Raw genomic sequence first — 43,077 nt, forward strand, 5'->3', positions numbered from 1 at the left:
AGTGCATGAACGAAAAATAGGCACTCGTCATCGGGCAGCACTGGGACTCAGTGAATTGACGGATGCGGTTGTGTTGATTGTCTCCGAAGAGACGGGGCAGGCTTCATTTGCTGTGGATGGCGATTTGCATCCCATTAATGTGGTTGAGACGCTCCCTTAAATATGAACGATCAAGTGGCCTACTTGGGGCGATTAAGTTGATGCAGTGAGGGAAGTGTACCTTTCTCCTGTAAGGGAGAGAGGTTTTTCTATGGATAGACGATAAAATTATAATCTGAGATTCGACAGCTTTGCTCCCTCCATATGAGAAGCATCGATCGATGCTTCTCTGACATTGCGATGTAATTTTGCACAAACTGGGTATTCATGGGTACAATAGAGGATGGTCAATGAATAGAGAACAATGCGATTGGATCGCAAAAATGGTTGGAGGAGACGGTTAGCACATGAGTTGGTTTGAAGCAATGGAGCATCACGATTATGAGGAACTGGTTCTGTGCCAGGATCGAAATTCAGGGTTAAAAGCAATTATCGCCATACACGACACAACACTCGGCCCTGCGCTGGGAGGCACGCGGATGTGGACTTACGCTTCAGAAGAAGCCGCCATTGAAGATGCCCTGCGCCTTGCCCGTGGTATGACATATAAGAATGCGGTATCTGGCCTGAATCTGGGCGGTGGCAAAACCGTTATCATCGGAGATCCGCGGCGCGACAAAAACGAAGCGATGTTTCGGGCGTTTGGACGATATATTCAAGGGTTGAACGGACGTTATATCACGGCCGAAGATGTGGGAACAACGGAAGAGGACATGAACCTGATCTATCAGGAAACCGATTATGTGACAGGAATCTCGGCGAGTTATGGTTCATCCGGTAACCCATCGCCTGCAACGGCTTGGGGTGTATATCGGGGGATCAAGGCAGCAGCCAAAGAAGCATTTGGTACCGATCTGCTGGAGGGTAAAACGATAGCGGTCCAAGGTGTCGGCAATGTGGCGATGCATCTGTGCAAATATCTGTATGAGGAAGGTGCACATCTGATCGTTACGGATATCCATAAGGACTCGGTGAAACAGGCTGTGGACCGCTTCGGCGCAACAGCAGTTGATCCCGCAGACATCACGAGTGTGGAATGTGATATCTATGCACCATGTGCACTGGGCGGCACGATTAATGACGATACGCTCAGAACGCTCAAGGCAAAGGTTGTAGCGGGCTGTGCCAATAATCAGCTGTTGGAGACCCGTCATGGGGATCAGCTGTATGATATGGGCATCGTATATGCGCCTGACTATGTTATCAATGCAGGTGGCGTAATTAACATTGCGGATGAGTTGAACGGTTATAATGCGGATCGGGCGTGGAGCAAGATCGGAGAGATCTATTCCACTCTGGAGAAAATATTTGAAAGCTCACGTACCGAGGGCATCGCAACCTATGTTGCCGCAGATCGTTTGGCTGAGCGACGGATTGAACAGATGAAGAATACGCGCAGTACATTCTTGCAGAATGGTCACCACGCATTGAGTTCCCGAAGATTGCGCAAGTAAACTTAATAGAATCATAATCAAATTTAAAAGGGTCTGTTAGATAACGGCAACATCCATTCCCAAGATGGATAGTCGATCTGACAGGCCATTTTTTTATGTTTGCTATCAGAATTTCAAAAAAAAGAAAAACAGTGGCAATATCTCCCTAATTGATCAATTTTACTATGGATTTTTCCGATAATGTATGTACATCGTTCAGATGCAGATGGTTCAGGGAAGTGGGGAGAAGGAAATGGGGAAAAGAAAAGGTGTAGGACATAAGATCAAAAATATGTCGCTTAAAATCAAGCTGCCTTTCATGATCAGTGTATTGGTTGTGTTGGTTCTGCTTGGTGCAACGACCACAAGTTATATGATTTCATCTGATGTTGTGGTCAAGAAAAGCAAGGATGAAATGAATGTGATGGCTGACCGCCTTGGGGAAGGGCTTTGGACAGCTATGCAGCTTCAGCAACAATTGAGTCATGCGATATCCGTACATAGTACTTTTAAAGAACTCTTAAAGTTGCGTGATACAACTGACATGACGGATGAAGAATTTTTATCGGATGAGAACCCGTATTTCAATAAGGCCAATACGATCTTGACCGACAGTATATCGGAAACGGAAGGAAGTAAGCCAGATCTGTTCGTTTTTGATAAGGAAGGAATCATGGTGGCAGGAACCATGCCAGAAGTCATTGGTCAGTCACGGGGAGATCGCGAATATTTTAAGGAATCTATACAGGGGAAATCCTTCATCAGTGACGCGGTCGTCTCTAAGACTGGCAAGAAGCTCATTATTGTATTCTCGGAGCCTATCACCGATGAAGAGGGGAATAACCTGGGTGTGCTTGCTATGTCGGTGGACAGCAGCTTCTTCCTGGGGCAACTCGGAGACATTAAAATCAATGGTCAAGGCAGAGTTGAAGTACTGAGTCGGAGCGGCATCATTATGTATGATTCACTGGACCCTTCCGTTGTGGGACAAACGCTGGAAGAAGATAAGGACGCGATGGGAATTATCGAGGCTAGAGCCACCGACAAAGTGAAAATCACTTCGATGGATCGAGAAGATACCTACTATCGTATTAATCAGATTCCGGGTGCAGATCTCTCTGTGCTCATTATTGACGATTATGATGATATCAAGCGTCCGATAGAGGATATGCAGCGCCAGATGGTTATCGTGATATTGATCGGGATTGCTCTGGCTATTGGTGTGGGATTGCTGATTTCTCGCAGTATTACAAGACCTATCATACGTCTGAGCGGTCTGTTCCAACAGCTTGCTCAAGGCAATCTGACCGTTAAGGCCAATGGCAGGTATAACAGCGAATTCAAGGATCTGGCGGAGAGCTTCAATGGTATGGTGGAGCAGAACAGGAACCTTATTACCGATATGAATAGTTCGATTCATGTCCTTCAGGCCAGCACTCAGGAGTTGGAGGAGACATCCAGACAGACGGCAAGATCCATTGATGAGACATCGGCAACGTCCATGGGGATTGCCAAAGCCATGGAGGCTCAATCGGAAGATACCGAGCAGATTGCAGGCAAATTCAACAGCTTTGGCGATAAAGTGGCTGCCATGAACAGCAGTGCACAGGATGTGAAGGCAAGAGCAGATGAGATCGAAACGGTATTCCACAACGGGAATGAAGTCGTGAATGAACTGATGCGTATCAATGAGGTGAACGAACGGGAAGTGGAGAAAATCTCGGAGATTACCGTCAAACTTCAAACGAGTTCGGGCAGTATTAGTCAGATCACGGAAGCTATCAGCCAGATTGCGAAGCAGACCAATCTGCTCGCATTGAATGCTTCCATTGAAGCATCACGGGCAGGTGAGCATGGCAGAGGATTTGCAGTTGTAGCCGAGGAGATCCGCAACCTGGCAGAGCAGAGTTCCCGCCAGTCCAAGGAAATCTCCAGCATTATCGAGCAGAATCTGGCCGATGTCGCCGAGAACAACCAAAGTGTTGCCGAAATTCATACCATCTCATCCAGACAGGATGAGCTTGTCTTGCAGACTCGTCAGGCATTTGATGTAATTTTGGAGAAGGTAACGGTCATTAATCAACAGATCGCTACGATGGCAGGACAGATGCAGGAGATGTTACAGAACAAGGATGATGTACTGGAGTCGGCCCATAGTTTGTCGGCTTCAGGAGAGCAGGTATCCGCTTCGGTTGAAGAGGTAACAGCAACCATGATGGAGCAATCTTCAACAGTACAGCAGTTGGCCAACATGGTTGATACGATCGATCAATTGACGCAAAAGCTGGCCGAATCGGCTGCGCGATTCAAGGTGGAGTAAGGGTTAATTGAATAGGTATAAAGGGAAGACAAAAGGCACTCTGTATGAGTGCCTTTTGCTTTGTTTTTTATGGTCTCGATCAATGTGCTCTAGTCCATTTAGTAATCAAGAAGATCAGCGGTTGAAAGAGGGGTACTGAGTTACCTATATTAAAACGTAATGCACTTCTGATTCAGCAGCTTCATGAATTGATCCAGCGCACTGCTGACATACCGATCCTCACCGCGGACAAAGGTTGTCGTGGTATGGGTAAAACGATCTGCCAGATCAAATACGGAGAAATCATCCGGTTTCTTGTGAATAACGTTGCAGGGCATAATGGTAAAAGCAATTCCAGACTCCACACAGCTGAGCAGGTTTTCCATCGTACTCACTTCGATGATATTACGTGCGGACAACCCTTCTTCCTGCAGAAATTCTTCGGTCATTTCACGATAAGGACAGCCCTCGGGGAAAACAACCCATGATACTTGGCACAGACTTTCAGGTGGTGTATCCATCTTCTTGGAGATAATATGAACCGTGTCCTGCATCTCATATTCCACCTTCAGACCCTCCTTCACACAAGCCCCGCTGATAAAAGCACCATCAATCTCATCGTCCTGTATTTTCTTGCGTAGTACTTTGGGTGAAGTGGCGTTGACGAGTGAGATGGACACCTTCGGGTAGGTTATTTGATATTCATTCAGAATCTCCATAAAACGACTGGATGCCGCCGTTTCTACAATGCCGATTTTCAGTGTGCCGGAAGGCTCCCCGGGATCGGTCATATCCTGCTTCAGATCATGTAAAAGGTTGTGAATCTGTGTGGCGTACTGGACGAACTGTTCTCCTTTGGAGGTCAGTACAACACCTTTGGGAAATCGGTTGAACAACTGGATTTGATATTCCTGCTCCAGTTTTTTGATGCGCGTAGTGACATTGGATTGCGCGTAATTCAGTTCTTTGGCGGCCTGTGAGATTTTGCCTGAACGCGCCACCGCGAGAACAATATCGATATCGGAAAGTTCCATGCTGTATCCTCCTGAACGTGGATTAACACCAATTAATTCGGCAGATGGTGATGTTAGGTATCTCTCTGAGAGATACAACTATATATTTCAATCATTTTACGATATATCGGAGCCGCCGTACAATATCCTTAATGACAAAGAGAGTAGGGATATGACATGGATAACATGAATACACATTCAACACTATTAAGCCCGGTAACGATTCATCAGTGGCAATTAAGGAACCGAATTGTGATGGCACCGTTGACCCGGGGATTTGCTGATGATCAGGAGGGGACCGTGACGGATGAGATGGTGGCGTATTATGAGCAGCGTGCGCGAGATGGCGTGGGACTGATCATTACCGAGGGCATTAACCCGAATCTGGCAGGCAAAGGCACTTACGGCATCCCCGGTTTATATACAGATGAACAGACAACTTCTTGGAAAAGGGTAACGGATGCTGTCCACAAACATGGCGGCACCATTATTGCTCAACTGTGGCATGTCGGCAGGTTGTCCCACTCCGATCTGATCGGAACCGCTCCAGTGGCACCTTCCAGCCTTGCGGCAGAGGGAAGAGTGCATAAGCTGCATAAGCCGTATCAGGTTCCTCAAGCGATGAGTGCACAGGATATAGCGGATACAATTCAGAATTTTCAGACGGCCGCCCGCAATGCGGTTCTCGCGGGGTTCGACGGGATCGAGCTGCATGCTGCGCATGGGTATCTGATCGACCAGTTTATCAATGAGAAGACCAACCACAGAACAGACAAATACGGAGGAGACACAGCGGGCAGATTGCGGTTCTTGCGGGATACTATTGTGGCTATGAAAAAAGAGATCCCTGTGGATCGCATATCGGTACGATTTTCCGAGAAAAAGGATGATGATGCATCCTATGCATGGGCAGATAAAGCTGGAATGATCGATGCATATCTTAATTTGTTCCGTGAGACGGGAATTACGATCTTGCATCCTTCAACAGATCAATATACAAAAGCGTGGGAAGAGGAGCAGTCCTTTCACGAGCGGATTCGAAGTCAGTGGGATGGAATTATCATTGGTGTGGGGGATTTGGATGTTCAAACCGCAGAGCACGCGATTGGTGAGGGAAGCATAGATCTTGCAGCGTTCGGCAGACCGTTTATCGCCAATCCAGATCTGGTACAGAGATTGCATACGGGTCAGCAATTGATTGAGTATGATGCGAATGCACATTTGCCTGTTTTGGTGTGAAAATAAAGTGGAAAAAAGGGCAGAACAGGCTGCCCTGAGGTTCAGATACTTTTTGAGTGATCCAGCGGTTTCATTTCGTTTCTTCTTGTTGAGCTTTTTTCGATATGCCAGAGAATAATCATAGACAACGCATAGAACAGACTGACAGCCAGAATAATGATCCATACACTTTCCATGTCCATGCTTTTGATGAAAATGCCTGTCAAATATGGACTAAGTGTATAACCCAGGCAACCTACGAATAACAGCAAGCCATTAAACCGCCCCTGATGTGTATCGGGTACACGCGAAGCAATATACAGATTGATATTGGTCTGCACGAGAATCTCTCCAATGGTCCACAGCACCGTGGATAAGGCGACGATGGAAAAGTGGGGGAAGGTTCCGAGCAGGTTCAAGGCTCCAAATCCGATTCCATAGAAGAGTGCGCCTGTAGCTATCGAGTTTAGGGCAGTTAATTTGCGTGTAGCGGACAGGATCACGGTGGTAAGAATAATGACGCTAATGGCATTGATGGTCATGACAGAGCCGTAATATGCTGCTCCGTTCTCGCCAAATGAATGATTCATCTGGAGTGGGAGGCTGAATGAGTATTGCATATAGATAAAATAGTTAAGAAATGACACAACGATGAAGAAGGCAACGAGTGGATTTTTCAGCAGTAGTCTGAATAACGGCGAAGGTGGTTGGCTCGATCGTTGTTGTTCTTGTTGTTGTCCAGCATGTTCGCTGTTTGTTGATGCCAATTCCTTGCGTGTGCCGATCTTAACCTGGTTGATGATGATAAAGGTAGATATCAGAAACACGGTACCGATACTTATAAAGACAATGTTGACATGATCCTTGATGAAAAAACCAGCGATCAGTGGTCCGATGGCTATACCCAGATTGGCCCCCAGATACATGAGGGAAAAGGCGGACTTTCGCTCTTTCTCCTCCGTGCACAGTTGAATAATCAGTGCATTATAAGCAGGCCGGGTAATGCTGATGAAAAACATGACTGCAATCAGAAGATAACCAACGGTAATGGTGCCTGACCAAAAAGAGCAGCTTATAATCAGGATGGCAGACAACAGTTGCCCGATGACAATAATTGTTTTTTTGCCCACAAGATCGCTTAAATAGCCACCGAGAAGTACACCGGGTCCGCTAATCAGGGCTGCCATGGACACAAAGATCCCTGCACTGACCACATTCATGCCCATCTGTAACGTAAGCACCAAGGTAATCAAGGAGAATACAAAATCTCCCGTGCTGTTAATCGTTCTGGCTAAACAGAGATAATAGATATCGCGGCTCAGACCCGCGTAGGTTTTGAATAACGACAATAATTCCAGCCCTCCCCAAGATAACCGTCACTCCAGACCAAAAACGGTGAGGATCATCCGTACATCTTATACGGTTTCAGCAACCGTCACTTCAATCTTGAAACGATCGTACATATCCAGCAGGGTTTGACGCAATCCATCAAACGAATCACCCTCCACGATGGCAAATCCTGATCGGGTCATGGTATCGTTGACATCCCCGGCGCGCTGTCCCACTTGATAGGATACATTGAACTCAACGATACCAGGGATATCGGCATAATCCTCTATCCCGGATATGTGTTGAATTACCCCTGCGCGTGAAGGGAAGCAGATCATGCCTGTGAATTTATGGCGCGTCTCCTGTTGCTTGAATTCATATATTCCAACTTCCAGATCAGTGACGGCTTCGAAGAAATCAACGCCATGGGTGTTCTTGATACAAGGAGGCATAACATGTGATCCCCCGATTCTTGCACCAATTTCTCCAAACACCACTTCTCCTTCCGGAGTCAGAAAAAGTTCGGCATGTGTTACGGATTGATTGATACCCAAGGCAGCAATGACCTGTTCATTGAGTTCTTTGATGTGATGGATAAAATCAGCTTCCGTGCCTTCAGGGAACGTAATACTGGCTGGAGGTTTCTGCTTCGTCGCAATATCCAGGCAGTTATACAGGTATTGGGAAACAGATGCAAATACAACCTTGCCCTTGGACACAATGGAATCACAATGAAACTCCGTACCGTGGATGAATTCCTCCAGCAAATCCCTTTGCTGTGCTTGTCTTGTATGGTGTAGATAATGTACCAGTTCATCCATGCTGGATAATTTGAACGTATTGATACTTCCATATCCGCTGAGTGGCTTCACAATAATCGGGAAGCCGTGTACAGCAGTGAAACGAATATAGTCCTGTTCATGTAGAGCAATTGCAATTTCGGATGTCCGAATTCCACGTTGATGCAGCATTTGTTTCATGATCCATTTGTTGCGAACAGCCTCAGCCTGATTGCGCTGCATACCGGGGATCCCGAACTCAGAACGGAGCTGACCACCGATCTCAATCGCATTCTCACCCGGCGTTAACAGAGCAGAGATGCAATGGGATTCTCGAATCTGCATTATATGCTCCCGGATGGCATCTACGGACTCCAGATGATCGACATATCTAATTTCATCAAAGAAGTCCCTGAGGACCTCATCATGATGCAAATTATGCCGTTCAATAATCAGAATTTTCTTGTGATCCGCCAATTTCTGCAAAGGTTTAACGAAGTTTAATCCAGTTGGAAGCCTAAAATCAGATATGTATACAATGGTTTTCATACGTTCTCGTATATCCCCTTTCAACAAAATACTAAAAATAGTAAAAATTCATTTCATAACATTATAGCTCAATATTTTCCATTTTGAATACACCTTTTGGTTAAAAATATGAACCAAAATACATATTTATGTTGCGTTAAAGTGTTAATTGACAATAGGAATTTTTTGGTATACGATCTTTAGCGGATTAGAAATAAAAAGGAGGAAATAGAAATAAATGGAGATCGTTAAAGAGAAATATGCCATACTGGGAACGCTGGGAGACGATGAAGGATTCCTGACTTGTAGCATGCATATCGCGAAAAAGCTAGGCAACTCGGAACGTATCAAGCCATACCCTGAATTTGAAGCGGCTGCGGAAGACTTGAGATCAGGGATCATATCCTGCTTACTGGTCCCCGGGGCGTATCCCAAGCTCAACAGCTTCATCATGGATTCTGAACTAGCGGTGTCTGAGAGCTTTGTGGAGAAAATTCCTGCGCTGGTTCTATCCGGCTTCCATGCGGTATGTCCCGATCAGATCGATATTATCTATCATCATCCAGCAACCACATACTTGTTATCTGAACTTGATACAACCTATAGAGAGAACAGCACCGTATCGTCCAACCCTGAAGCTTGCAGGAAGGTCATGCACAACACGGAGAAGTCCATTGCGCTCACGAATCAGCTATGCGCTGATCATTACGGGCTTGTGACCTACAAAGTATTGCGTGAGGGAATCAATATGCCATGGGTATGTTTTACTCAAAATACACAGAGGGTGAATACAGTCATATGAAAAGAATTGCTATTATACTGGATAAAAATTTGGAACCTGGCGCCGCCGCCAATGTGGCTGCCCTGTTAATGGGACAAGCAGCCCTGAATGAGCCGGAGTTATATTCTGATCAACCTGTGCTGGATCATAGCGGCGTTCAGCATGCGGGCATCCGATATAGCACTGTCATTCTGAAGGCCGGGGAGAATCAACTGATCAATCTGGCCAAACTCTGCCCAGATGACAGCGGGGGACTGAGCCATGTTGTTTTTTCACAGACAGGCCAGTCGCTCAACAATGCCTTTGAACAATATGCAGTTGAGATTGCTTCGATGGAATTGGAAGCTACCAAAGTGGTAGGTGTCATTGTATGGGGCGAGGATGATCAAGTTAGGGCAGCGACCAAAAAATTCAGTGTCATGAAATAAGGGAAAAGGGCAGAAGCGGATCTTTAGAGATCACTCTGCCCTTCTTTATATATGAAAGAATTGTTATAGAGGTTGTTCAAAAGTCCGATTTTGATTAGGAAGGATGCCTGAAGGCATCGCACTTATAGATGTTTGCTGACAACGGCAGCTTTCTTTTCCGTAAAGTAATACACCAAAGCGAGCAGCGGCATAATCAGGCCAATTAGCGTTGTGAGACTCCAGCCTCCGTTAGCATAAGACCAGCTTCCAAGGGATGAACCAATCGCACCGCCGACAAAAAAGATCGACATGAATATGCCATTCACACGTCCTCTCGCTTCACTTCCTAAGGAGTAGATAATGCGTTGACCCAGCACCAGATTTCCCGAGACAGCCATATCCAGTGTGATCGCGACGATCACAAGCAGTATCAGTGCTAACGTGGAGTGACTCTGGAACGCATAAGCAAGACCAAACGAAGCAGCAGCGATCACCATGGCAGCACCTGTCAGAATACGTGTTAGTCCGCGATCAGCCAGTCTCCCGGCAATGGGAGCGGCAATAGCACCACCGACACCAGCCAGTGCGAACCAGGCAATCCCTTGCTGTGACATATCAAAATCGTTAGCGAGCCTGAGCGGAACCGTAGTCCAGAACAAGCTGAAAGCACCAAACAGACTGGCCTGATAGAACGCCCGGCGGCGCAGCAGCGGCATCGTTCTGAACAGTGTGCCCAAGGACACGATTAATTGCCCGTATTTCAAGGTGGGTTCAGGCTGGCGAGCAGGAAGAGCACGTGATAGGAGCAGCATTAGAAGTGTTATGACAATGGCGGAGAATACAAAGACCGTCTGCCATCCGAAGAGGCTGGTGATAAAGCTTGCGACAGGACGAGCCAGCATGATGCCCAGCAACAGACCACTCATTACATTGCCAACAACCCGTCCGCGCTGTTTCTCGGAAGTAAGATATGTCGCATAGGGCACCAGAATTTGAGCGACAACAGAACCTATACCAATGAACAGAGAGGCAGTCAGAAATACAACAGCAGTGGGCGAGAAAGCCGCAGCAATCAGGGCAACAACCAGTACGATGAGGAAAAGAACGACCAAGCGTCGATTCTCGGTAATGTCACTGAGCGGCACGATAAACAGCAAACCAATGACATAACCAATCTGAGTCAACGTTACGATCAATCCGGCAGCGGCAGAAGACAGACCCGTTGTCATGCTGATCGGACCGATAACGGTCTGTGCATAATACAGATTTGCCACGATCAATCCACAAGCGGATGCCAGCAAAAAAATAATCCAGGTGGGCACAGGTGCCTTCTTCACTTGTTGTCTCATATCCATCATAATCATCCTCCACAGTTCTAAATTGATATTCCCAATAAACAGGTGATATTTAAAAACGTTAATTACTAAACGGTGTGTTCACTAATTACAAATATATAATAAACTAAACGTATAGTATTGTAAATAGGCTCTACATATTTTAATGAGAAAGTTAATGAGGATGAAAAGGTGAGCGTAGGATGGAATTGTGTGTACTCATGGCAGTTTAGTATAATGAACGTATCGTTTTTATGAAAAATACTGATGATTAAATATATTTTATACATCCAGGAGGGTTCAAGATGACTGCCAAAAGAGGACGTCCGCGTAACATGGAAACCCAGAATGCCATTCTTACAGCATCGTATGAGTTGTTGTTGGAGCACGGATTCGGGGCAGTTACAATCGAGAAGATTGCTGAACGTGCACAGGTGAGCAAAGCCACTATCTACAAATGGTGGCCGAATAAAGGCGCTGTCATCATGGACGGATATATGTCTGCTGCAACGGCAAGATTGCCAGTGCCGGATACAGGCTCGGTATTGGAGGATATACGCATACATGCGAGTAATCTGGTTCGTTTTTTGACCAGTCGGGAAGGAAAAGTGATTACACAGATTATTGGGGAAGGGCAGTCGGATGAAGGGCTTGCCGAAGAATACCGTACAAGGTACATCCAACCGCGTCGACGTGAAGCTCGGGGAATTCTGGAGAAGGGTGTGGAGCGCGGCGAATTGAAGGCAGGGGTGGACATTGGATTATACATTGATCTGATCTATGGGCCGGTGTTCTATCGTATGTTAGTGACGGGGGAAGCGATGGATGATGCGTTTGTAGATCTGATGCTTCGTTCATTGTTGGAAGGCATTCAGACCAAGTAGATATAGGGATAGTCGCGATACAAGTGGGAGGAAGAGGGAAGAGGGCGATTCGTAGGAATCACCCTGGAAGGAGCACATGTATATTGTACGTGGGAGATTGTTAGACCTGGAATATAGGTGAGATGGCTGTGGGCCATGAATCTGTAACATTAGAGGAAAGGAAGGATGAGTGCTGGGTTAACACCGGGGGTTCATTCCATACCGAACTGGGCAGTTCGCGGCGTAATACAGGGGCAACTTCCTTGGCAAAACGCTCCACTTGCTCAAGTTGCTCGCTATGCGTCAGTCCATCTACGCTAATACTCAACACCTGATGTCCGTAAGCGGCATGATAGTCCAGAATTTTCTCAATGATCTGCTCCGGACTGCCGATTAACGCAGGACCTCGTGCAATGTTATCCTCCAGATCGGTGAAGGGGGACTGGTTATGCTGTGCGGCGGCGGTGGCATGGAACGCTTCATAATATGGCTTATAACGGCGAATGGCTTCTTCACCTGTATCCGCAAGATAGAGACTGCCGGCACCAGAGCCAATCACTGCTTGCTGCGGATCATGACCATAATAATCCAGGCGTTCCCGATAATGATCAATTAACGCTTTGTATTTGGCTTGCGGGTGAAAAGAGTTCGACGTGAAGAGCGGCTCGCCATATTTGGCAGCGAGTTCCGTCGAGACCGTGCTGGACGCGCTACCATGCCAGATCGGGATGGATTGCTGAAGCGGCCTGGGCCACGTGGTCACTCCCTCAAGCGGAGGGCGATACGTTCCCTGCCAGGTTACATTCTCTTCAGACCACAGCCGTCTTAGCAAATGATAGCGTTCATCGAGTGAATTCCATTGTTCCTCTTCGCGTATGCCAAACAGCGGATAGTGCCGAGGGTCATTGCCTTTCCCGATGATCATCTCCAGCCGTCCGCCCGATAATTGATCCAACGTGGCATAATCCTCGGCAACCCGGACTGGATCAAGTATACTAAGAACAGTGACGGTGGTTAGTAACCGAATGCGTGTGGTTGCTGCGGCTATTGCGGTTAATACGACAGGTGGCGAGGAAGATAGAAAAGGCGCACCGTGTCGTTCACCGATCCCATAGGCATCGAATCCCAGTCGTTCAGCCAGCTTCGCTTGCTCTAATATATTGTGGAATTTCTGCTGAGTTGTCAGAGCTTCCCCGGTTACGGCATTAGGCAGATTCATCATGAGACTAAACAAGGCAAATTTCATCTGACCTTCTCCTCGAACTGAATTGATAGTATCTGTGTCGTATAATCCTATTGAAATAGTAGGATATGTAAGTTGGACTAAATGTATCACGTTCTCACGGATTCTTCTAATGGATTTTTTCTATAAGCAAGAACAGCGAGGCCTCCTTGCATAAATGTGAAGGGAATTGCCACGATTTTTATTGACCGCTGTAAAATTTAGGATTAAAATTGTGCTTATCATATAAATTCAAAATTATGGATTTTCATTGTGGAGGTGGGATACATGGAACCTACAACTACGATACGCTCATATATTGAGGACTACATCAGGAAACAGGGGTACACCCTGCAGTATTTTGCCGATATATCGGGAGTTAACGCTGGAACGCTTAGCGCAATTATTAAGGGGACTCGGCCCATCGCTATGGCGCAACTGGATCTGATTACCCAAGGCATGAAGCTGGAAGAGGGGTATTTCTACGAGATTTATGGGGCTGAATGTTTCGTGGAATCGGCACCTCATTGGAGGAGACTGGAACCATTCCTGCAACGCTGTGCTGAATTGGACAAGCTGGAATGTATTCATAAGGTTATCCAGGAAGTGACGGATGATCGCTCGTATATCTCGGAGTTGTTTGAGATGGCGGAAGGCATGCTTGAACGTGGACAGACGAAGGCTGCACGGATGTTGTACGAATGTGTGGCGGAGTGTGAGAAATATCAACATTCGGAACGTCTGGCTTTGTGCCAGTATCGCATCTTCACCCTCTCGCTTGGTCAGAATCAACATGATAACCTGCGGGCCGCTGTGCACTTTGAGCCATATATTAATCGGCTGGATGAGGAACGACAACTGGATGCGATCAAGGATTTGGCGAATACGTATGCTTCACTTCGATACTGGGAAAAGGTATTTAATTTGGCTGAAGAATTAGATCAGAAAACGAAAATTTTGCAGTCATATACAAAGAAAAAAATAGACAAAAGTGATAGACTTACCGCCTATCCTTTGTTTGTATATAGAGCTTATTCAAATTTACTTAAATCATCGGTATGTGAGAAGCAGGGGCGGTATGAAGAGGCTCTAGTCTACACAGAGTTCTATGCCAAACTTGCTAATGTCTCGGAACCGGATGAAGAAGATCAAATATTTATTGATAATTTTGCTGGATGGGCGGAAGCCAATACTTATTTATATAAATTGATGATGGGTGACCATAGTGTTTTACCTGCTTATATGGAATTTATTGAAGAAAATGAAGAGGAAATTTTACCTGCAATCATTAATATTTTGGAGGCAGCTAATAAGTTCGATAGAAATATTGATGATATTTTGTATAAGTTCAGCGATCGAATTAACTCGGAAATTAACTGTTTAAAAGGATATACTGAGCAGATGAAAAATGAAATTTATGCTGCATTCTTGTTGGAACGTTCTCTTTATCACTTAAATCGTCATGAATATCCAGAGGGTTTGAAGCAACTTATGCACTGTCTGAGAGAGTCTGTACGATTTAACAATCAAACAGATATCATTCATTGTGTTTCCTTGTATGAGAAGTACAAAAACATGGGTACCACTGAAATCGAGCATCAGTACAAACTTATCATGATGGAGGTTCAGAAATCCTATGAAAAAAAAGAAAATCTACTATATAATTTTGCTTAGTATTATGATTATTAATGTAAGTCAATTAGCTAATTTTAATAGTGATGGAATTATACAAATAATGGGTATTACACATGGAGTGGGAAAATTATAACAGTGGATATATTAAATTTTTCAAAAAGGTTTACTTTCAAGTAACGAGAGTAAGCTTTTTTGTATTTTCATAGATTGACCAATGTAAAATACAGGATTAAAATAACATTTATTATATGAAATTGAATTATAAGTGATTCTAATGACGGAGGTGAGACAGTGGAATTGGTACCTAAAATAAGAGTACATATTGAGAAATATATGAGAGAGCAGAATCTCAAGTTGCAGCATTTTTCCGATATTACTGGAATTAATGTTGGAACTTTAAGTGCCATTCTTAAAGGCAACAGGCCATTGTCTATGAACCAACTGAATCAGATTACTTCTGTTATGGGATTAGAGAAAGGGTATTTTTATGAGAGTTATGGGGTTGAATCCTTCATAGAATCTTCGCCCCACTGGAGACGTTTGGAGCCATATCTATATGAGTGTGCTGAGCTTTGTAAGCTGGATTGTATACAAAAAGTCATCACTCATGTAACGGACGATCGATCATATATAGAAGAATTATTTGATGTAGCTGAAAGCTTTTTTGCTAGAGGATTAAAAGAAGTAGCTCTTATTTTGTATGAATGTGTGGCAGACAGTGAAAAATATCAACACTCCGAGCGGTTGGCCTTATGCCAGTACCGTATTTTTCTGCTTCATAAAACACTGAATAAATTCAATAACTTAAATGCCGCAGTAAAATTTGAACCTTTTATCGAAAAATTGAATGAGGAAGTACAACTGGATGCGATTAAAGATTTAGCTAATTTGTATGGCGCGATAAATCTATGGGATAAGGTTTTTGAACTGGCTAATGAATTGATTCAAAGAACTGAATTCCAAGTTCAACTTCAATCTATGAGACGGAACAGAAAACCAAGAATAGCCTCTTATCCTCTATTTACTTATAAAGCTTATGCTAATCTGCTCATGGCAAATGTATCTGAAGAACGTAAGCAATATATGAAAGCTTTGGAGTACACAGATGTTTATGAGGATATTATGGATGGGATTAAAAATCCAACAGAGGAAGAGCAAGAATTGATAGATCGATTCAAGGGCTGGGCTGAGGGCAATCGATATTTGTACAAAATACTATCAGGTGACTTCGAAGGCTTAAACCGTTATTTGAATTACCTAGATGTTAATCATGCCGAAATTTTAACAGCACTCGCTTATATTATACAGGCGGCAAATCAGTACTCTTTTAATATCGACCATGCATTAAATAGATTCCAAAATCACATTGATCAAATTAAAGCAGCAAGACATGTAAAAGGAGTATATAACGAACAGGCATCAAATTTTAGATATATACGCTTATTCTACGAACTAGCAAAATACAGATTGAATCAGAACCAAATTGAACAGGGAATAGAACATCTAATTACTAGTTTGGAACGTTCTTCTTCATGTAATGAAGATCTAATGTGTATCAAATGTATTGATTTATACGGGAAATATAGAGATCGCGCCAGTAAGACTCAGGAAGAGCAGTATACAAAACTAATAGATAAGTTAAGTGTACCGACTTTTCGATAGTAAAACATCTGGGGAAGGACGATGAAGACAATGTCCAATATACGTTCCTATATTGAAAGTCACTTGAAAAATAAGGGATATAAGCTACAGCAATTTTCAGAAATGGCTGACATTAATGTTGGTACATTAAGTGCGATCATCAAAGGAACCAGACTTATGTCAATGAATCAACTAGACCTAATCACATCAGCAATGGGTTTAGAGCAGGGATACTTTTATGATATGTATGGTGTGGAATGTTTTATTGATTCTGCACCTCATTGGAGACGTTTAGAACCGTTTATATATCGTTGCGCTGAGCTTGGCAAGCTGGATATTATCGAACAAGTCATTACTCATGTGACAGATGATCAATCCTATATTGATGAGTTATTTGATGTGGCAGAGAGTCTCTATAATACAGGCATGAATGAAACGGCACTCATTATATATGAATGTGTGGCCGACAGTGAGAAGTATCAACATTCGGAGCGGTTGGCTCTTTGCCAGTACCGCATGTTCTTGCTTCATAAAACACTGAGTAAATATGATAATCTCAATGCAGCAGTAAAGTTCGAACCGTATATTGATAAATTAAATGAAGAAGTGCAATTGGATGCAATTAAAGACTTGGCAAACGTATATAATACGATACATTTGTGGGACAAGGTCGATTTATGGGCACGGGAACTGGAACGGAAAGCAGAATTCCAATTAAAAATTCAATCTCGTAGGCGAAAAAATAAAAGAAGGCTAACAGCCTATCCTCTTTTTACTTATGTAGCCTATGCAAACTTATTAATATCAAGCGTTTATGATACCCGCAAGGAATACGATGAGGCCATAAATTATCTGCAAAAATACATGGAGATAATTGAAATTGAGAATCCTACAGAAGAGGATCAAAAAATAATAGATCTATTCAAGAAATGGGGAGAGGGGAATCAATATGCATTCCGAATATTGCTAGGTCAGGAGGAAGTAATCTTTCCTTATTTAGGATACTTAAAGAACAATCCAGAAGAGATATTAACTGGTTTGCTAAATATATTGGAAGCAGCTAATCAGTATGGATTTAATATTGGTCATGCTTTGAAAAAGTTTGAATATCCGATTAATTTGTTTAATACGGACTTTCATAATAAAGGTGGTTATACCGATCAAATGATAGACCATGGATATAGAGTTTTTTATTATGAATTGGCAAAATATCAAATAAATCAATATAATTATTCACTTGGAATTGATGCCTTACTTATTTGCTTAGATCTCTCTTCTTCAAGTAAAGATGAACTAATGTGCATTAAATGTTTAGATTTGTATGGGGAGTATAGGAGTGAAGCCACCGAAACACAGATCAGAAAGTACAAAAAAGTAATCGAAAAGTTAAGTTTACCGACTTTTTGATAATGAAATATCTGGGAAGGGACGATGAAGAAGATGCACAATATTCGTTCCGTATATGTTGTTTAATTATGAACTCGCAAAGTATAAATCCAGACTAAAAGTTTATCAAACCGGTATAGATATAATACTTTATAATTTATCTCTTCAACTTTGAACCAAGACGATCACATGACAGTAAAATGCGTTGATTTATACGGACTTACAGACAGCAAGCTAGTTTGTCTCAGCAAGAGACGTATTCACAATTATTTAAGACGATAAATATTAAATAAAACAAACAGCCTATCTGCTTTTGAGGTAGGCTGTTTTGTATTTTGCTAAAGGATTAAGCAGAGCGCAATGCCTTTTCTAAAGATTTGTTTTTACAATATTATGCAAAACATATTATGTTCTAAAAAGCACTTGTAGTCATTAGCGAAACTAATAGCTTACTCATATTGAATATTTTCCAGAATGTCCTAGAGGGGTACATGCTATGAGAGAACGGAGTATCTTGAAAGACCAGATCGAGCAAGGTCGGCAAGAGTTAAGTCGCTTGGTAGATCAATATGGAATTCCTAGTGTTAAAGTTATTGAACAGTCTATGGCACTGGATGAGCTAATTAATGAATATAATCGAGTTACTTTGGGAGTGAGCGTAAAGAGGTGTAAAGTATTGTGAAATTAACTTGAAATCATAGTCATACTAAAAATAGTGTTTTTATGATGATTATCAATGTTTAATAACAATAGGGCTATATTATGGATTATTATTCATAAAAAGTTTATTTAAGTTTCTTTTGAAAATGATTATATGATTAATCTGAGCACGTTTTCAATTACAAAGAAAGAAAAGAGGTGATTGCAACGTTAGGATATGGATAAAATTTGATTTAAGTCGATGAAGAGAGAATTCTAGATTCAAAGATAACACAGTCATATGATCTTAGTTTCTTTATTAAGTTAGTTAGGTTATTAACGTGACTATTTTAAAACTTATGAGGAGGTTCTATCTATGAAAAAATTTGGGAAAATTCTATTAACAGCAATTATGATTTCTTCTGTATTTTCAACGGTGGCATCTGCTTCATCTGAGGGACCAGTTATAAGTACGAATTCGCCTGAAATAGTGATTAATAATGATATTTCTCAAACAAGTACAATAGGTATTTTTGATCCTAATTTTAAAGAAAAAGCTATTTCACAAGGACTTGATCCTGAAACAATTATTGCAGGGTATTATGTTCCTTTTGATAAGACCCGTTCCAATCTATCAAACGATCAGGTGCTTCCTTCTGCGATAGGGGATTACTATCTGAAAAACATTGACATGACCCAAATTACTGGAAATGTTATTGAGCGTGCGATTGGAAAAGGTCCAGCGCCCTTGTCCTTGTCTGTTATTGATGGTGTAGCTACTACGTTCTCTGCTGAAGTTTCTTCGAAAGCTGGATGGGGAGGCGCAGAGATTGCTGCAAAGCTAGGCACGACTTATCAGGCAACTCGTAACTTTAACAAATCATACGGACCAATCCAAATTCCTGCAAATAAAACATATACCATTTACTGCGCACCAACATACAACTACTATTCGTTTCAGATATGGAAACAAGGTTTCTTTTCTGATTCTTATATTGGTACTTATGAGTATAAAGAACCGACGGGTTTATACTTTTACTGGCAAGATACTACTGGTTGGTAACTAGACATAATTTCACAATTTTGGTAATATGGTAGCGCATACAACAGCAATACTATATTATCAAAGGAGAATTTAAATTTGAAAAGTAAAATGATTTCCTTAGTAGCCCTTATCTGTTCACTTGTATTATTTGTTATTGGATTTCAGTTTATTGCTCAAAGTACTGATTGGGGTATGGACAAAGCTATGTTGGTTCTTGCAGAATACCAAAATGTAAAGTCTGATACCTCTGATATCTTTGGTAGTTTTATAAACTCAGAGATTTGGTCGTATAAAATTGAAGGAATATTATTGATATTTTTAGGGATGTTAATGTTGTATTTAGCAAATTCATTACGAAGTAAATAATGAAAAGTATTCGGGTCCCGAATACTTTTTTTCTTATTTACAATTTAATCTGTAGTTCAACATATAAGTATGAAAAAGGTTGAATTTCTTTGAAAAAAATTTGTAAATAAACATTTTATTCTGCAAAGGAATAAAATATGAATTTTTTGGCAATGTATCCTAAAATGTTATACAAAGAGGGGGTGCATGCTGTGAGTGAACCGATACAGATCACAGATAAAATCGAACGGAACAGGCAAGAGTTGAGTCGTTTGGCGGAGAATCATGGCATGCAGGACAACCAAGTCCTCCGACAGTCCATGGTACTGGACGAGCTTATTAATGAATATAATCGATTCAAATATAAAAGCCATCTCAGGAACAGACAACCGATTGCATAATGCAGTCGGTTTTTTTGTCTAAATAGTGTTCTATAGAAATAGCGTAGTCGACTGTAGCGATACAGTCGGCTTTTTGGCGTTCACCCTGAAACCTATGCGGATAACTTGAAATTCCGTACCAATTCCAGGATTGGCAGGATAGCGGATGATCATTAAAACTGGATATGATGACCCCAGTTATATCCAGATTGATCTGTGAAGGGGGCTCATACAATGATCGGGAGAGGGAGGGATGAACGGAAATGATGGACAAGGTACGCATTTTTTTCGGAAAAAATGTAAACCTGCGCACCAAGTTGCTCCTGTTGTTCCTGGCGCTGACGTTGCTGCCGCTAAGTTTGCAGGGATTGATGAACTACAAGCATTTCTCGCAGACGATGGATCGCAAGACCGAGCAATTCACCATTGATATGGTTCGCCAGATTAACGCCAATCTGAATCGGCTGCTGAAGGACTATGAGCGGTTGTCGCTCTTGCCGCTTTACGATCAGATGGTGCTTGGCATTCTGGGCAAATACAACGCTTCAATGGGGTCGGGAACATGGGCGAGGTCTGAGGATTATCTGAAAATGAAGCTTTACACATCGGGTCAAGCTTATGACCGGCCCGAGATTCGGGGAATTCATCTGATCAGCAACAGCGGTATTTTGTTCTCCAATCTCGATTCACTGGCGGTCAAGCCGGTATGGGACAGTAGGCAGGATGAATGGTTTGCAGAGCTTGAAGACTCGGAAGGGACATGGCGTCTGCTTCCTCCGCATCAACCCGGCTATTACACGGGCGGTCAGCAAGAATCGTATATATCGGTGTGCAGAGTGCTTCGAGATCCGGGAACGCTCCAGCGATTGGGTTACATTTTGATTGACATTCGTCTGGAGGCTTTCGGTCAACTGTTATCCAATCTGAATTATGAGCAAGATGCAAGTCTGATGATTGTAGACAGCAAGCAGCGTCTGCTGTTCGAACGGACCTCAATCGGAGGAATGTCTGCGTACGACCAGTTGCTAATGCAGGGACAGCTTCAAAGCTATGCAGGAAACCAAAAAGTTATTCTGGATGGGCAACTCTATCTCTATGTACAACACCATTCCAGCTATTCCGGGCTTTCGGTGATCAGTCTTACACCTATTGCTGTGATTCAAAAGGAGTCGGGTGAGATGCTCACCTTTACAATATGGTTCGCAGTGTTATGTATGGCGGGTATAGCGATTCTGGCGGTTCTGTTATCCTATCGTATCACCCGGCCACTGATTCGACTGAAGCACCACATGATTCGGGTGGAGCAGGGAGATTTTAGCCAGCGTGTATCATACTTCAGCAGTGATGAATTCGGACAGATTAGCCGGGGCTTTAACCGAATGATGGAAGAGATTCATCGACTGTTCAATGAGGTGTTTCTGCTGGGTATTCAAGAGCGGGAGGCCGAGTTGTCAGCGTTACAAAGCCAGATGAATCCCCATTTTATATACAACACGCTGGAGTCCATTAACATGATGGCCATTCGCCAGAAGCATGCTGAGGTATCGGACATGGTGACGGCGCTTGGCAAGCTGCTGCGTTATACGATTGATAAGGTGGACCGGATGGTTCCACTTGGAGAAGAACTTGCTTTTGTACAATCCTATGTACGCATTCAGCAGGTCCGTTACAACGGCAAGTTAGAGATTATCTATGACATCGAAGAAGCAATAACCGAGTATTTGATTCCCAAGCTGGTACTGCAACCGCTGGTGGAAAATGCAGTCTACCATGGCATTGAAGGGCAGGAAAATGGAGGAGTAATCTGGGTATCTGCCTTGAAATTCGACCACGAGCTGCTGATTAGTGTACGAGACAACGGTAAGGGTATGACTCAGGCAAAGATTGACGAGTTAAATGAATCCATATCAAAACAGCCTTCCAATGAGGCATTACGTTGCCATGCCGGGGACAGTCTGGGGCTTAACAATATCGCTCAGAGGCTTCACCTCATGTATGGAGAAGGCGGCAGCCTAAGCATTGATGGAAGTCCCGGGCAGGGACTGGTGGTCACGATATCCATTCAACTTCTACCGAAAGGGGATTGAAGCGCATGTATAAAGTATTGCTTGTAGAGGATGAGACGGTCATCCGTCAGGGACTGAGGGAACTGATCGTACAAGTGTCTTCTCAGTTTCAGGTAACGGGCGAAGCATCGAGCGGTACCGAGGCGCTGGATTTTCTGAGATGTGAGGTGCCGGACGTGTTAATCACGGATATCCGCATGCGTGAAATGGACGGACTAACTTTGGTAAGCAAAGCAAGAGACATGTACCCTGAATTGCTAATGCTCATCATTAGCGGCTACGGTGAGTTTGAATATGCACGCAGAGCGATGGAGTTTGGGGTGTTGAACTACCTGTTGAAGCCAATTGATCGTTATGAACTGGCATTATGCATACAAAAGATTCAAATGCTGCTGGATCGCAGATACGGTATTACAACTCTTTCTATCCCTGAGCCATCTGGGAAAACAGAACACGCTGGTGGAGATACACGGAAGATTATCCGAGATGTGAAGGAGCACATCAAGCAACATCCCGATGGAGATCTGCGACTTCAGACGATAGCAGATCTCGTTAACTTGAACCCTACTTATTTAAGCCAATTGTTCAAGAACGAAATAGGCATCAATTATTCCGAATACATCACGGAGGCACGTATGGAGCGGGCCAAGTGGTTGCTGATCAACACGGGTCTCAAAATCTATGATGTGGCACGGTTATCCGGGCATCAGAGCCCCAAACACTTCATGCTGGTGTTCAAGCAGCAGGTGGGATGGACCGCAGGAGAATATCGAGACCGATTCAGTATCTCTTGAAAAACCATACCATTTCTGTAGTTGACGTGATTTAAGGGGGAACAATGCTTTCGTTATACTTTGGTTGCACATGTATACCACGACGTCCATAAGGGGGATTTCCATGAAAAAAGCAGGACTGATACTGGTGTTTATATTCATGATGATGGCTTCAATCGCGTGCACAAGCTCCAATTCCGGCAGTGAATCTGGCAGTTCAAGCGGAGAGAATGGAGAGGTCGAGCTGAAGTTCATGATGTGGGGCAATCAGGCGCATATGGATGTATACAACAAGTTGATCGATGACTTCACAAAGGAAAATCCAGGCATCAAAGTAACGATGGAATCCGTACCTTTCGCAGAATACCAGCAAAAAATTTCGGTGCTTGCCGCCGGAGGCTCCCTTCCCGATCTCGCCTGGGTATCGGAGCGAATGGTGCCACAATTCAAGTCCAACCACATTCTGGCCGATGTATCCGAGTTCAAGGAAGATGCACAGTTTAAGCTGGATGATTATATTCCAAGTACGCTTGATCTGTTCCGTGATGGCGATCAACTGCTGGGACTACCTTTTTCTACACCTCCGGTGGTCATGTTTTACAATAAAACGCTGTTCGACCAAGCCGGTCTGACTGATCCAAACAGACTTGCCACCCAAGGAAAATGGACATGGGAGCAGTTCGAAGAGTCCGCCAAAGCCATTACCAGCAAGGATGCGACTAACCGAATCTATGGTGCCAACTTTTTTCGCGATTGGAAGACCTGGGCGGTGCTTTCTTCCTACTCCTGGTCCAATGGAAGTGGTCCATTCGACGAAGGCATGACAACGTTCACCTGGAACGATGCCTATGGCGTACAGACCTTTGAATTACTGGAACGCATGATGTTCACCGATGAATCACACCCGAAGGCGGGCGAACAGGTCAGCTTTGATGCGGGTAATGTGGGCATGTTCTTTGATAATTACAGCTATGTTTCCAAAGCAAGAGAAATTACGGATTTTGAATGGAGCATCGCGCCTATGCCTTCCGGTTCTCAAGGCAGTGTGCCGATGCTGGGGCAGGCCGGATATGCCATGTTCAACGACAGTAAACATCCAGAGGAAACGAAGAAACTGTTGAAGTATTTTGCCAGTGAGCAGGGGATTCAGGCGACAGCCACCTACTTTGTGCCTCCGCGTACCTCTGTTCTGAACTCAGATGCATTCATTCTTCAGCCGAATAATCCGAGCAAAGAGCATATCGTGCAGGCGGTCATTGATGAAATGCCAAAAGCGCGCTTAATCCCCGGTCATATCCGTTGGCAGGATATCGACAATGCGGTATTGCAGGGATTTGACCGACTGTTTGCCCGGACGGCGACAGCTGAGGATAACCTGAAACAGATGCAGAAAGAGATCCAAAGCGTGTTGCAACCCTAAATCATTCGATCGAAACCGGAGGTGAGAACGATGGGCAAATTCAAAGAATTACTTGAACAGAAACCGCTGTCGCTGGTGGTCAGCCTGCCTGAGAATGATATTGGTTTGGCTCGGGCAGCTATGGAAGAGGGCGCTGATGCACTGAAGGTACATTATAATGTCGGTCATCGCGCCAGCGGGAATCATTTTGGTCCATTGGACATGTACGCCGAGGTGTTTCGGGCGATCCGCAGTGAGTTTGGTGGCCCGCTTGGGGTTGTACCTTCTGGCAGTATTGATGGAGCACAAAGGGAGGATGTGGAGCGTCTTGGTGGGCTGGGCTTTGATTTCTATTCCATCTATGCACATCACTTGCCATCTTTCATGCTGAGTGACTTGGGGCTGGACCCAACGTTTGCGATCAATGAGGAATATGATGCTTCCCTCGTAACATCGGCAGCTCACTTCGGCTTCACCGCTCTGGAGGCATCCATTGTACCTGGAAAAGAATATGGTACACCGCTAAGCTTCGCGGATGTACTCAAGTATCGCCGTCTGGTCTTGCAAGCCCAGGTACCGGTATTGGTTCCTTCCCAGCGAAAGCTGGTGCCGGAGGATGTTCGGGTGCTGTGCGATACCGGGGTCAAAGCAATTATGCTTGGGGCGGTCGTGACTGGCAACACGGAGGAACAGCTGCGAAGGGCTGTGAAAGGGTTCCGCAATGCGATCGACAGTCTGAACCGTCCGGATTAATCCGTTGAAAGTCACGTGAATCATGGGGGACACCCATGTTAGCATTCATTTGTTCTAACGAATCGAGGACATGTTATTCGCGCCCATTTGTACAGATCTGAAGTTTAAGGAATCAGAGAGAAGTTATTTCGTCCATTTGGTCGATTTTTAAAGTTCTGGTGACATTTTATAGAGATATAAGATGACTGAGATTCGTTACCCGGTGCATTCTTTAAAAATCTGCCTTATAAGATGCGGTAGATTCGTCAGCGCTTGGAGCGAGGGAGATCATTCCTTTTGAGACAGCACCTTATATAGAATCGTCGCAGAGTTCAGCTTCGGAGGAAATTTGATTAAAAGGGGGAGGCCTGATTGACCCATTCACGCAAGCGCAAAAGAGGGGGGCCGCTCGCCAGAGAGGCCCAGATCGCGGGGTGGCTGTTTGTATCGCCGATGGTGCTTGGGTTTACCCTGCTGCTGTTATTTCCCATGGGTCTCGCGTTATATATGAGCCTGACCGATTGGCCGCTGCTGGGGGACCATCATTTTATTGGATTGGAGAATTACCGGAATATTATGACAGACGCGATGTTCTGGAAAGTGCTTGCCAATACGGTCTATTTCACAGTGGGGCTGGTGCCGCTTAATATTGTGCTCGCTCTGCTGCTCGCGTTGCTGCTATCCAGAAATCTGCGGGGCATCGGAATTTTCCGAACAGCGATCTTTGTTCCGGTCATGACCTCGTTGATCGTATGGGCCATCGTGTGGAAGCTGATGTATGCGACAGAGTCTGGATTGATTAATCAGCTTCTGTTGATGCTGGGCATCAAAGGTCCGGCCTGGCTTTACAATCCGGATCTGGCAATGCCAGCGATTATTGTGACAAGTGTGCTGAAAAATGTCGGTCTGAACATGGTGCTGTTCATAGCAGCCATTCAGCAGGTACCGCGTTCGCTGTACGAAGCGGCAACATTAGACGGGGCGGGCAAGAGGGGAACTTTCTTTCACGTCACACTGCCCATGATCACGCCAACCGTGTTTTTGACCGTAGTCATGACCGTGATTGGTTCACTCAAAGTATTCGGGCAGATCTATGTGATGACACAGGGCGGGCCGAGCAACAGCACCAAGGTATTGGTTTATTATATCTGGGAAAAAGCATTCAAATTATTTCAGTTTGGCTATGCTTCTGCTCTCGCATATGTACTGTTCTTTATCGTGCTAATTCTGACGCTGCTGCAATGGCAGCTCCGAAAGAGGTGGGTATTCAATGAAGGCGATGCCTAGTCCTTCGGGGCGGAAGATAGGTAGTACTCTGGGGACGTATTTGTTGCTGACCCTGATTTCCCTCATTATGATTGTGCCATTTATCTGGATGATATCAACATCATTCAAGGAACCCCAGAGCATATTCACCTATCCACCACAGTGGATACCGGAACCATTCCGATTTCAGAACTACATCGATGTCTTTCGATTGATTCCGTTTCACCGTTTTTATTGGAACAGTATCTACATTTCTGCGTTGGTTGTGCTGGGAACAGTATTTTTTGCCTCTCTCGCCGGTTATGCATTCGCTAAAATTCCGTTTAAAGGACGTAATGTGGTATTTCTCATCCTGCTAAGTGCGATGATGATCCCCCATGAGGTGACGGCGATACCGATGTTTCTGTTCATGCGGCAACTGGGGTGGATTGATACCCATCTTCCGCTGATATTATTGCCGATCTTTGGCGCGGGTGGTGTGTTTGGCATCTTTGTGATGCGGCAGTTCTTCATTACGGTGCCAACGGAACTGGAAGAAGCGGCGATGATTGATGGTTGCAACCGATTCCGGATATATGCGCGAATTATGCTGCCCATTGCCAAGCCGGGTATGGCTACGCTGACGATCTTCACGTTTGTGACGATCTGGAATGAGTTTTTTGATCCGTTAATCTTCATTAACTCGCGTGATCTAATGACGCTGCCGCTTGGATTATCCCTGTTTACAGATGAAGTGGGTACAGCCTGGCAATATCTGATGAGCGCCACCGTCATGGCAACCTTGCCACTGTTAATTGTTTTTTTTCTGGCACAGCGGCGCTTCATTGAAGGGGTTGCCATGACGGGACTGAAAGAGTAAGCCGTGTAATACGTGCAATAGAACGAAGGAGGGACAACATTTGCGTGAACGGATGAGCATGAAAAAGGAAGAAGCAGATGTCGTTATTGTGGGAGGGGGCCCTGCGGGTATAGCGGCAGCTATTGCGGCTGGACGGCAGGGGATACGAACAGTGCTGGTGGAGCGATATGGATTCGTTGGCGGGATGTCAACCGCTGCTATGGTTTATCCTTGGATGACTTTCCACACAGAGCGCGGTGAGCAGGTCATTAAAGGTATTGCGCAGGAGATTGTGGATCGTTTGCAGGCACGTGGCGGCTCCCCAGGGCATCTGCGCGATACGGTTGGATTTGTGCACACCGTCACGCCGTACCATCCAGCCATCTTTCAGGTGGTTGCAGCAGAGATGTTGCAGGAGGCTGGTGTCCGGCTGTTATTGCACAGCTTTGTGGACGAGGTGGTCATTGTAGAGGATCGGGTGGAAGCGGTGCAAGTGACCAACAAATCTGGAAGAATGGAATTCCAGGCGAATGTATTTGTGGATTCAAGCGGTGATGCGGATCTGGCTTATCTTGCGGGTGCTTCTGTGGCAAAGGGACGAGACGGAGACCATCAGTCACAGCCGATGACCATGAAATTCCGCATGCGTGGTGTCGATCTTGGACGAGTGAAACGATATATGCTGGAGCACCCGGAGGATTTCTATGTGAAAACTCCCTTTGCTGAACTGGACAGCATTCCGTTAACCGGGGTGAGTGGGTTCTATTCTCAGTGGAAAAAAGCAGGTGTGCCGATTAATCGCGACCAGGTGTTGTTTTTTACCGGACCGGCAGAGGATGAAGTGCTGATTAATTGTACGCGGGTGCAGGGACTTGATGCGACAGATGCCGAGGATCTGACTTCTGCGGAACAGGAAGGCCGGAAGCAGGTGCTGATGATTGCTGAGTTTTTGCAGCGTGATGTGCCTGGATTCGAACGGGCTTCGATCTCGGCAGTAGCACCGCAGATTGGTATCCGTGAATCCAGGCGAATTATTGGGCAGTATGCATTGACACAAGCGGATGTAGTTGCAGGACGGAAATTTGACGATGTGATTGCCAGAAGCGGTTATCCGATTGATATTCATGACCCTTCGGGTCAAGGTGTTGTGGCTGCCTTTATAGAGGGGGATGGGGCGTACGATATTCCGTATCGCTGTCTGATCTCTCGCAATATCCGCAATCTGCTGGCGGCAGGACGTTGCATCTCCACCACACATGAGGCGCATGCAACGACAAGATTGACTCCAAGCTGTATGGCTACCGGGGAGGCGGCAGGGACAGCGGCTGCACTAACAGTGAAGATGAAGCTGGACCCGGTGGAACTGCCGATCGCGCTGTTACAGGCGGAATTACGTCACAACGGAGCGGCGATCTAGCGGATGATCTGATTGTGGACGAATTGGGCGAATCATTAATAGTGGGAGTGGGTGTTTATTTAATTCGCGGTGGTGGCGTAAGTTTTAACGAACCTGAGGCGTCTAATTCGGGAATATAAGCTGAAATGAAAAATGTAACGAATCTCAGTGAAGCTATTTTACTCAAAACCCTGTAATAGGGGGTAAAAGCGGGGTGAATCGGAAAAATAGAGCGTCTACGATTCGTTAGATTAGGAAATGTCTCGAAAAAGGCTAAATAAGCTTCCCTCAGTTCGTTAGAAATTGGTGGGAAGCTCGTGAGTTGATGAGCATAACTGTAGCCCCAAAGACTCCAAATCCACTACATAGGTGGGTTTAGAGTCTTTGGGGCGCTTTCATGCCTTATTCTCTCTGATTATCAATTCATCCGTGCCTCAAGTCGTCTTGCGACAATGGATAGCGCGTAGTTGATGACAAAATACAATACGGCTGCGAGCAGCAGGGCCGGGATAATGTAATCGAAACTTTGACCGCCAAGGATCTGCACGTTGTGCATCAGTTCCGGCAGAGAGATGATGATCGCCAGTGAAGTATCCTTCAGTAGTGAGATGAATTGGCTGACCATCGGCGGGGACATGCGGCGTAGCGCCTGTGGCATGATGATTCCACCGAGGGTCTGCATGTAGCTCAGGCCCGAGGAGCGGGCAGCTTCCACCTGACCGCGCTCAACGGATTTCAGACCGCTACGGACGATCTCGGCGATCATCGCGCCTTCGAACAGACTCAGTCCAACAACTGTGGACCAGAAGACGGACATCTTAATCCCGAGCTGCGGAAGCACCATGTGGATGAAGAAAATGATGAGCAACAGCGGCAGATTCCGGATCGTATCCACGATCACCGCCACGATCTGTGACAGAACAGGGATATGGGTAAACCGGATCGTACCCAGCACAGTGCCGAACACAAAGCTGAATATAATGGATAGTCCTGCTACCTGCAGGGTAATCAGGAATCCTTGAAGCAGGAAACGAAGGTTGGGCCACGCATAGGCCCCGCTAAAGTCCATATTTTATTAGCCTCCTTCTGTATGCAGGAATGGAATATTGAAGATCAATAGATGAGGCATGGACAAGCCGATATATTTCCCTAAAAATCTGCGCAGGTACAAGTCAATCTGTTACATGGTAACCTGACCTGCCGGTTTGTTCTTTTTCGGTTTGCCCTTGGTGCTGCGCGCCTCTGCATCACTCTGTCCAAACCTGCGCTCCATATAATGCACCAGGAAGCTGAGTGGTAGCGTCAGCACCAGATAGAACAGCGCAACAATGGTGTACACACTTAGCGGTTGGAACGTATCCGAGTTAACCAGGTCGGCAAAATACATAAGATCCATACCGGCGACAACGGCAAGAATGGATGAGTTTTTGACCAAATTGATGAACTGGTTGCCGATGGAAGGCAACACAATTTTGATGGCCTGGGGCAAAATAATCAGGTTCATGGCCTGTACATAGGACAAGCCGGAAGACCTTGCTGCTTCCAGTTGTCCACGGGGCACGGTCTGAATGCCCGCTCGGATCGCTTCGGCAATGAAAGCGGCGGTGTAGATGGTCAAACCCAGAGTACCGGAGACAAATCCATCCAGCGAGATGCCTAGTGCAGGCAGTCCAAGATAGAAGAAAAACACAACCAGCAACAATGGGATGTTTCGGATAAATTCCACAAAAGCCGTGCCGATCCAGTTCAGGGGTTTCACAGGGGATATCCGAAAGATAGCCAGGATCGCGCCAAGGATAAAGCTGCCAATGAGAGCCATAATGCTCACTTGAATGGTATTCAGGAACCCTTCCAGAAAACGATCCGAGTGTCGCATTAGTACGCTGAAATCCAATGTGCCCATATAGGCGAAGCCTCCGTTCTCCAGATGTAGAAACGGCGATTACGTCTGCTCATGCTTCGCATCCAGCAGACGAATTCGCCGCTTACCTATCTTAATTCGGGTTACTCGGGCTTGGAGCCGAGCCATTTCTCATGTAAAGTGTCATATTCCCCGCTGTCTTTCAAGCTTTTGAGCAGCGTGTTGACTTCCTCCACGAAGGCAGTGTCACCTTTGCGAATGGCCATACCATAAGGTTCGCTTGTAAAATTGCCACCAACCAATTGGAAGCTGTTATCCGTCTGTTGCATACCGATGAGGATGATGTTATCTGTGGTCAGCGCTTCGCCTTTACCTGCTTTGAGAGCAGTGAATGCATCCTGATAGTTATCGAATTCAAGCACCTCAGCATCGGGGGCTTTCTCGCGAATATTCTGAGCGGATGTGGAACCTTTCACCGCGAGTACTTTTACCCCGCTGAGGCTTTCCAGGCCGGTAATCGCACTGTCGTTTTTCACCAGCAGGGATTGGCCTGCCTCGAAATAAACATCACTGAAATCGACCTGTTCCTTACGCTCATCCGTAATTGTCATCGTGGCGATGATGATGTCGATGTCTCCATTTTGCAGCATGGGAATACGCGTCTTGGAAGTGACCTCTTTCAGTTCAACCTTAGTCTCATCTCCAAGGATTTGTTTGGCGAGTGCTTTGGCGATATCAATATCGAACCCTTCAACGTTGCCACTTGCGGGATCTTTCAAGCCAAACAGCTTCGTATCGTATTTCACACCGGCAATGAGCTTGCCGCGTTCCTTAATCCGCTCAATCGTGCCTTTCGCCTCGGCGTCACCACTACCACCGCTCGTCGAAGGTGTATCTGTACCTGTGCTACAACCTGACAATACAAGGGAGAGAATGAGGACAAGCATAAATGATGGCCATTTCAATAATTTCTTCATGAATAAAAGACCCCTTTCAAAATGGAATAGTGGATTATTCTCAATGATGAATCAGACGGCTCAGGAATTGCTGTGCTCGTTCTTCTCTGGGGTTGTCAAAAAATTCAGCAGCGTTGGCCTCTTCAACAATTCGGCCTTCGTCCATGAAGATGACCCGGTCCGCAACTTCGCGGGCGAATCCCATCTCATGAGTAACAACGACCATGGTCATGCCATTATGGGCAAGGGAACGCATAACATCGAGGACTTCCCCGATCATCTCGGGATCGAGAGCAGAGGTAGGTTCGTCAAAAAGCATGATTTTGGGCTCCATGGCGAGTCCTCTGGCGATGGCTACCCGTTGCTGCTGTCCACCGGACAACTGGGAGGGATAACTGTCTGCTTTGTCGGCAATGCCCACCCGGGTCAGATACTTCATTGCTGTTGCGGCTGCCTGTTCTTTGGGTTGTTTGCGCACCTTCATGGGTGCAAGGGTAATGTTATCGATGACTTTTTTGTGAGGATAAAGATTGAAGTGTTGAAATACCATGCCGATGTCACGGCGGAAGAGGTTAATGTCCACCTTTTTCTGATGTAGAGGAATCCCACTGACGACAAGTTCACCTTCGGTAATGGTCTCCAGGCGGTTAATACAGCGGAGTAACGTGCTTTTGCCGGAGCCGGAAGGTCCGATAATGACGACGACTTCTCCTTCTTCAATGTGAAGATGGATATCCTTGAGGACATGAAAATGACCGAAATGTTTCTGGACACCCCTAAATTCAATCAAGAGTACACCCCATCCTTTCTGCAACGTCTGTGTGTAAAAGGAATAATAAGGAATAAATTGAAACTAGTTATTTAATCATACATAGTCATCCTGCTTATGGCAATTGGTTTGTGATAAAACATGACATAAGTAATGGGTTCCCTAGGGCTATAGCCAGAAAATATGTTATATATCTGTCATGTTATTAAATGCCTTGTGACGAATCCTGACAGAAAAATGAATCTATTCTCCTAGTTTCTTTCCAACCTTTGGAATAGTTGTATATAGTATACTGAAAGTGGTGTTTGATTTATGACTCTGATTAACAAAACAAATAGCATCAAGTTCCACGTGTACATGGCAAGAAAGCTCAACCCTACACGTCATGCCATTGATATGATGGAGTGAGAGAGCGTCCGTTTGAACGTTAAGTAAGGAAAGTAAAAGCGATGTATTGATCCCATAACAATTCCATTAATGTAGAGAGGATGATTCTGCACGATGAATACATATCACTCCCCAATGTCGACAGGAGCAAGTGCCCAGTCCGATGTTCGAGCTTATGAAGCTAATTTGCCTGTCATTCCTGCTCAGGATTTTCAGCTTACAGACTATGGAGCTGTTGGAGACGGTGTAACAGATAATACGGAGATGTTCCGACTTGCCATCGCTTCATGTGCTGAAGCAGGAGGTGGCAGAATCGTAATTCCTGCCGGGGTATGGCTCACAGGCCCGATTGTAATGCGCAGCCGTATCGAACTACATGTGGAAGCAGGGGCACTGGTTACGTTTAGCCGAAATTTTGATCAATACCCATTAATTGCATCAAGCTTCGAAGGATGGCAGGTGGTCCGTTGCCAATCCCCGATCGATGGTGATCAACTGGAGGATATTGCGATTACTGGTGAGGGGATATGGGATGGTGGCGGTGAAGCGTGGCGCCCGGTGAAACGCTCCAAAATGACCACTTCACAATGGAACCAATTGGTCGCTTCCGGTGGTGTTGTAGAGCAATCCGGCGGAGATGAAGAAATCTGGTGGCCTACCACAGCTGCACTTGAGGGCGGCACCATTGCAAATCGATTGCATCAGGAGCAGGTACGTGATGTCGCTGCCTATGAAGAAGTCAGAGACTTTTTACGCCCCAACATGGTAAGTTTGCGCAGATGCAAACGGGTATTGCTGGACGGTCCAACGTTCCAGAACTCGCCTGCATGGAATCTCCATCCCTGGGCGTCTGAGCATGTCACCATTCGTAACGTGAGTGTGCGGAATCCGTGGTTTTCTCAGAATGGAGATGGGCTGGACGTTGAATCCTGCCGTCATGTGGTGGTGGAGAATAGTGTATTCGATGTCGGTGATGATGCGATCTGTCTGAAATCAGGCAAGGATGCCGAAGGCCGTGAACTGGGTCTTCCATCGGAGTTCATCACCGTTCGGGATTGCACGGTGTATCACGGTCATGGCGGGTTTGTCATTGGCAGTGAAATGTCCGGTGGTGTGCGGCATGTGCGTGTGTCGGATTGTACGTTTATCGGAACGGACATTGGACTTCGCTTCAAAAGCGCACGTGGGCGCGGCGGAGTGGTTGAGGACATTCAGATTGAGCGCATATATATGAAAGATATCATTATGGAAGCGATCTCGTTTTCCTTTTTCTATGCAAATCAGGAAGGGTCTGCCCGGGGCAGTGATCTATCTCAGGAGATTAGCGAAGAGACGCCAGTGTTCCGAGATATTCGAATATCGGATGTGGTCTGTGCCGGTGCCGACACTGCGTTGCTTGTGAGTGGATTGCCGGAACAGCCTTTGGATGGGGTGATCATCCAGCGTTACAACGTGCAAGCTCGCAATGGTATCCAATGTGCTCATGCAAAACATCTGCATATCGCTGAATTGAAGGCGCAGATCACTGAAGGTCCGCTGGTTCATTTGCACCAGTGCAAAGGGGCAGAATTAGAGAGCATTCAGGGCAAAGGTGCAGATGGCCGACTTCTGATGGTGACCGGACACGAGTCCGCAGGCATTGTATGTCGTGAAGGCGATGCTGACACAGAAGGTCGTCAGATATCTGTGGGTCCCGAGGTGCGAAGTGGCGTGATCATTCGCAGATAAAAAGTATGTAGTAGGGTTATACAATTTGGTCCAATTCAGCCGTAGTGGTGCAGCCATGATCCAGTAATCGTGATGCCTTTTGATATAAGGAATGCGTAATCTCTGGAGCGAGGCTACCCACTCGGCTTTTATATGAAGTTATCTGATGATCTACCGGTGTTCCTTACGATAGCGCAGCGGTGTTGTACCGGTAACCTGTTTGAATGTTTTGTTAAAATGAGCCGTATGTTCAAATCCTACCTTCTCAGCGATCATCTGGACACGCTCTTGTGTGGACAGTAATCTTCGTTGTGCTTCCCGGACACGAACAACACGCAAATATTCGCTAAATCGAAACCCGGTAAACCGGCTGAACATTCGGCTCAGATAGGATGGACTGATATAAAAACGATTGGCTGCACCCTCCAATGTAAGTGGTTCGGTATAGTTTTTATTCACATAAGTGACAATTTCACTGATTTTGTCCTGCATCGGATGCAAGGGACCGGGGCATGACTGCCGGATGTCCTCCTCTACCCGATGGATACGGATCAAAAGTTGGGCAAGCAGACTTCTTACGGCGATCTCATAGTGAGGGCGTCGCTCTTTGCATTCTTGCAGCATCTGCCACAATATACGCTCCATCTCGGGCTGTTCCGCTTCAGGCAGGCGAAGGAGTCTTGAACAATTAAAAGGCAGCAGACCACATATGCCAAGTTCCATCCCCGTTGCAAAAGCAGGAGAAAAACCGATTAATATCCGTTCGAAGCCGGGAATACTTCCTTTGGAGGTGGTATGTACATCGTGTGGATTAATCAGAATAAAATCACCCTTGCGGGCGGACAGAATCTGACCATTCATGGAATACACTCGTTCACCTTCAAGTAAGTAATACAGTTCGTAGAATGGATGAGCGTGAGGTTGTGGCATACCATTTCCATCATGTCTGCGCATATGTTCAATGGTAAATGAATGTTCACCGATTCGGTATTTGGGTCCAATCCGATCCTCTATGAGACTCATGGTACAGCTCCCCTCTGCTTCGCGGATTAACAACGATATCCATATCATAACGGAACATCCATCTTTTTGTAAACGCTATCATTGGAAATGAAATATTTCTTTAATCTTATCGTTAAATACCGAGAGAACGAATCTGGCATGGCCCATATGTGCTGTCAAGGTGACAAAACTTGAATGATGTTTTAGAGTAGGGGGAGAGAGGCGAAACTCTGGTTAAGGAGTGTCTCCAATATGATTTGGAAGGAAGGAAACAGGTTATGACGACACATGAATTATCGCCATTGGTTGCTGCGCTCAATATGCAGCCTCACGTTGAAGGCGGTTGGTATAAGGAAGAATGGAAGGCATCTTATCAGATTCCACAGTCCGTTCTGCCGGATACATACTCCGGCCCACGATTCTCGGCAAGTTCCACGTATTTCCTGCTACACGCACATGAAATCTCCGAGTGGCATACAGTTCTGTCCGATGAACTTTGGCTGTGGCACAGCGGCAGTCCGGTTGAACTGAAGCTGGGCGGCAACGGGGAGAACCCGGAGAACGAGGAAGTTCTTGTTCTGGGGATGGATATTGCTGCGGGGCAATCACCACAGGTGCTCGTTCCTGCCGGCGTATGGCAGACAGCGCGCCCACTGGGCGATGAGCCTGTACTGGTAACTTGCGTAGTAGCGCCAGGTTTCCACTTTGATGATTTCAAGCTGGTATCCAAAAGCGAATAGGTTTTAATATGTGAAAATCCCGATCCGAGATGCTCAGTGCATCCGAATCGGGATTTTTTTGGATCGAGCGTATTAAATATGCTGAGGTCTATGCCCAGTTCAGGGATGTAGGATTCCTTTTAGATCAGCATCACTTTTGGCAATAACTAATCACTTCGGATTCTCGTTACTCATCCAGCTGTCCACATAAAACTCCTCATGATAATCCGGTTGCTGAGCGAGTTCTTTGAGCTTCTGTTCAGCTTCTTCAGCGGTAAGATATTCTCCAATAACTGCTGTAAACTCACCAGTGGACGTTTTGAGGAAAGAGATGTCCTCATCCGGATAGGATTCTTTAATTATACCCATCGATTCTCCAAAAGGCATTGATTCTGTACGGAGAGAGTATACCTTCCGAGGTGTGACCGGTTTGCCGTCGGAAGTGAGTTTCACTTCCAGGTATCCAGGGTTCTTGAATTCCGCTACGGCATACTGTACCCCTTCTTTTAAAACAACTACGAATCCGACGGAAGAGTCGTCTAAAATCATGGAACCATAAACATCTTTCACTAAAGGCTGGGTCATGAAGTCGGCTTTTACTTTCTTTATATCCATGTAACGTGCACCGCTAAAAGTGAAGAGGATACGATTCGGTGCTTCTTTGTGTACCACATTATAATGGGGTGCATCATTAGTCTGATCTTGCTCGTCGGTGCTAAAATTGATTTTAAGCGTATTTTCGGTTGCTTCCGATCCCACAGTTACTCCATCTGTAACTTTGCCTCCATCGCCAAATTGCAACACCTGAACAATAGAGCCGACCACAGGTATTTTGGACATGGCGTTTGCTACGGAAGGGATGTTTACCACGAAGAGAAAAGCAGCACATGCCGCTATGACTGAGGCATAACGAATCATTCGAGATGAATTCTTGCGAGCAGTGGCTCTTTTCTGTGCATGATGAATAACGTCAGTAAGTTGAGCAGGGATTTCAATATTTTCGTAACGATCTTTTCCTGTCATACGTTCTCAACCTCTCCTTCAATTAAATCCATTTTTAATTTGTTGATAATCCGATAGAATTTTGACTTAACGGTATTCTCCGACAGGGAGAGCACTTCAGCGATCTCCCGGAAACGCATATTACCAAAGAACTTTAATATAATATAGGCTCTATCTTCGGGCACGAGTCGATCCAGTGCGTCATATAGATCCATTTTTTCTTCTAGCGACGCCCCTCGCTCTGGAGCTAAAAACTCCTGCACATGATCCTCTATATAGGTCACTCGCTGGTTGCGTCGAATATGATCTATCGCTGTGTTAATCACAATTCGTGACATCCAGGAATCAAAATAAGTCATGGACTCCATCTTTCCATAAGCGATGTACCCTTTATAGACCGCTTCGGATACGATATCCAGCGCTTCTTGTTCATTTTTAACATAGCAGTATGCCAGTCGATATAATTTATTTTGAATCTCTGTTATTTTTTCGCTGAACTGTTCTTCTTTTGTCTTTCTATGGTTCAGTCTAATCACTCCTGATCCCCCCTGATCAACCTAAATATTCAAGTCACCGCTCGTTCCAGGCCTGGATTCTATATAAGTGCTTGAGTTCGCTTGACACTTGTTAGACTGATGAGGAGAAGAAATAGTTCTAAACGGTCAAAAAAACTTTTATTCTTTCGGCCCTGAAGAGGATAACGAGCCTCGCCTCCATTCTTAACATAGAATAATTTGCCTATAACATCACATGCCAAAACACCCGCTCTTCTAAGATCGAAGGCGGGTGTAATCGAATTTATCTGCTTATATTAGAAGTTAAAGTTGTCTGGATCAGAACCAAAGCGTTTGTTCTCGTTCAGGCCGTTAATCTGCTCTATTTCTTCCGAAGTTAGCTCAAAATCGTAGAGATCGGCATTCGCGTGAATACGCTCAGGCGTAACGGATTTTGGTATCGTCACGATGCCGTTCTGTAGATCCCAGCGCAGAATTACTTGTGCGGGGGACTTGCTGTATTTGGCGGCGATATCCTTCAGCAACGGATGATCCATCAGATGACCTTGTCCGAGTGGAGACCAGGCTTCGATCTGAATCTGATGTTTGTTGCAGTACTCACGAAGCTCTGACTGAGTCAGTAGTGGATGAAGCTCCACCTGATTAACCGCTGGTTTGATCGTGGCATCGATCATCAAGTCTTCCAGATGGTGAATCTGGAAGTTGCTCACACCGATCGCGCGGATGCGTCCTTCTTTATGGAGTTTCTCCAGCGCTCGCCATGTGTCTTTGTACTTGCCCTTAACCGGCCAGTGGATAAGATAGAGATCCAGGTACTCCAGTTCGAGTCGTTCCATGCTGGCTTCGAAGGCAGCCAGCGTGGATTCATATCCCTGATCACTATTCCATACTTTAGTGGTAATGAACAGATCCTCACGAGCTACTCCAGATTCACGAATACCCTGAGCGACACCTATTTCGTTGTTATACGCTTTGGCAGTGTCGATGCTGCGATAACCAGCTTGAATGGCTGTTTTGACAGCATGAACGACTTCGTCTCCGTCTTTAACTTTGAATACCCCAAAACCCAGCCATGGCATTTTGACTCCGTTATAGAGCGTGGTTGTGTCCTGCACGTGTTTCATGGTCCGAAATTCCTCCTCTTATTGATTCATTGTTCCAATATGTAATTACCCTGCTGTTCAGCAGCCAATCGATATCGAAGGGCCGTCTTGAATGATTATACTAAAATCTTCCTGGTCTTGGTAAAGGGAGTGATCCATTTTACGAAGTAAACGCCGCTATTATCCTTTTTCTTCAACCAGAGGTTTGGTTTTGACGCTTGTGGGTGATAAGATGAAGTATACGAAATATGGAAGCCAAGACTTTGTAATTGGAGAGTTTACATAAGAACAGACGAAGTACGGAATCGGGTATAGACCAGACCGTACGATTAACGATAAAGGAGCAAGAATACAATGGCTAAACCTAAACAAACCAAAAAAGCAGCTGCCTGGTCTCTCGTGGTCATGGGAGCAGGATTTGCTGCATCCTTGCCGTTCCAGGGCGTTCCTGTGGGCAAGTTGCTGGTAGGATCATTTGAAGCGGGACTCGTGGGTGGACTTGCGGACTGGTTCGCCGTTACCGCATTATTCCGTCACCCGCTCGGCATTCCCATTCCACACACGGCATTGCTGCCGAAAAATCGCGATAAAATGACGGAAGGTCTGGTCTCCGCAGTAGAGAATAACTTGCTCAACAAAGACAGCATTACCGAGAAAATTGCAGATTTCAAAGCAGCAGAGACGGTGCTCGAAACGTTGACCCGTGAGCTTCACAGTGACGGGATCAAGACGATGATTGATACGCTCTGCAAGCGAATTCTGGCTGGTCTGCCGTTAGAGCAGATTGCTCCGCTCGTGGCACGTGAGATCAAGTCACAAGCGGGCGCCTTTGATCTGGGTCCGATTCTGGAACGGGCTGCCCACCAGATGACAGAGCGGGGTTACGACGCCAAAGCGCTGGACTATGGACTGAAGCAAGCCGAGGAGTGGCTGGTTAAACCTGAGACGATCATGTTTTTGGGTGAAAGCGGCATGAAAGCCATCAGCGGCATTCAGATGAACGGATTGATGCAGTTTGCGATGAATGCGTTCCTGGGTTATATGAACGAGGAGCGTCTGGGTGGCATTTTGCAAGGATATCTCTTCGATCGGGTAGAGGATATGAAACGTGAAGGCAGCGCTCTAAGATACAAGGTGCTTGATATGGTACGTACCCAGACGGTGCGTTTGGCAATGAGTGAGGCTATGCAAGATGGAATCAACAGCTGGAAGAACAATATGTTGGAGGGCTGGAACGCAGAGGAAACGGTGCTGAACAAACTCACCGACCTGAGAGACAAGGCGCTCGCCGCGATGGAAGATGGACAGTATGTAGATACGTATGCACTGCCAGCCATTGAGCGGGTATTGGTTGATCTGCGGGCAGATGGCGAGTTGATGACAGGCATGAATGCCAAGATCGTAAATGGCGTCACAACACTGCTGGAGAAAAATCATTCCAAAATCGGTAAACTCGTACGCGAAAATGTGGACAAAATGGACAATGCCACTTTGGTTTCGATGATTGAGGATAAGGTTGGACAGGACCTGCAATGGATTCGGATCAACGGAGCCGTTACCGGATTTGTTATCGGGATTGCGCTGACTGCGCTGCAGATGGCATTGGCATAAAAGTAATGTATGTAAAAGGAGGGCCGCTCCTACGAGGAGCAGGCTCTTTTTGTCGTGGATGGGAAAATTATCATGTACTTGATGCAAGAATTAGGAAAGTGGGTAATGTACACCAAAGTGTCCTATTTGAATCATATAGGAAGAAAGTTACATGAAAACGATCCTGTTAGCCGATATGGCTCATGTTGATTTTGTACTATGATGCAGGTAACAGATGAATAGGGTGTACTTCACATATAGTGAATGCCTCGATTCTATCATGAGGGGGGATCCGTATTAAACGTGTAGGATGGTTGAAGGGTTTATTCACACTAATGATGGTGTTTACTATATTTTTGGGAGGTTGTCAGAACATGAACGCAAGTGAGAAGGAAGCTCTATACCAAGAAGCTGAAGCAACCGTTATTCAACACTTCAAGCAGAAGTTTGAACTGGATGTTGTGATTACAAGCAAAGAGTTGTTGCCGGAAATGGCAGTGTCCCAGATTGGGCTGAAAGGGCATGTGAAAGATCATGAAGATCAGAGCTTTGGCATTTCGTACGACTACAAAAAGAAAGTAACCAAGAACCTGGTCATTAGCCCTGAGATTGAGGAAGTGATGATGGCCAAGGGACATAATCCATACGACAAATAAAGGGAGGTGTAGTTATTGAGTAACGGGTCCAATATTGATGATGAAACGTATAAAACGATGTCTGATCTAGCCTACCAGGATCAAAAGGCTGGAGACAAATTAACGGAACTTCCCGGATGGGAGGTCCTTGAGGGGACGGAAAGTAACAAATTTTCCGGTTTTGATGCCGTCACATTTTATAATCCCGAGACCAAGGAAGCTGTCATTGCTTATCGTGGTACAGAAGGAAGTGCGTCCTTGGATCGCTCTGTACCTGACTTTGTCATGGATGGCCGCATTGGGGGCGGAGAGTTGATTCGTAAGGGTCAGCAGGAGGCCGGGAATTTTGTTAATAATCTTACGCCGGATTGGCTCGACAAAGGTGTCGAAGGTGTCAAAGACTTCACGGGCATATCCAAAGTGGAGGATTGGGCTGGTGACAGGGTAAGAGACGTGGAGAACTGGACGGGTGATCGCGTAAAGGATATTGAAAAAACCATTTCCCCTACAGGCTGGGCTAATCAGATGTATCAATCCGAAGACTACGCAAATCACATGCAGAACAAGCATAAGGATCTGAATTTCTCGATGACCGGACATTCCTTGGGCGGGGGAAATGCACAATATGCTTCTGCTTATACCGGAATTCCAGCCGTGACGTTTAGTGCACCATCTGTAATGGGTAATCTGACGCCAGAAATGCGGCGCCGGGCTGAATCGGGTGCATTTGACGGGCAGGTTGTGAACTATGCAAATCCCAGTGATCTGGTAGCCAGCGGAACGCTGGGAGGATATGACCGGCATGTGGGATCGACCTATTACATCAACTCCGATTATGACTCGGCGAATGACGGCGTGAGTATTATCGATAAAGCCAAGAACTCATTTGGCGGGGAGAACTATCACAGTCTGGATCAATATGATTTCAAAAATGGTTACATATCCAATGACCTGTACGATCCGATTACTGGAGAGAGAATCCGCTATTCACCACGCCTCATGGATCACATGGGACCGTTCAGCAAGAACTTAGGTCCGTTACGTTCCAAGTCTGGCGGCGGTGGAGGTATGGCTTCGGCTGCTGCGGCTTCAGGTCTGATTCAGGTAACGCCGGAAGAACTGAAAAGTGTCGCTTCGCGGTGGAAGCAAAATGCACAACAATGCAATGCCGAGCTAAACCAGGTACGAAGCCGCATGGCTCAATACCTGCATACAAGCCGCAGTCGCAGGCTGGAGCCGATTGTCACCCAACTGGACGCGTCGATTCAAGAACTTAGCACATGGCATATGAAACATACCAGCCAGTTCCTGAACTTTATTGATGAGAAAGCAGATGCCTTCCGGCAGGCGGACGAGAGTCCGATTCATTTTAATTAGGAACCAGGTTGGTTAATGTCGATATCACGTACATGGGGGAGGGGAACGCAAGTGGGTGGACAATTGCTGGTTGAATTAAATGATCTTCGAATTGCGGAAAAAGAACTGACACAGCTGCTTGCCCGTCTGCAAGCCGATGAACAGGAAGCGCGGGCGCTATACAGTCGCCTGAACGATTGGAAAGGCCAGTCCGCAGATCATACAAGACAGCAGATTGAAGAGTTTTTTGCGGGCCTGTCCAGACGTATTCAATCCATTGAACAGCAGAAGAAGAGCTTGCTGCAATATATTGAGATCATGATCCAGACGGATCAGGAACGCTAAAGAGTAGTAAGGCTGATGCTATATTGCGGATGGTAATCAGTGTGGATAAGGGTGTGACCGTGGAGCGGCATGATTAGTGCCTTAACCACGGATTGTAAAGAACATGGGTAGCCAATCAAAATGATGATAGCTAAAAAGCCTACGGCATATCGGGTTTGTGGTATTATCCCCTTTAAGTAGACATTTGAAAAAACCTTCATGTTATCATGAGGGTTCAAGTGACACTTGGAGGGGATATTTTTATGGCCAAAAAAGGACAAACATTTCACACGTATACCGAAGAA

Annotated in this window: 40 protein-coding genes (1 of these 40 cut by a window edge); 27 read left to right on the forward strand and 13 right to left on the reverse strand. The window is 45.5% G+C overall.

Annotated elements, in window-relative coordinates:
* From cdaS to PAEAM_RS13005, 3 genes are all read left to right on the forward strand, one after another.
* Positions 1-160, forward strand: the end of a protein-coding gene (gene cdaS, locus PAEAM_RS12995) for a sporulation-specific diadenylate cyclase CdaS (RefSeq protein WP_100527805.1). The gene continues 470 nt to the left of window position 1, outside the view; the window shows 160 of its 630 coding nt (coding positions 471-630); its start codon lies beyond the left edge, outside the window; the stop codon is at positions 158-160.
* A gap of 286 nt (positions 161-446) precedes the next feature.
* Positions 447-1,553 (forward strand): Leu/Phe/Val dehydrogenase, encoded by a 1,107-nt coding sequence (locus tag PAEAM_RS13000; protein ID WP_100527806.1) that lies wholly within the window; start codon positions 447-449, stop codon positions 1,551-1,553.
* Positions 1,554-1,785: 232 nt separating this feature from the next.
* Positions 1,786-3,852, forward strand: a complete 2,067-nt coding sequence (locus PAEAM_RS13005; protein WP_100527836.1) for a methyl-accepting chemotaxis protein — start codon at positions 1,786-1,788, stop codon at positions 3,850-3,852.
* 149 nt (positions 3,853-4,001) lie between these two features.
* Here the strand turns inward: PAEAM_RS13005 and PAEAM_RS13010 are convergent, their stop codons facing one another.
* Positions 4,002-4,865 (reverse strand): LysR family transcriptional regulator, encoded by an 864-nt coding sequence (locus tag PAEAM_RS13010; RefSeq protein ID WP_036673084.1) that lies wholly within the window; start codon positions 4,863-4,865, stop codon positions 4,002-4,004.
* A gap of 156 nt (positions 4,866-5,021) precedes the next feature.
* On the opposite strand from PAEAM_RS13010, the gene PAEAM_RS13015 reads away from it, so the two are divergent.
* Positions 5,022-6,083 carry an oxidoreductase gene (locus PAEAM_RS13015; RefSeq protein ID WP_100527807.1) on the forward strand — a complete coding sequence of 354 codons (1,062 nt, stop codon included), beginning with the start codon at positions 5,022-5,024 and terminating at the stop codon, positions 6,081-6,083.
* A 41-nt stretch (positions 6,084-6,124) separates the two neighbouring features.
* Here PAEAM_RS13015 and PAEAM_RS13020 read toward each other — a convergent pair whose 3' ends face one another.
* Both PAEAM_RS13020 and PAEAM_RS13025 read right to left on the reverse strand, forming a co-directional pair.
* A complete protein-coding gene (locus PAEAM_RS13020) occupies positions 6,125-7,411 on the reverse strand; it encodes an MFS transporter (RefSeq protein WP_165789910.1) in 1,287 nt (428 codons plus the stop codon).
* A 66-nt stretch (positions 7,412-7,477) separates the two neighbouring features.
* On the reverse strand, positions 7,478-8,719 hold the full coding sequence (locus PAEAM_RS13025; protein ID WP_100527809.1) for an ATP-grasp domain-containing protein: 1,242 nt from the start codon (positions 8,717-8,719) through the stop codon (positions 7,478-7,480).
* A gap of 217 nt (positions 8,720-8,936) precedes the next feature.
* On the opposite strand from PAEAM_RS13025, the gene PAEAM_RS13030 reads away from it, so the two are divergent.
* Both PAEAM_RS13030 and PAEAM_RS13035 read left to right on the forward strand, forming a co-directional pair.
* Positions 8,937-9,500 (forward strand): type 2 periplasmic-binding domain-containing protein, encoded by a 564-nt coding sequence (locus PAEAM_RS13030; protein ID WP_036673091.1) that lies wholly within the window; start codon positions 8,937-8,939, stop codon positions 9,498-9,500.
* Positions 9,497-9,907, forward strand: a complete 411-nt coding sequence (locus PAEAM_RS13035; RefSeq protein WP_100527810.1) for a DUF2000 family protein — start codon at positions 9,497-9,499, stop codon at positions 9,905-9,907. Before PAEAM_RS13030 ends, PAEAM_RS13035 begins: the two co-directional genes overlap by 4 nt.
* A 122-nt stretch (positions 9,908-10,029) precedes the next feature.
* Here the strand turns inward: PAEAM_RS13035 and PAEAM_RS13040 are convergent, their stop codons facing one another.
* Entirely contained in the window at positions 10,030-11,244 is a 1,215-nt protein-coding gene (locus PAEAM_RS13040; protein ID WP_100527811.1) for an MFS transporter, read from the reverse strand.
* Between the two features lie 281 nt (positions 11,245-11,525).
* Here PAEAM_RS13040 and PAEAM_RS13045 point away from each other — a divergent pair, with 281 nt between their 5' ends.
* Positions 11,526-12,104, forward strand: coding sequence for a TetR/AcrR family transcriptional regulator (locus tag PAEAM_RS13045; protein ID WP_100527812.1), 579 nt, complete (start codon positions 11,526-11,528; stop codon positions 12,102-12,104).
* 100 nt (positions 12,105-12,204) lie between these two features.
* On the opposite strand, the gene PAEAM_RS13050 is transcribed toward PAEAM_RS13045, so the two are convergent.
* Positions 12,205-13,329, reverse strand: coding sequence for an LLM class flavin-dependent oxidoreductase (locus tag PAEAM_RS13050; RefSeq protein ID WP_100527813.1), 1,125 nt, complete (start codon positions 13,327-13,329; stop codon positions 12,205-12,207).
* Positions 13,330-13,593: 264 nt separating this feature from the next.
* Between PAEAM_RS13050 and PAEAM_RS13055 the strand changes: the two genes are divergently transcribed.
* The 14 genes from PAEAM_RS13055 (at position 13,594) to PAEAM_RS13120 (ending at position 28,867) form a co-directional block, all read left to right on the forward strand.
* Entirely contained in the window at positions 13,594-14,979 is a 1,386-nt protein-coding gene (locus PAEAM_RS13055) for a helix-turn-helix domain-containing protein (RefSeq protein ID WP_100527814.1), read from the forward strand.
* Positions 14,980-15,231: 252 nt separating this feature from the next.
* Entirely contained in the window at positions 15,232-16,602 is a 1,371-nt protein-coding gene (locus PAEAM_RS13060) for a helix-turn-helix domain-containing protein (protein ID WP_100527815.1), read from the forward strand.
* Positions 16,603-16,632: 30 nt separating this feature from the next.
* A complete protein-coding gene (locus PAEAM_RS13065) occupies positions 16,633-17,988 on the forward strand; it encodes a helix-turn-helix domain-containing protein (RefSeq protein WP_133120433.1) in 1,356 nt (451 codons plus the stop codon).
* 475 nt (positions 17,989-18,463) lie between these two features.
* On the forward strand, positions 18,464-18,649 hold the full coding sequence (locus tag PAEAM_RS13070) for an aspartyl-phosphate phosphatase Spo0E family protein (RefSeq protein WP_100527817.1): 186 nt from the start codon (positions 18,464-18,466) through the stop codon (positions 18,647-18,649).
* 333 nt (positions 18,650-18,982) lie between these two features.
* The gene (locus tag PAEAM_RS13075) at positions 18,983-19,669 is read left to right on the forward strand and encodes a hypothetical protein (RefSeq protein WP_100527818.1); all 687 of its coding nucleotides are present in this window, start codon (positions 18,983-18,985) and stop codon (positions 19,667-19,669) included.
* 78 nt (positions 19,670-19,747) lie between these two features.
* Entirely contained in the window at positions 19,748-20,017 is a 270-nt protein-coding gene (locus tag PAEAM_RS13080) for a hypothetical protein (protein WP_100527819.1), read from the forward strand.
* Positions 20,018-20,208: 191 nt separating this feature from the next.
* Complete coding sequence (locus PAEAM_RS13085) at positions 20,209-20,397, forward strand: aspartyl-phosphate phosphatase Spo0E family protein (RefSeq protein WP_036673231.1); 189 nt, start codon at positions 20,209-20,211, stop codon at positions 20,395-20,397.
* 242 nt (positions 20,398-20,639) lie between these two features.
* The gene (locus PAEAM_RS13090) at positions 20,640-22,463 is read left to right on the forward strand and encodes a cache domain-containing sensor histidine kinase (RefSeq protein WP_100527820.1); all 1,824 of its coding nucleotides are present in this window, start codon (positions 20,640-20,642) and stop codon (positions 22,461-22,463) included.
* A gap of 5 nt (positions 22,464-22,468) precedes the next feature.
* Positions 22,469-23,236 (forward strand): response regulator transcription factor, encoded by a 768-nt coding sequence (locus PAEAM_RS13095; protein WP_100527821.1) that lies wholly within the window; start codon positions 22,469-22,471, stop codon positions 23,234-23,236.
* Positions 23,237-23,339: 103 nt separating this feature from the next.
* A complete protein-coding gene (locus PAEAM_RS13100) occupies positions 23,340-24,635 on the forward strand; it encodes an ABC transporter substrate-binding protein (RefSeq protein ID WP_100527822.1) in 1,296 nt (431 codons plus the stop codon).
* 30 nt (positions 24,636-24,665) lie between these two features.
* Positions 24,666-25,367, forward strand: coding sequence for a hypothetical protein (locus PAEAM_RS13105; RefSeq protein ID WP_100527823.1), 702 nt, complete (start codon positions 24,666-24,668; stop codon positions 25,365-25,367).
* Positions 25,368-25,718: 351 nt separating this feature from the next.
* Complete coding sequence (locus PAEAM_RS13110) at positions 25,719-26,633, forward strand: carbohydrate ABC transporter permease (RefSeq protein ID WP_100527824.1); 915 nt, start codon at positions 25,719-25,721, stop codon at positions 26,631-26,633.
* Entirely contained in the window at positions 26,617-27,471 is an 855-nt protein-coding gene (locus tag PAEAM_RS13115; protein ID WP_017691040.1) for a carbohydrate ABC transporter permease, read from the forward strand. The genes PAEAM_RS13110 and PAEAM_RS13115 overlap by 17 nt, the downstream gene beginning before the upstream one ends.
* 58 nt (positions 27,472-27,529) lie before the next feature.
* A complete protein-coding gene (locus PAEAM_RS13120; protein WP_100527837.1) occupies positions 27,530-28,867 on the forward strand; it encodes an FAD-dependent oxidoreductase in 1,338 nt (445 codons plus the stop codon).
* Positions 28,868-29,264: 397 nt separating this feature from the next.
* On the opposite strand, the gene PAEAM_RS13125 is transcribed toward PAEAM_RS13120, so the two are convergent.
* The 4 genes from PAEAM_RS13125 to PAEAM_RS13140 form a co-directional block, all read right to left on the reverse strand.
* On the reverse strand, positions 29,265-29,915 hold the full coding sequence (locus PAEAM_RS13125) for an amino acid ABC transporter permease (protein ID WP_100527825.1): 651 nt from the start codon (positions 29,913-29,915) through the stop codon (positions 29,265-29,267).
* A 111-nt stretch (positions 29,916-30,026) separates the two neighbouring features.
* Entirely contained in the window at positions 30,027-30,749 is a 723-nt protein-coding gene (locus tag PAEAM_RS13130) for an amino acid ABC transporter permease (protein WP_036616642.1), read from the reverse strand.
* Between the two features lie 101 nt (positions 30,750-30,850).
* Positions 30,851-31,684, reverse strand: a complete 834-nt coding sequence (locus PAEAM_RS13135) for a transporter substrate-binding domain-containing protein (RefSeq protein WP_100527826.1) — start codon at positions 31,682-31,684, stop codon at positions 30,851-30,853.
* 40 nt (positions 31,685-31,724) lie between these two features.
* Positions 31,725-32,453, reverse strand: a complete 729-nt coding sequence (locus PAEAM_RS13140) for an amino acid ABC transporter ATP-binding protein (protein ID WP_051449904.1) — start codon at positions 32,451-32,453, stop codon at positions 31,725-31,727.
* Between the two features lie 480 nt (positions 32,454-32,933).
* Between PAEAM_RS13140 and PAEAM_RS13145 the strand changes: the two genes are divergently transcribed.
* A complete protein-coding gene (locus PAEAM_RS13145; protein WP_100527827.1) occupies positions 32,934-34,547 on the forward strand; it encodes a glycoside hydrolase family 28 protein in 1,614 nt (537 codons plus the stop codon).
* A 150-nt stretch (positions 34,548-34,697) separates the two neighbouring features.
* Here PAEAM_RS13145 and PAEAM_RS13150 read toward each other — a convergent pair whose 3' ends face one another.
* Positions 34,698-35,549, reverse strand: a complete 852-nt coding sequence (locus PAEAM_RS13150) for an AraC family transcriptional regulator (RefSeq protein WP_036616653.1) — start codon at positions 35,547-35,549, stop codon at positions 34,698-34,700.
* Positions 35,550-35,806: 257 nt separating this feature from the next.
* Between PAEAM_RS13150 and PAEAM_RS13155 the strand changes: the two genes are divergently transcribed.
* Entirely contained in the window at positions 35,807-36,268 is a 462-nt protein-coding gene (locus PAEAM_RS13155; RefSeq protein ID WP_017691032.1) for a cupin domain-containing protein, read from the forward strand.
* Between the two features lie 150 nt (positions 36,269-36,418).
* Here the strand turns inward: PAEAM_RS13155 and PAEAM_RS13160 are convergent, their stop codons facing one another.
* The 3 genes from PAEAM_RS13160 to PAEAM_RS13170 all read right to left on the reverse strand — a co-directional run bounded on the left by PAEAM_RS13160 (position 36,419) and on the right by PAEAM_RS13170 (position 38,888).
* Complete coding sequence (locus PAEAM_RS13160; protein WP_100527828.1) at positions 36,419-37,270, reverse strand: DUF4179 domain-containing protein; 852 nt, start codon at positions 37,268-37,270, stop codon at positions 36,419-36,421.
* Positions 37,267-37,785: a sigma-70 family RNA polymerase sigma factor gene (locus tag PAEAM_RS13165; protein ID WP_100527829.1), complete on the reverse strand. Its 519-nt coding sequence runs from the start codon at positions 37,783-37,785 to the stop codon at positions 37,267-37,269. The genes PAEAM_RS13160 and PAEAM_RS13165 overlap by 4 nt, the downstream gene beginning before the upstream one ends.
* A 275-nt stretch (positions 37,786-38,060) precedes the next feature.
* On the reverse strand, positions 38,061-38,888 hold the full coding sequence (locus PAEAM_RS13170) for an aldo/keto reductase (RefSeq protein WP_100527830.1): 828 nt from the start codon (positions 38,886-38,888) through the stop codon (positions 38,061-38,063).
* 333 nt (positions 38,889-39,221) lie between these two features.
* On the opposite strand from PAEAM_RS13170, the gene PAEAM_RS13175 reads away from it, so the two are divergent.
* The 4 genes from PAEAM_RS13175 to PAEAM_RS13190 all read left to right on the forward strand — a co-directional run bounded on the left by PAEAM_RS13175 (position 39,222) and on the right by PAEAM_RS13190 (position 42,793).
* Positions 39,222-40,478 carry a DUF445 domain-containing protein gene (locus PAEAM_RS13175; protein ID WP_100527831.1) on the forward strand — a complete coding sequence of 419 codons (1,257 nt, stop codon included), beginning with the start codon at positions 39,222-39,224 and terminating at the stop codon, positions 40,476-40,478.
* 353 nt (positions 40,479-40,831) lie between these two features.
* Positions 40,832-41,113 (forward strand): hypothetical protein, encoded by a 282-nt coding sequence (locus tag PAEAM_RS13180; protein ID WP_100527832.1) that lies wholly within the window; start codon positions 40,832-40,834, stop codon positions 41,111-41,113.
* A 15-nt stretch (positions 41,114-41,128) separates the two neighbouring features.
* Positions 41,129-42,469, forward strand: coding sequence for a Tle-like phospholipase domain-containing protein (locus PAEAM_RS13185; protein WP_243391342.1), 1,341 nt, complete (start codon positions 41,129-41,131; stop codon positions 42,467-42,469).
* Between the two features lie 15 nt (positions 42,470-42,484).
* Positions 42,485-42,793, forward strand: coding sequence for a hypothetical protein (locus PAEAM_RS13190; RefSeq protein ID WP_243391343.1), 309 nt, complete (start codon positions 42,485-42,487; stop codon positions 42,791-42,793).
* Positions 42,794-43,077 lie beyond the last annotated feature (284 nt).

The sequence above is a fragment of the Paenibacillus sp. GM1FR genome, from assembly GCF_002803315.1.
GTDB classification, from domain to species: Bacteria; Bacillota; Bacilli; order Paenibacillales; family Paenibacillaceae; genus Paenibacillus; species Paenibacillus amylolyticus.

Coding starts and splice junctions, on each gene's coding strand:
- PAEAM_RS13050 (WP_100527813.1), bottom strand. CDS start 13,329: ATGAAATTTGCCTTGTTTAGTCTCATGATGAATCTGCCTAATGCCGTA.
- PAEAM_RS13130 (WP_036616642.1), bottom strand. CDS start 30,749: ATGGGCACATTGGATTTCAGCGTACTAATGCGACACTCGGATCGTTTT.
- PAEAM_RS13000 (WP_100527806.1), top strand. CDS start 447: ATGAGTTGGTTTGAAGCAATGGAGCATCACGATTATGAGGAACTGGTT.
- PAEAM_RS13105 (WP_100527823.1), top strand. CDS start 24,666: ATGGGCAAATTCAAAGAATTACTTGAACAGAAACCGCTGTCGCTGGTG.
- PAEAM_RS13145 (WP_100527827.1), top strand. CDS start 32,934: ATGAATACATATCACTCCCCAATGTCGACAGGAGCAAGTGCCCAGTCC.
- PAEAM_RS13155 (WP_017691032.1), top strand. CDS start 35,807: ATGACGACACATGAATTATCGCCATTGGTTGCTGCGCTCAATATGCAG.
- PAEAM_RS13135 (WP_100527826.1), bottom strand. CDS start 31,684: ATGAAGAAATTATTGAAATGGCCATCATTTATGCTTGTCCTCATTCTC.
- PAEAM_RS13025 (WP_100527809.1), bottom strand. CDS start 8,719: ATGAAAACCATTGTATACATATCTGATTTTAGGCTTCCAACTGGATTA.
- PAEAM_RS13040 (WP_100527811.1), bottom strand. CDS start 11,244: ATGATGGATATGAGACAACAAGTGAAGAAGGCACCTGTGCCCACCTGG.
- PAEAM_RS13190 (WP_243391343.1), top strand. CDS start 42,485: ATGTCGATATCACGTACATGGGGGAGGGGAACGCAAGTGGGTGGACAA.
- PAEAM_RS13065 (WP_133120433.1), top strand. CDS start 16,633: ATGTCCAATATACGTTCCTATATTGAAAGTCACTTGAAAAATAAGGGA.
- PAEAM_RS13120 (WP_100527837.1), top strand. CDS start 27,530: ATGAAAAAGGAAGAAGCAGATGTCGTTATTGTGGGAGGGGGCCCTGCG.
- PAEAM_RS13115 (WP_017691040.1), top strand. CDS start 26,617: ATGAAGGCGATGCCTAGTCCTTCGGGGCGGAAGATAGGTAGTACTCTG.
- PAEAM_RS13075 (WP_100527818.1), top strand. CDS start 18,983: ATGAAAAAATTTGGGAAAATTCTATTAACAGCAATTATGATTTCTTCT.
- PAEAM_RS13100 (WP_100527822.1), top strand. CDS start 23,340: ATGAAAAAAGCAGGACTGATACTGGTGTTTATATTCATGATGATGGCT.
- PAEAM_RS13005 (WP_100527836.1), top strand. CDS start 1,786: ATGGGGAAAAGAAAAGGTGTAGGACATAAGATCAAAAATATGTCGCTT.
- PAEAM_RS13055 (WP_100527814.1), top strand. CDS start 13,594: ATGGAACCTACAACTACGATACGCTCATATATTGAGGACTACATCAGG.
- PAEAM_RS13035 (WP_100527810.1), top strand. CDS start 9,497: ATGAAAAGAATTGCTATTATACTGGATAAAAATTTGGAACCTGGCGCC.
- PAEAM_RS13175 (WP_100527831.1), top strand. CDS start 39,222: ATGGCTAAACCTAAACAAACCAAAAAAGCAGCTGCCTGGTCTCTCGTG.
- PAEAM_RS13030 (WP_036673091.1), top strand. CDS start 8,937: ATGGAGATCGTTAAAGAGAAATATGCCATACTGGGAACGCTGGGAGAC.
- PAEAM_RS13095 (WP_100527821.1), top strand. CDS start 22,469: ATGTATAAAGTATTGCTTGTAGAGGATGAGACGGTCATCCGTCAGGGA.
- PAEAM_RS13010 (WP_036673084.1), bottom strand. CDS start 4,865: ATGGAACTTTCCGATATCGATATTGTTCTCGCGGTGGCGCGTTCAGGC.
- PAEAM_RS13015 (WP_100527807.1), top strand. CDS start 5,022: ATGGATAACATGAATACACATTCAACACTATTAAGCCCGGTAACGATT.
- PAEAM_RS13180 (WP_100527832.1), top strand. CDS start 40,832: ATGAACGCAAGTGAGAAGGAAGCTCTATACCAAGAAGCTGAAGCAACC.
- PAEAM_RS13070 (WP_100527817.1), top strand. CDS start 18,464: ATGAGAGAACGGAGTATCTTGAAAGACCAGATCGAGCAAGGTCGGCAA.
- PAEAM_RS13090 (WP_100527820.1), top strand. CDS start 20,640: ATGATGGACAAGGTACGCATTTTTTTCGGAAAAAATGTAAACCTGCGC.
- PAEAM_RS13150 (WP_036616653.1), bottom strand. CDS start 35,549: ATGAGTCTCATAGAGGATCGGATTGGACCCAAATACCGAATCGGTGAA.
- PAEAM_RS13045 (WP_100527812.1), top strand. CDS start 11,526: ATGACTGCCAAAAGAGGACGTCCGCGTAACATGGAAACCCAGAATGCC.
- PAEAM_RS13125 (WP_100527825.1), bottom strand. CDS start 29,915: ATGGACTTTAGCGGGGCCTATGCGTGGCCCAACCTTCGTTTCCTGCTT.
- PAEAM_RS13160 (WP_100527828.1), bottom strand. CDS start 37,270: ATGACAGGAAAAGATCGTTACGAAAATATTGAAATCCCTGCTCAACTT.
- PAEAM_RS13170 (WP_100527830.1), bottom strand. CDS start 38,888: ATGAAACACGTGCAGGACACAACCACGCTCTATAACGGAGTCAAAATG.